General features: G+C 44.6%; 44 protein-coding genes, 6 pseudogenes and 1 riboswitch. Of the genes and pseudogenes, 36 read left to right on the top strand and 14 right to left on the bottom strand.

Features of this window, described 5'->3' with window-relative positions; genetic code table 11:
- Window positions 1-153: 153 nt before the first annotated feature.
- From AB5Z12_RS12575 to AB5Z12_RS12565, 3 genes and pseudogenes are all read right to left on the bottom strand, one after another.
- Window positions 154-2,838 (bottom strand): heavy metal translocating P-type ATPase, encoded by a 2,685-nt coding sequence (locus tag AB5Z12_RS12575; protein ID WP_226815672.1) that lies wholly within the window; start codon window positions 2,836-2,838, stop codon window positions 154-156.
- Window positions 2,839-2,937: 99 nt separating this feature from the next.
- On the bottom strand, window positions 2,938-3,321 hold the full coding sequence (locus AB5Z12_RS12570) for a metal-sensing transcriptional repressor (protein ID WP_118579507.1): 384 nt from the start codon (window positions 3,319-3,321) through the stop codon (window positions 2,938-2,940).
- Between the two features lie 161 nt (window positions 3,322-3,482).
- Window positions 3,483-3,593 (bottom strand): annotated as a pseudogene (locus AB5Z12_RS12565) (DUF6783 domain-containing protein); the annotation flags it as partial.
- On the opposite strand from AB5Z12_RS12565, the pseudogene AB5Z12_RS12560 reads away from it, so the two are divergent.
- From AB5Z12_RS12560 to AB5Z12_RS12550, 3 genes and pseudogenes are all read left to right on the top strand, one after another.
- Window positions 3,570-3,671 (top strand): annotated as a pseudogene (locus tag AB5Z12_RS12560) (DUF6783 domain-containing protein); the annotation flags it as partial. The pseudogenes AB5Z12_RS12565 and AB5Z12_RS12560 sit on opposite strands and share 24 nt — an antisense overlap.
- A 71-nt stretch (window positions 3,672-3,742) precedes the next feature.
- Window positions 3,743-3,919: riboswitch (cobalamin riboswitch) on the top strand.
- A 203-nt stretch (window positions 3,920-4,122) separates the two neighbouring features.
- On the top strand, window positions 4,123-5,427 hold the full coding sequence (locus tag AB5Z12_RS12555) for a sirohydrochlorin cobaltochelatase (protein WP_195699988.1): 1,305 nt from the start codon (window positions 4,123-4,125) through the stop codon (window positions 5,425-5,427).
- 135 nt (window positions 5,428-5,562) lie between these two features.
- Entirely contained in the window at window positions 5,563-6,171 is a 609-nt protein-coding gene (locus tag AB5Z12_RS12550) for a hypothetical protein (RefSeq protein WP_226838095.1), read from the top strand.
- Between the two features lie 62 nt (window positions 6,172-6,233).
- Here the strand turns inward: AB5Z12_RS12550 and AB5Z12_RS12545 are convergent, their stop codons facing one another.
- On the bottom strand, window positions 6,234-7,631 hold the full coding sequence (locus AB5Z12_RS12545) for a sodium:alanine symporter family protein (protein WP_173774153.1): 1,398 nt from the start codon (window positions 7,629-7,631) through the stop codon (window positions 6,234-6,236).
- Window positions 7,632-7,658: 27 nt separating this feature from the next.
- Here AB5Z12_RS12545 and AB5Z12_RS12540 point away from each other — a divergent pair.
- A pseudogene (locus AB5Z12_RS12540) lies at window positions 7,659-7,802 on the top strand (DUF6783 domain-containing protein); the annotation flags it as partial.
- On the opposite strand, the gene AB5Z12_RS12535 reads toward AB5Z12_RS12540, so the two are convergent.
- The gene (locus AB5Z12_RS12535; RefSeq protein WP_306797093.1) at window positions 7,779-7,844 is read right to left on the bottom strand and encodes a DUF6783 domain-containing protein; all 66 of its coding nucleotides are present in this window, start codon (window positions 7,842-7,844) and stop codon (window positions 7,779-7,781) included. The pseudogene AB5Z12_RS12540 and the gene AB5Z12_RS12535 sit on opposite strands and share 24 nt — an antisense overlap.
- Window positions 7,845-7,917: 73 nt before the next feature.
- Complete coding sequence (locus tag AB5Z12_RS12530) at window positions 7,918-8,484, bottom strand: flavodoxin family protein (RefSeq protein WP_118579516.1); 567 nt, start codon at window positions 8,482-8,484, stop codon at window positions 7,918-7,920.
- Window positions 8,485-8,817: 333 nt separating this feature from the next.
- Between AB5Z12_RS12530 and AB5Z12_RS12525 the strand changes: the two genes are divergently transcribed.
- Entirely contained in the window at window positions 8,818-12,582 is a 3,765-nt protein-coding gene (locus AB5Z12_RS12525) for an ABC transporter ATP-binding protein/permease (protein WP_173735034.1), read from the top strand.
- Between the two features lie 142 nt (window positions 12,583-12,724).
- Here the strand turns inward: AB5Z12_RS12525 and AB5Z12_RS12520 are convergent.
- Window positions 12,725-12,877: pseudogene (locus AB5Z12_RS12520) on the bottom strand (DUF6783 domain-containing protein); the annotation flags it as partial.
- On the opposite strand from AB5Z12_RS12520, the gene AB5Z12_RS12515 reads away from it, so the two are divergent.
- The 7 genes from AB5Z12_RS12515 (at window position 12,836) to AB5Z12_RS12485 (ending at window position 19,971) form a co-directional block, all read left to right on the top strand.
- Window positions 12,836-12,964, top strand: a complete 129-nt coding sequence (locus AB5Z12_RS12515; protein WP_313721186.1) for a DUF6783 domain-containing protein — start codon at window positions 12,836-12,838, stop codon at window positions 12,962-12,964. The pseudogene AB5Z12_RS12520 and the gene AB5Z12_RS12515 sit on opposite strands and share 42 nt — an antisense overlap.
- A gap of 153 nt (window positions 12,965-13,117) precedes the next feature.
- Window positions 13,118-14,050 (top strand): 1-phosphofructokinase, encoded by a 933-nt coding sequence (pfkB, locus tag AB5Z12_RS12510; RefSeq protein ID WP_148461884.1) that lies wholly within the window; start codon window positions 13,118-13,120, stop codon window positions 14,048-14,050.
- Window positions 14,047-15,960 carry a fructose-specific PTS transporter subunit EIIC gene (locus AB5Z12_RS12505; protein ID WP_368357501.1) on the top strand — a complete coding sequence of 638 codons (1,914 nt, stop codon included), beginning with the start codon at window positions 14,047-14,049 and terminating at the stop codon, window positions 15,958-15,960. The genes pfkB and AB5Z12_RS12505 overlap by 4 nt, the downstream gene beginning before the upstream one ends.
- 219 nt (window positions 15,961-16,179) lie before the next feature.
- On the top strand, window positions 16,180-16,437 hold the full coding sequence (locus tag AB5Z12_RS12500) for an HPr family phosphocarrier protein (protein WP_118579528.1): 258 nt from the start codon (window positions 16,180-16,182) through the stop codon (window positions 16,435-16,437).
- A 160-nt stretch (window positions 16,438-16,597) separates the two neighbouring features.
- Entirely contained in the window at window positions 16,598-18,247 is a 1,650-nt protein-coding gene (gene ptsP, locus AB5Z12_RS12495) for a phosphoenolpyruvate--protein phosphotransferase (protein WP_173770138.1), read from the top strand.
- Window positions 18,241-18,993, top strand: coding sequence for a DeoR/GlpR family DNA-binding transcription regulator (locus AB5Z12_RS12490; RefSeq protein WP_118579534.1), 753 nt, complete (start codon window positions 18,241-18,243; stop codon window positions 18,991-18,993). Before ptsP ends, AB5Z12_RS12490 begins: the two co-directional genes overlap by 7 nt.
- 180 nt (window positions 18,994-19,173) lie before the next feature.
- Entirely contained in the window at window positions 19,174-19,971 is a 798-nt protein-coding gene (locus AB5Z12_RS12485; protein WP_195590271.1) for an HAD family hydrolase, read from the top strand.
- A 159-nt stretch (window positions 19,972-20,130) separates the two neighbouring features.
- On the opposite strand, the gene AB5Z12_RS12480 is transcribed toward AB5Z12_RS12485, so the two are convergent.
- Window positions 20,131-20,742, bottom strand: coding sequence for an ATP-binding protein (locus AB5Z12_RS12480; RefSeq protein ID WP_227200900.1), 612 nt, complete (start codon window positions 20,740-20,742; stop codon window positions 20,131-20,133).
- Window positions 20,743-20,755: 13 nt separating this feature from the next.
- Window positions 20,756-22,351: a hydroxylamine reductase gene (gene hcp / locus AB5Z12_RS12475; RefSeq protein WP_294422505.1), complete on the bottom strand. Its 1,596-nt coding sequence runs from the start codon at window positions 22,349-22,351 to the stop codon at window positions 20,756-20,758.
- A gap of 242 nt (window positions 22,352-22,593) precedes the next feature.
- Here hcp and AB5Z12_RS12470 point away from each other — a divergent pair, with 242 nt between their 5' ends.
- Complete coding sequence (locus AB5Z12_RS12470) at window positions 22,594-23,256, top strand: Crp/Fnr family transcriptional regulator (RefSeq protein WP_173735031.1); 663 nt, start codon at window positions 22,594-22,596, stop codon at window positions 23,254-23,256.
- Between the two features lie 32 nt (window positions 23,257-23,288).
- Window positions 23,289-23,660: a PAS domain-containing protein gene (locus tag AB5Z12_RS12465; RefSeq protein ID WP_148461878.1), complete on the top strand. Its 372-nt coding sequence runs from the start codon at window positions 23,289-23,291 to the stop codon at window positions 23,658-23,660.
- A gap of 122 nt (window positions 23,661-23,782) precedes the next feature.
- Here AB5Z12_RS12465 and AB5Z12_RS12460 read toward each other — a convergent pair.
- Window positions 23,783-23,905: pseudogene (locus AB5Z12_RS12460) on the bottom strand (DUF6783 domain-containing protein); the annotation flags it as partial.
- Here AB5Z12_RS12460 and AB5Z12_RS12455 point away from each other — a divergent pair.
- Window positions 23,855-24,007, top strand: coding sequence for a DUF6783 domain-containing protein (locus tag AB5Z12_RS12455; RefSeq protein ID WP_334298018.1), 153 nt, complete (start codon window positions 23,855-23,857; stop codon window positions 24,005-24,007). The pseudogene AB5Z12_RS12460 and the gene AB5Z12_RS12455 sit on opposite strands and share 51 nt — an antisense overlap.
- A gap of 78 nt (window positions 24,008-24,085) precedes the next feature.
- On the opposite strand, the gene AB5Z12_RS12450 is transcribed toward AB5Z12_RS12455, so the two are convergent.
- Window positions 24,086-24,562, bottom strand: coding sequence for a small multi-drug export protein (locus AB5Z12_RS12450; RefSeq protein ID WP_118579636.1), 477 nt, complete (start codon window positions 24,560-24,562; stop codon window positions 24,086-24,088).
- Window positions 24,563-24,815: 253 nt separating this feature from the next.
- On the opposite strand from AB5Z12_RS12450, the gene AB5Z12_RS12445 reads away from it, so the two are divergent.
- Entirely contained in the window at window positions 24,816-25,034 is a 219-nt protein-coding gene (locus AB5Z12_RS12445; RefSeq protein ID WP_118579549.1) for a cation transporter, read from the top strand.
- Here the strand turns inward: AB5Z12_RS12445 and AB5Z12_RS12440 are convergent.
- Entirely contained in the window at window positions 25,029-25,178 is a 150-nt protein-coding gene (locus AB5Z12_RS12440; protein ID WP_308768494.1) for a DUF6783 domain-containing protein, read from the bottom strand. The two genes, AB5Z12_RS12445 and AB5Z12_RS12440, sit on opposite strands and share 6 nt — an antisense overlap.
- On the opposite strand from AB5Z12_RS12440, the gene AB5Z12_RS12435 reads away from it, so the two are divergent.
- The 4 genes from AB5Z12_RS12435 to AB5Z12_RS12420 all read left to right on the top strand — a co-directional run bounded on the left by AB5Z12_RS12435 (window position 25,110) and on the right by AB5Z12_RS12420 (window position 28,948).
- Window positions 25,110-25,289 (top strand): DUF6783 domain-containing protein, encoded by a 180-nt coding sequence (locus AB5Z12_RS12435; RefSeq protein ID WP_334298017.1) that lies wholly within the window; start codon window positions 25,110-25,112, stop codon window positions 25,287-25,289. The two genes, AB5Z12_RS12440 and AB5Z12_RS12435, sit on opposite strands and share 69 nt — an antisense overlap.
- 67 nt (window positions 25,290-25,356) lie before the next feature.
- Window positions 25,357-27,225, top strand: a complete 1,869-nt coding sequence (locus AB5Z12_RS12430; RefSeq protein ID WP_368357380.1) for a heavy metal translocating P-type ATPase — start codon at window positions 25,357-25,359, stop codon at window positions 27,223-27,225.
- A gap of 22 nt (window positions 27,226-27,247) precedes the next feature.
- Complete coding sequence (locus AB5Z12_RS12425) at window positions 27,248-27,619, top strand: helix-turn-helix transcriptional regulator (protein WP_148461875.1); 372 nt, start codon at window positions 27,248-27,250, stop codon at window positions 27,617-27,619.
- A gap of 324 nt (window positions 27,620-27,943) precedes the next feature.
- Complete coding sequence (locus AB5Z12_RS12420) at window positions 27,944-28,948, top strand: calcium/sodium antiporter (RefSeq protein WP_118579561.1); 1,005 nt, start codon at window positions 27,944-27,946, stop codon at window positions 28,946-28,948.
- A gap of 144 nt (window positions 28,949-29,092) precedes the next feature.
- Here the strand turns inward: AB5Z12_RS12420 and AB5Z12_RS12415 are convergent, their stop codons facing one another.
- The gene (locus AB5Z12_RS12415; protein WP_173774226.1) at window positions 29,093-29,677 is read right to left on the bottom strand and encodes a manganese efflux pump MntP family protein; all 585 of its coding nucleotides are present in this window, start codon (window positions 29,675-29,677) and stop codon (window positions 29,093-29,095) included.
- A gap of 545 nt (window positions 29,678-30,222) precedes the next feature.
- On the opposite strand from AB5Z12_RS12415, the gene feoB reads away from it, so the two are divergent.
- The 7 genes from feoB (at window position 30,223) to AB5Z12_RS12380 (ending at window position 40,309) form a co-directional block, all read left to right on the top strand.
- The gene (gene feoB, locus AB5Z12_RS12410) at window positions 30,223-32,568 is read left to right on the top strand and encodes a ferrous iron transport protein B (protein ID WP_173774227.1); all 2,346 of its coding nucleotides are present in this window, start codon (window positions 30,223-30,225) and stop codon (window positions 32,566-32,568) included.
- A gap of 102 nt (window positions 32,569-32,670) precedes the next feature.
- Window positions 32,671-34,758, top strand: coding sequence for an RND family transporter (locus tag AB5Z12_RS12405; RefSeq protein WP_368357379.1), 2,088 nt, complete (start codon window positions 32,671-32,673; stop codon window positions 34,756-34,758).
- A gap of 282 nt (window positions 34,759-35,040) precedes the next feature.
- Window positions 35,041-35,787: a nickel pincer cofactor biosynthesis protein LarB gene (larB, locus tag AB5Z12_RS12400; RefSeq protein ID WP_118579573.1), complete on the top strand. Its 747-nt coding sequence runs from the start codon at window positions 35,041-35,043 to the stop codon at window positions 35,785-35,787.
- A 48-nt stretch (window positions 35,788-35,835) separates the two neighbouring features.
- A complete protein-coding gene (gene larC, locus AB5Z12_RS12395) occupies window positions 35,836-37,350 on the top strand; it encodes a nickel pincer cofactor biosynthesis protein LarC (RefSeq protein WP_173719427.1) in 1,515 nt (504 codons plus the stop codon).
- Window positions 37,351-37,533: 183 nt separating this feature from the next.
- A complete protein-coding gene (locus AB5Z12_RS12390; RefSeq protein ID WP_173774231.1) occupies window positions 37,534-38,310 on the top strand; it encodes an ABC transporter permease in 777 nt (258 codons plus the stop codon).
- 87 nt (window positions 38,311-38,397) lie between these two features.
- A complete protein-coding gene (locus AB5Z12_RS12385; RefSeq protein ID WP_118579582.1) occupies window positions 38,398-39,138 on the top strand; it encodes an ABC transporter ATP-binding protein in 741 nt (246 codons plus the stop codon).
- Window positions 39,139-39,208: 70 nt separating this feature from the next.
- Window positions 39,209-40,309 (top strand): glycosyltransferase family 1 protein, encoded by a 1,101-nt coding sequence (locus AB5Z12_RS12380; RefSeq protein ID WP_173770279.1) that lies wholly within the window; start codon window positions 39,209-39,211, stop codon window positions 40,307-40,309.
- 6 nt (window positions 40,310-40,315) lie between these two features.
- On the opposite strand, the pseudogene AB5Z12_RS12375 reads toward AB5Z12_RS12380, so the two are convergent.
- Window positions 40,316-40,435: pseudogene (locus AB5Z12_RS12375) on the bottom strand (DUF6783 domain-containing protein); the annotation flags it as partial.
- On the opposite strand from AB5Z12_RS12375, the gene AB5Z12_RS12370 reads away from it, so the two are divergent.
- From AB5Z12_RS12370 to AB5Z12_RS12330, 9 genes are all read left to right on the top strand, one after another.
- Window positions 40,410-41,402: a Stealth CR1 domain-containing protein gene (locus tag AB5Z12_RS12370; protein ID WP_173770280.1), complete on the top strand. Its 993-nt coding sequence runs from the start codon at window positions 40,410-40,412 to the stop codon at window positions 41,400-41,402. The pseudogene AB5Z12_RS12375 and the gene AB5Z12_RS12370 overlap by 26 nt on opposite strands.
- 76 nt (window positions 41,403-41,478) lie before the next feature.
- On the top strand, window positions 41,479-42,753 hold the full coding sequence (locus AB5Z12_RS12365) for a CDP-glycerol glycerophosphotransferase family protein (protein WP_368357378.1): 1,275 nt from the start codon (window positions 41,479-41,481) through the stop codon (window positions 42,751-42,753).
- A 157-nt stretch (window positions 42,754-42,910) separates the two neighbouring features.
- Window positions 42,911-43,327 carry an adenylyltransferase/cytidyltransferase family protein gene (locus AB5Z12_RS12360; RefSeq protein WP_118579597.1) on the top strand — a complete coding sequence of 139 codons (417 nt, stop codon included), beginning with the start codon at window positions 42,911-42,913 and terminating at the stop codon, window positions 43,325-43,327.
- A gap of 67 nt (window positions 43,328-43,394) precedes the next feature.
- Complete coding sequence (locus AB5Z12_RS12355) at window positions 43,395-44,660, top strand: CDP-glycerol glycerophosphotransferase family protein (RefSeq protein ID WP_368357377.1); 1,266 nt, start codon at window positions 43,395-43,397, stop codon at window positions 44,658-44,660.
- A gap of 83 nt (window positions 44,661-44,743) precedes the next feature.
- Window positions 44,744-45,946, top strand: a complete 1,203-nt coding sequence (locus AB5Z12_RS12350; protein ID WP_368357376.1) for a glycosyltransferase — start codon at window positions 44,744-44,746, stop codon at window positions 45,944-45,946.
- A 1-nt stretch (window position 45,947) separates the two neighbouring features.
- Window positions 45,948-48,236 carry a CDP-glycerol glycerophosphotransferase family protein gene (locus AB5Z12_RS12345; RefSeq protein WP_368357375.1) on the top strand — a complete coding sequence of 763 codons (2,289 nt, stop codon included), beginning with the start codon at window positions 45,948-45,950 and terminating at the stop codon, window positions 48,234-48,236.
- Entirely contained in the window at window positions 48,229-49,935 is a 1,707-nt protein-coding gene (locus AB5Z12_RS12340) for a hypothetical protein (protein ID WP_368357374.1), read from the top strand. Before AB5Z12_RS12345 ends, AB5Z12_RS12340 begins: the two co-directional genes overlap by 8 nt.
- Window positions 49,936-49,977: 42 nt before the next feature.
- A complete protein-coding gene (locus tag AB5Z12_RS12335) occupies window positions 49,978-51,951 on the top strand; it encodes an ABC transporter ATP-binding protein (protein WP_368357373.1) in 1,974 nt (657 codons plus the stop codon).
- Window positions 51,942-53,765, top strand: a complete 1,824-nt coding sequence (locus AB5Z12_RS12330) for an ABC transporter ATP-binding protein (RefSeq protein WP_368357372.1) — start codon at window positions 51,942-51,944, stop codon at window positions 53,763-53,765. Before AB5Z12_RS12335 ends, AB5Z12_RS12330 begins: the two co-directional genes overlap by 10 nt.
- The last annotated feature ends 78 nt before the right edge of the window (window positions 53,766-53,843 follow it).

Genomic DNA, 53,843 nt, shown 5'->3' with positions numbered 1-53,843 from the left:
GGACGGCGGTTAGTCACCGCCTCCTACTCGATTACCTTTAGATATTTCACCTGTCTACTTGACAAGGGGCATATCAAAAATGTTTCTGTCGGCTGTTTGAACGGACCTTTGCAATAGGTTTCTGCATTGGTCAAGTTGAATGTGAGGGATGGATTACTCCTGTGTAATTCCGGTTACTTCATAGCCAGCGTCTTTGATTACCTGGCGGATTTTGTCCTCGTCCACTTTCTCTGGTGCTGAGAAAATAGTAGTTCCGGCATCATGGGAGGATACAACATCCTGTACCCCAAATGCTTCCTGGATTGCTTTGTTTACGTGTGCTTCGCAATGTCCGCACATCATTCCTGTTACATTAACTGTCACTTTTACCATGGTATTATTCTCCTTTTTGTTAGTATTGTTATTAATATCGCTGCATTCGTTCAAAAGCTTGCAGCTGTTATTAATCGTTTGTTCTGCATCTGAAGTTTTATCTGCATTGAATGATTTTGAGAAAACAGCAGATGATGCTTCAGAGAAATCAGCAATATTTCCAGAATTGGATTCTATGGAAACCGGATTCTTGACTTTTTTATCTTTAACTGCGTCATGAATTTTAAACAGGTTTAGCCTCAACGCGTTGGTAACTACACAGAAGCTGGAAAGGCTCATGGCAGCAGCGCCGAACATCGGGTTCAAGGTCCATCCGAAAATTGGAATCCATACGCCGGCAGCCAGCGGAATACCAATTACATTGTAGAAGAACGCCCAGAAGAGATTCTCGTGGATGTTGCGAAGAGTAGCGCGGCTCATACGGATAGCAGCTGGCACGTCGGAAAGCTGGCTTTTCATAAGGACAATATCTGCTGCGTCGATGGCTATATCCGTTCCGGCACCGATGGCAATACCAATATCTGCTCTGGTAAGGGCTGGTGCGTCGTTGATTCCGTCGCCAACCATGGCAACCTTGCCTTTTTCCTTCAGGGAGCGGATGACGCTCTCTTTTCCATCTGGAAGGACGCCTGCAATAACCTGGTCAACACCTGCCTGTGCGCCGATGGCTCTGGCCGTGCGCTTGTTGTCTCCGGTAAGCATAACTACGTGGATACCCATATTCTGAAGCTCTTTGACCGCCTGTGCACTGTCCGGTTTGATTACATCAGCAACTGCAATGATTCCAAGAAGTTTTCCATCTTTTGCGAAAAGAAGAGGAGTTTTTCCTGCTTCGGCAAGCTTCTCGGCCTGGTTCATAAGAGACGGAGAGACAGCTGCCAGAGTGTTGATGTATTTCATGCTTCCGCCGATAAGCGTGGAAGCGCCAAGCTTCGCAGAGAGTCCATTGCCGGGAAGAGCCTGGAATTCTGTGACTTCCTGGGCTGTAAGACCAAGGCTTGCAGATTTTTCCAGAATGGCTTTCGCAAGAGGGTGCTCGCTCTTTTTTTCAAGGGCGTAGGCAATGGTGAGAAGATCGTTCTCAGACACGCCGTCTGCAGGGAGAATGTCAGTAACCTCCGGCTGACCGTTTGTGATGGTTCCGGTTTTGTCAAGGGCTACGATCTGAACCTTTCCGGCTTCCTCAAGGGAGACGGCTGTTTTGAAAAGGATACCGTTTTTGGCACCCATTCCGTTTCCAACCATAATGGCAACCGGAGTGGCAAGACCAAGGGCGCATGGGCAGCTGATGACCAGAACGGAAATTCCTCTTGCCAGGGCGTAGCCAGCCTCATGACCGGTAAGCAGCCAGACAATAGTAGTTATAATTGCAATAGTGATAACAGCAGGTACGAAAACACCGGAAACACGGTCTGCGATTTTGGCAATAGGAGCTTTGGTGGCTGCAGCATCACTGACCATTTTGATGATCTGGGAGAGTGTGGTGTCTTCGCCAACGCGGGTAGCTTCACATTTGATAAAGCCAGACTGGTTGACTGTGGCTGCGGAGACAAGATCTCCGGCAGCTTTGTCGACAGGGATACTCTCACCTGTAAGGGCAGATTCGTTGACTGCACTGGAGCCTTCGATAATCACACCATCCACCGGGATGTTCTCACCAGGACGGACAACAAAGGTGTCACCTTTTACAACCTGGTCAATGGGAACGGTGGCTTCCTGGCCGTTTCGGATGACAACGGCAGTCTTGGGAGCAAGCTTCATAAGACCTTTTAAGGCATCCGTGGTCTTGCCCTTGGAACGGGCTTCCAGCATTTTTCCAACGGTGATCAGGGTCAGGATCATAGCGGCAGATTCGAAATAGAATTCCATCATGTAGTGCATGACAAGTTCGGAATTGCCGTCAACCTGGGCTCTGGTCATGGCGAACAGGGCGTAGACACTCCATACAAAGGAGGCCATGGAGCCGAGAGCTACCAGGGTATCCATGTTCGGAGAGCGGTGCCACAGACTCCTGAAGCCACTGATGAAAAATTTCTGATTGATGACCATGACGATTCCTGCAAGAAGCAGCTGTACAAGTCCCATGGCGATATGGTTGCCATCAAACCAGGCTGGCAGCGGCCATCCCCACATCATGTGTCCCATGGAAAAGTACATCAGCACCAGAAGAAAACCTACTGAGGCAATAAGCCGTTTCCTGAGGAGTGGCGTTTCGTGATCTTCCAAGGCTTTCTCAGCATCGGAAACGGATTCCGTCTGACCGGAAGCACCCTTCAGGCTGCAGCCGTATCCGGCTTCTTCTACAGCTGAGACAATGGCAGAGGCTGAGGCAGTTCCTTCCACTCCCATGGAATTGGTAAGCAGGCTTACGGAGCAGGAAGTAACTCCCGGAACCTTGTTTACCGCTTTTTCCACACGGGCGCTGCAGGCTGCACAGCTCATGCCGGTGACGTTGTATTGTTCCATAATAAATTCCTCCTTCGAATACAGTGTTTCGATACCAACGGACTGCTCTGCGCATTCGTACTTCCGCAGGCAGGTACACATTCGGAATACGCTGGTATCTCACTTCATTAGCTTCTGCAAAGTTGCAACCAGCTCATCAATGGTTTCGTCTTTACCATCACGGATATCTCTTGCCACACAGGTTCGGATATGATTGGCGAGAAGTTCCTTATTAAATGCATTCACAGCGGCATTTACAGCTGCTGACTGAATAAGAATATCGTTGCAGTAAGCGTCATTCTCCAGCATTCCTATAATACCCCTTATCTGGCCTTCAATACGTTTCAGACGGTTTACCAGCTTCCTGCGTTCTGCTTCGGAACGGTCGGTGTGCTTGGTACAACAGCAGGAACAGACCTTCTTGGTAGGTTCCTGGCTGGAAAGAGTTGCAGGATCGGCTGCGGTGTGGCTGCAGCAGGATTCGGATTTATAATCAGCTGTCATAGGCGGACTCCTTTCCTTATATACCCCTTAGGGGTATGTATTTGATGAAACCAATATATACCCTGGCGGGGTATTTGTCAATAAGTAATTCACAGAAAACCTGAGAATTGCGGCGCGAAACCATGCGAAAGCATGATTCCTGTGTATCGCGAAGCGTGTTGCTATGAACGGAGTGAATAGTAATCTGTTTGAAAAATTATTCCCGCAATCTGCACGCCCCACTTTGCGGTATATTTTGCCCGAATTCAGTTGCCGTAGCCCACTACGGCGCCCTCATCAGGACAAAATCTCCCACAAATTGTGACGCACATCTTGCAGAAAGCCTTTTTCAAACATACTCTAGTTCATAAAAAATACATAAAAAGTTCATAAAAAATATATAATAATATGGTACATATTAAATATCCGAGTCGAATATGTATAATGGTTATAGCGCGAAGGTTGCATCATGAACATGATGCGCAAAAGAGAATCCGGTGAGAGTCCGGAACGATGCCGTCACTGTGTAAGGGAACTGCTTCAGAGCCCACTGGGAAACCGGGAAGGGGGAGCAGTGTTGACCGAAGTCAGGAGAACTGCCTTGGCGTGGAATCTTAGGTCTGCGGTACACAGAACCTGTATTCTCATAACGATACATGAATATTTCCTGAATGTTTTTTGGAAGAAAAGTGTGTATATGAGAATGTGTGCAGTCGCAGAAAATGCGGCTGTTTTTATGCAATGGGAGATTGGTGATAGATTTCCCATGGGATTCTTTATACGTGATTCTATCCGGAAATACAAAAAAAAGAGGAAAAAGAAATGAAAAGAAAATCTTTATTAGCAATCCTTCTTGCAGCTTCTATGGCAGCAAGCATGACAGCAGCAACAGCAACTGTTGCATTTGCAGAGACAGAGGAAGCAGCAGAGGAGACAACAGACGATGCTGAGACAGCTGATGATGCTGAGGCAGCTGACGATGCTGAAGCAGCTGATGATGCTGAGACAACAGACGATGCAGAAGCAGCTGATGACACTGCAGATGCAGATAAGGAAGCGGCTGATAAAGTAGCAGCACTTATCGATGCTATTTATGTTCAGGAGAGAACAGATGATACAGATGAGCAGTGCAAGGAAGCTAAAGAAGCATGGGATGCCCTTACAGATGCTCAGAAAGAGCTTGTAGAGGGAGAAGAGGCAAGTCCAGAGTATTTCGGACGTGACACAGGTGATGCTTCCAAGGATGATCCGCGTAATCAGGACGAGATCGGTGAGAATGAGCTTCTTGTAGTAAGCTTTGGTACATCCTTTAACGACAGCCGTGCAGAGGATATTAAGGGAATCGAGGATGCTCTTGCAGAAGCATTCCCGGATTGGTCTGTAAGAAGAGCATTTACCGCTCAGATCATTATCAACCATGTACAGGCAAGAGATGATGAGAAGATTGATAACATGCAGCAGGCACTTGACCGTGCAGTAGCAAACGGTGTTAAGAATCTTGTAGTTCAGCCTACACATCTTATGCATGGTGCTGAGTACGATGAGATGGTAGAAGCTATTGATGCTTACAAAGATAAATTTGAATCTGTAGCAATCGCTGAGCCAATGCTTGGTGAGGTTGGCGATGACGCTACCGTTATCAACGATGACAAAGCTGCTGTTGCTCAGGCAATCACAGATGAAGCTGTAAAAGAAGCTGGATATGACAGCATGGAAGCAGCTGCAGAAGATGGAACCGCATTTGTATTCATGGGACATGGTACTTCCCATACAGCAAACGTTACATATGACCAGATGCAGACCCAGATGGAGAAACTTGGATTCACAAACGCATTCATCGGTACTGTAGAAGGTGAGCCAGAGGATACAGCTTGTGATGAAGTTATCAATAAAGTAAAAGATGCCGGATTCAAGAAAGTAATCCTTCGTCCGCTTATGGTTGTTGCTGGTGACCATGCAAACAATGATATGGCTGGTGATGATGACGATTCCTGGAAGAGCATGTTCGAGGCTTCTGGAAATTTCGATGAGATTGATTGCCAGATCGAAGGTCTTGGAAGAATTGACGCTGTTGAGCAGCTTTATGTAGCTCATACTCAGGCAGCTATTGATTCCATCGCGAAATAATTATTTTGGTATAAATTGTTATTGCAACAGAACAAAAGCAGCTGCTCCTACACTGTGGGGCAGCTGTTTGAGTAATAAAACAAATACGGTACACACAAGTGCACCGTAAATAAAGAAAAAGCAAGGAGAGTTATTATGAAACGTTCATTAGTCATTTTATTAACAGCTGTAAGTATTTCCGCTATGACAGCAGGAACTGCATTCCCGGCATTTGCAGAAGCCACAGAGGCTGAGGCAGAGGAAACCACAGATGGTGCAGAGAATGCCGCAGACAGCGAACTTGAAGACGGTGTTTATGGTGTAGAGTTTGACACAGACAGCAGTATGTTCCATGTAAATGAGGCTTGCAACGGAAGAGCTACCCTCACTGTAAAGGATGGTAAAATGACCGTTCATATCACTCTCGTTTCCAAGAATATTGAGAATGTTTTCCTTGGAACAGCAGAGGATGCACAGAAAGACGGTGCCGAACTGATTCAGCCTACTATTGATAAGGTAACTTACAGCGATGGCATGACAGAGGAGGTTTATGGATTCAATGTTCCGGTAGAGAAGCTGGATGAGGAATTTGACCTGGCAATCATTGGTAAAAAGGGCAAATGGTATGACCATAAGGTAAGCGTTACGGATGTGCAGGAGCAGACTGAGGAAGAAAAAAATGCAGTTGAGATCGGTGAGGAAGAGAAAAGTGAAGATGCTGATACAACTACAGATGCAGCTGCCGAGGAAGAGAATAAGGATTGATCAATAATCTGAAAGGGACATCACATGAGCGAAAACGGTTCATGCGATGTCCCTTTTTATATTTATTTTGTTTTGCCCTCTCCGGCAAAATATTCTTTTGTCAGCTTCACAACTGTACCGGAAAGCAGGAACAAAGCAATCAGGTTGGGAATTGCCATAAGACCGTTAAATGTCTCTGCAATGCTCCACATCAGTCCAAGGTTGGCAGTTGCGCCAAGGATGGCAACCAGGGAATAAATAACCATAAATGGTTTGATCACTTTTTCAGAGAACAGGAACTCGATGCAGCGGGCACCGTAAAGTCCCCATCCGACTGCTGTGGAAAAAGCGAAGCAGCACATGGCAATTGCTGTAAAAATGGATACCCAGCTTCCATATGTAGAAGTAAATCCAAGGATCGTAAGCTCTGCACCGGCTGCTTTTCCATAATCAACAGCAACGCCGCTGCAAAGGATAACCAGTGCAGTCAGTGTACAGATCACGATGGTATCTGTAAAGACTTCGAAAATACCGAACATACCTTGTTTTACAGGCTTTTTGGTATCTGCACACGCATGGGCAATGGATCCGGTACCAAGACCAGCCTCGTTAGAGAAGATACCACGGGAAACACCTTTTTTTAAACTGGTGAACATACTTAAAACAATGCCGCCTGTTACAGCTCTGGGCTGAAATGCCCCTCTGAAAATAGAAGCGAATACAGCTGGTACATTCTGAATGTTCAGAAGGATAACTCCCAGTCCGAGAAGGATGTAAAGCAGAGCCATAAATGGAACCAGCTTTTCGGTAACATGGCCAATTCGTTTGATTCCGCCAAGAAGGATCATGGCGATCAGAATGGCAATTATGATTCCGATGATCAGGTTGGAAGTAGAAACGGCGCTTTCGCTGATCACGTTATAATTCAGCAATGCAGAATTGATGGCAGTGGTGATAGTATTGACCTGTGTAGCGTTGCCGGTACCAAATACAGTGAGCACGCCGAATGCTGCGAACAGATAAGCCAGCCAGTGCCATTTTTTGCTAAGACCGTTCTTGATGTAATACATGGGACCGCCTACCAGTTCACCGTTGGCATTGATCTCGCGGTAGTGTACCGCCAGAGTAACCTCAGCATATTTGGTACACATGCCAAACAGTGCAGAAACCCACATCCAGAATATGGCTCCGGGACCGCCAATTGCGATAGCACCTGCTACACCGGCAATATTGCCAGTACCGACCGTGGCTGCAAGTGCTGTACACACTGCCTGGAAAGGCGTGATAGCACCGTCAGATGCGTCACGTTTGCGGAAAATACGTCCAAGGGTTGTTTTGATTGCGTAGGGGAATTTGCGAATCTGAAGAAAATTGGTGCGGATACTAAGATAAAGACCAACTCCGAAAATACAGACCATTGCAGGAACGCCCCAGATAAAATTATTTACAGCGGTGTTGATGGTTTCGATTATTTGCAGCATAAAATACCTCTCTGGAAGTTTTTTTTGATGTATGCGAACGGAACTTCTTCCATGTCACACACATTATTAAACTGGTGCAGCCAGAGCCTGTTTGAAAAATCATTCTTGCAATCTGCACGCCCGCTTTGTGGGAAATTTTGCCCGAATTCAGTTGCTGTAGCCTGCTACGGCGCCCTTATCCGGGCAAAAACTCCCACAAATTGTGACGCACATCTTGCAAAAAGCCTTTTTTAGATATGCTCTGGAGCTTCATTTATGTGAAGATATGACAACTACTGCACCATATTTAGCGGATAAAATTTGTCTTGATCTTATCTTCCGCCTGAGGAACTGCAATACCTGCCGCTTTCCCTGCTTCCAGGGATTTCAGAAGCCATGCCATATTGTTTCCAAGTGAGCGCATGATCTGAAGTCCTTCTTCATCCTGCGCAACTTCTGCAGGAGTATTTCCGTGAACCATGTTCCAGTAGTTAGCAGATACAACAGGCATTTCATGATAGCTGAAATATTTCTGAAGAACGTCTAAAGTAGCTGTGGTGCCGGCTCTTCTTGCAGAAGCAACTGCTGCAGCTGGTTTGTGGAGCATGTCTTTGCCTGCCATGGAGCAAAGCTTATCCATAAATTCAATGATCTGTCCGGATGGGGAAGCCCAGTATACCGGAGAACCAACGATAAGCGCATCTGCTTCCTTTAATTTTGCCGCGGCGGCTTTTACATTATCTGTATCCGGATTCCCAGCCTGGAAAATCTCAGTATCAATTCCATTATGATTCAGTGTTTTTGCCACTTCACTAAGTGCAGTAAAAGTACAGCCTTCCTTGCGCGGGCTGCCATTTAAGAGTAAAACCTTCATGTTTTTCATCCTTTCTGAAGTAAGTTATATCAGACTGCGATAGCCGCAATCTGTATGCATCATCTCTCTAAAGCGGTAATGTATCTTCTTATTATACGATAGAAATAGTTGGATTTCAAGAGAATGGTTTTATTTTAAAAACACAATATGTTCACAATTTAAGATTATAATAAAAATATTTGAACTATTCAGCAAATATTATTCCGCAAGGTATTTTATGTGAATCTGGCTCACATAAAAATCGAAATCTTCGGCGCCCCACTTTGCGGTATATTTTGCCTGAATTGGTGAATGGTTATAAACATTTATTATGCGACAGAAAGGAAGTAGTAAGTGCTTCAGATCAAAGACATACACAAAGAATATAGAACAGGAAATTTGGTACAGCGTGCCCTGGATGGAGTGAGCCTTAGCCTTCGGGACAATGAATTTGTAGCAATTCTTGGTCCCAGCGGTTCGGGAAAAACCACTCTTCTGAATATTATTGGTGGTCTTGACCGGTACGATAGTGGTGACTTGATCATCAATGGGATTTCAACAAAAAAATATAAAGACAGGGACTGGGACTCCTATCGAAATCATACCATAGGATTTGTGTTTCAGAGTTATAATCTGATTCCACACCAGACAGTTCTTGCAAACGTGGAGCTTGCCCTTACCATTTCCGGTGTTTCAAAAAGCGAGAGGAGACGCCGTGCAAAAGAGGCTCTGGAAAAAGTAGGCCTTGGTGCCCAGATCCACAAAAAGCCAAGTCAGATGTCAGGCGGTCAGATGCAGCGAGTGGCAATTGCCAGAGCACTTGTAAATGACCCGGAAATTCTTTTGGCAGATGAGCCAACAGGAGCCCTGGATTCAGATACCAGTGTACAGGTTATGGATCTTTTGCAAGGGGTCGCAAAGGAACGATTGGTAGTAATGGTCACCCATAATCCGGAGCTTGCCCAGCTTTATGCCACCAGAATCGTGACGGTAAAAGATGGGCGAATCCTTTCTGATACAGATCCGTTTGTGATAGACAGCGAGAGCATGGCACCTCCTGTTCACAAGAATATGGGAAAATCCTCCATGTCCTTTTTTACTGCACTTTCCCTTAGCTTTCAGAATCTGAAGACTAAGAAAGCCCGGACCTTACTTACTTCTTTTGCAGGCTCCATCGGTATTATCGGAATTGCGCTGATCCTTTCCATATCAAATGGTGTAGACAAATACATTACAAATATGGAAGAAGAAACACTTTCGGAATATCCGTTGCAGATACAAAGTACAGGTGTAGATCTTACCTCCATGATGATGGGAGCTGCCACAGCCCAGAGTGAAAAAAAGGATGGGGAAGTAGGTGTTGCCCAGATGGTGACTAATATGTTCTCCAAAATGAATTCCAATGATCTGGAGTCTCTGAAAGCTTATCTGGACAGCAATGAAAGCAGCATTTCCCAGTATGCGAATTCAGTGGAGTGTACATATTCTGTATCTCCCCAGATTTTTCTGGAAAATGGAAAAAATATCCGACAGGTAAATCCGGACAAATCTTTTTCTGCTATGGGCTTGGGCTCTGGTTCCTCCAACAGCATTATGTCTTCTACCATGAGCACTGATGTTTTTCATGAAATGCCGGAAGATGCTGATCTTTATAAGGATCAATATGACGTGAAAGCGGGAAGATGGCCTGAAAATTATAAAGAATGTGTGCTGGTGCTTACTTCACAGGGCGATATCAGTGATTTTCTCCAGTACACTCTTGGACTTCGGGACGGTAAAGAACTGGATGATATGGTTCAGAAATTTATGGCAGAAGAGGCAGTGGAAACGCCAGAGAACGAGGAATCATACACCTATGATGAAATCCTGGGGAAGAAATTTAAGCTGGTAAGCAGTACCGATTATTATGAATTTGATGAAGAATATAAGGTCTGGAAGGATAAATCAGACAACAGCTCTTATATGAAAAAACTGGTGAAAAAAGGAGAAGACCTGACAGTTGTGGGAATTGTCCAGCCTGTGGAAGGTGCCACTGCTTCCATGCTCACTGCTGGAATCTGTTATACTCCGGAGCTTACCAGACATGTGATCGAGAAGGCTGCTTCCAGTGAAATTGTGAAGCAGCAGCTGGCGGATGAAAAGATAAATGTTTTTACCGGAGAGGAATTTGGAAAAGAAGACAATGAGAACAGTAAGTTTGACATGGAATCCCTTTTTTCCATTAATGCGGATGCCCTGCAGGAGGCCTTTCAGGTAGATCTCAGTGGATTTAATATGGACCTGTCCAGTCTTTCGGGGCTGTCCTCCGGATTGAATGTGGAAATGCCGGATATGCCTGACATGTCAGCTCTGGCTGGAAATATAAATCTGGATGAGAGCAGTATGCCGGATCTTTCCAAGCTTATCAAGCTGGATGACCTTGATCTGGATCTTTCCCATATGATTGATCCGGAAGAAATTCTGAAAAATCTTCCGGCAGACCAGGTTCCGGATATGAGTCAGGCGCTGAAGTCAGTGAAGTTTGATTTTACAGAAGAGAAGGTAACTGCTTTGCTGAAAGAGGTTCTTACTGGTTATCAGGAAAGCATTAAAGATAAACCGGAAGCAGATATGGATAAAATGCAGGCAGCATTGAAGCAGTATCTGACATCAAAAGAGATGAACGAACGTCTGTGCAAGGATCTGCAGGAGCTGGTGAAAAATAACGTGAACGTGGATATGTCTTCGGAAAAACTGATCGCAGTGGCTGTGGGGCTGATGAACCAGTATCAGGAGTATGCCAAGGCAAATGGTATCACCCAGACAGATGTGGCTAGCATTCTTGCCTTTTTAAGTCAGGGGGAAATCCAGCAGCAGATCAAAGAGGAAGCAGAGAATCTGGTTAAAAACAGCGTGACAGTGAATATTACCACAAAACAGATACGGGATCTTCTTATGCAGGACGTTGTAGCTGCTTATCCGGAGTATGCCAGGAATAATTCCCTTCCGGACCCGGCTAATCTGGGAATCTATTTTCTGGAATATATGCAGACAGAGGATGGGCAGAATCGTCTCATGAATGGACTTATGACTCTTGTGGATACCAGCGAGGTGCAGACGCAGTTTTCCCAGGCAATGGAAACTTACATGAAAGCCATGATGACTTCTTTCACAGATGCGATCGCAAAGGGGATTGAGTCAAAATTTACAGAGATAATGGAACAGGTGGAAAAACAGCTTACAAAGGGAATCCAGACTGCTATGGAGCAGATGATGGGAAATATCAGTTCCGGTATGCAGGAGGCAATGCAGTCTGTGATGACCAGTGTATCATCGAGTCTTACTTCTGCCATGAGCCAGGCTATGAGCGGACTTGGCGGATTGGGAAGCGGCATGGGAAATATGGAAGATGCGCTTTCCATTAATCCGGAGGCTTTTGCAAAAGCAATTCAGATGAACATGAATGAGGACGACCTCTCAGAGCTCATGATGTCCCTGCTGTCATCTGAAAATTCTTCTTATGACGGAAATCTGAAAAAGCTTGGATATGCAGATCTAAATGTTCCTGGCGGAATTAATATCTATCCAAAGGATTTTGAAAGTAAATCAGAAATTGTAGGTATTCTGGATCAGTATAACGCGGATATGGAAGCGGCAGGAGAGGATGAGAAGGTGATCACTTATACGGATCTTGTGGGAACGCTGATGTCGTCAGTTACGAATATTGTAAATATTATCAGTTATGTTCTGGTGGCTTTTGTAGCGATTTCCCTTGTGGTTTCTTCCATTATGATCGGTGTTATCACGTATATCAGTGTTCTGGAGAGGAAAAAAGAAATTGGTATTCTAAGAGCGATTGGTGCTTCCAGGCACAACGTGTCACAGGTGTTCAATGCGGAGACGTTTATTATCGGATTTTGCGCAGGTGCTATGGGGATTGGAATTACATTGCTTCTTCTCATTCCTGCGAACAGCATTATCCGGTCACTGGCTGACGGAGTGAATGTGAAGGCGGCTCTTCCTCCTGTAGCAGCAGTAGTTCTGATCGGACTGAGCGTGGTTCTGACTCTTCTTGGCGGACTGATCCCATCAAGAAAAGCTGCTAAAAGTGATCCGGTGACAGCGCTTCGAACTGATTAAAATAACAGAATTTGATGACTGATTTTGACCATCATTATAAAATACAGAAAAATGCAGGGTTCAGGTTGGGGCACAGCCTGATATCTGCATTTTTTTGTGATTTATGGATATTACTATTCGTACAGCCAATAGTAAATAACCGCTATATTGACCTGTCTGATCTGTCATATACTGCGCCAATGTGGTTAATTTTCACTGTACTGGAGCGCGTCTGAAAAATCATTCCCGCAATCTGTACGCCCCACTTTGCGGTATGTTTCGCCCGAATTCGGTTGCCGTAGCCTGCTACGACGCCCTCATCCGGACAAAATCTCCCACAAATTGTGACGTACATCTTGCAGAAAGCTTTTTTGAACATGCTCTGGCACATCGTTGCATATAAAAAATCAAAAACAGTCAAAATAATTCATATTTGTGCAATTGTAATAAATCATAAGTGAAAATCTTGTGAAAAAGATTGATTGACTTTGACTGTATATGAAAGTATAATAAGCACAACAAATCAAAAACAAGCAAAAATAAGCAGGAGGTAGAAATGATTTACACTGTGACTTTTAATCCGTCACTGGATTACATCGTGTCGGTAGAGAACTTCCAGCTTGGTCTTACCAATCGAACCAGTTCGGAGATGCTTTTGCCGGGAGGCAAGGGAATTAATGTTTCTACAGTTCTTATGAATCTGGGAATTGAGAGTACAGCCCTTGGATTTACAGCCGGATTTACCGGAGATGAGATTATCAGACGTCTTGAGGAGATGGGTGTGAGGAATGGTTTCATCCAGGTAGGGGAAGGCTTTTCCAGAATCAATCTGAAGCTGAAGAGTATAGACGGTACAGAAATCAATGGACAGGGACCGAAGATCGGAACTGATAAGGTGGATCTGCTGATGAAGCAGTTAGGAGAGCTTGGACAAGGCGATGTACTTTTCCTTTCCGGAAGCATTCCATCATCCATGCCGGATGATGCCTACCAGAAGATCATGGCTATGCTGGACGGCAGAGGCGTAAGAATCGCAGTGGACGCGACGAGAGATCTTCTGATGAAGGTTCTCCCCTATCATCCATTTCTTATTAAGCCAAATAACCATGAACTTGGTGAGATCTTCGGCGTAGAACTGAAAGACCGCCAGTCCGTGATCCCATATGGTAAGAAACTCCAGGAGATGGGAGCTGTGAATGTACTGATTTCCATGGCAGGAGAGGGCGCGGTCCTTATTGCTGAGAATGGAGACGTTTATGAGGAGCCTGCACCGAAAGGCAAGCTGATCAATGGTGTTGGAGCCGGAGACTCCATGGTTGCCGGATTTATGGCAGGATATATGGAGAAGCAGGATTATGAATATGCGTTCCACATGGGAATCGCAGCTGGAAGTGCCAGTGCGTTTTCTGAGAATCTTGCTACCAGAGAAGAGATTGAAGCTGTATATCAGCAGATCACAGGAAAGGATCAGGAGGAAAGGAAGAAATGAGGATCACAGATTTACTGGACGTAAGAAGTATTTCGTTAAATGCTGCCCCAGCAGATAAGTCTCAGACTCTGGATGCAGCGGTTTCCCTTATGACCAGAAGTGGCAAGATTAATGATGAGGAAGCGTACCGTAAGCAGGTCTATGCCAGAGAGGAAGAAAGTACTACAGGAATCGGGGAGGGAATCGCCATTCCTCATGGTAAATGTGATGCAGTAGAGAAACCAGGACTTGCCGCTATGGTGATCCCGGGAGGCGTTGACTTTGACTCTCTTGACGGAGAGCCGGTTACCTTGCTGTTTCTTATTGCTGCGCCGAATACAGAGGATAATGTTCATCTGGACGTGCTCAGCAAGCTTTCCATGATGCTGATGGATGAGGAATTTACCAAGAGCCTTCGTGCAGCGAAGACACCAGAGGAATTTCTTACGATCATTGATCAGGCAGACGAGGAAAAGAAGAGCGTAGATGAGCGTCTGGCCGATATGGGAGAGGCTGAAGCGGATCAGTTTAAGATTCTGGCTGTTACTTCCTGCCCTACAGGAATTGCCCACACCTACATGGCAGCAGAAGGAATTGAGAAGGCTGCCAAGGCGAAGAACTGTTTTGTGAAAATTGAGACAAGAGGCTCTGGCGGAGCCAAGAATGTGCTTACAGAGCAGGAGATTCAGGATGCAGACTGCATTATCGTTGCGGCCGATGCCCAGGTTCCCATGGATCGTTTCGATGGAAAGAAAGTGATTCAGCGTCAGGTTTCTGATGGAATCAATAAGGCTGATGAGCTTGTAGAGCTTGCCATGTCTGGAAACGTACCGGTTTATCACAGCGGAAATGCATCAGCCTCATCACAGAGTCAGAATAAGGCCGGCGGCAGTGTGGGACACAAGATTTACACCCAGCTGATGAATGGTGTTTCCCATATGCTTCCGTTTGTAGTTGGCGGTGGTATTCTGATCGCCATTGCCTTTTTGATCGATGGTCTTATGGTTGATATGAATGCCTTGGATGTGGCAGAGCGAGCTAATTTTGGTACCATCACTCCGGCAGCAGCCATGTTCAAGCAGATTGGTGATGTGGCATTTGGCTTTATGCTTCCGGTTCTGGCGGGATTTATTGCCATGGCAATCGGTGACAGGCCAGCACTTGCACTTGGCTTTGTAGGTGGTATGATGGCCCACAGCGGAACTTCAGGTTTCCTTGGTGCTCTGGTAGCTGGTTTTGCAGCAGGATATATTATTCTGGGACTTCGTAAGGTATGTGAGAAGCTTCCGGAAGCTCTTGAGAAGATCGCACCGGTTCTGATTTATCCGGTTGTTGGTATTCTGATCATGGGACTTCTGATGCTGTTTGTTGTAGAGCCCATCATGGGTGGTATCAATACAGCACTGAATAACGGACTTACCTCCATGGGAAGCTCCAGCAAGATCGTTCTTGGACTGATCCTTGGCGGAATGATGGCAATCGACATGGGTGGTCCGTTTAACAAAGCAGCATATGTATTTGGTACTGCAGCGATTGCAGCTGGTAACTATGATATTATGGCAGCCGTTATGGTTGGTGGTATGGTTCCGCCATGCGCCATCGCACTTGCTACACTTCTTTTTAAAGACAGATTTACGAAAGAAGAAAGGGAGTCTGGTCCTACCAACTTTATTATGGGACTTGCCTTTATCACAGAGGGAGCCATTCCTTTTGCAGCAGCCGACCCGCTTCATGTGCTTCCGGCATGTATTGTGGGATCTGGTCTTGCAGGTGCAATGTCCATGGCATTTGGCTGTACCCTGATGGCACCTCACGGTGGAATCTTCGTAGTTCCGGTTATGGGAAATGCAGTGCAGTATGTGAGTGCACTGGTAGTGGGAACTGTTGTTTCCGCAGTGCTCCTGGGAGTTCTGAAAAAGAAAAATGCCTGACAATGGATGTTCAAACAGGCTCTAATATTGGCTGCGGAATGAATGGTAACCCATGTCTGGAAAAGATATGCAGGTATAATCGTGTTATTGTGAAGGTCATGAACAGTAACATAATCGTGAATAGTGATTGACACAGAATGTGAAATCAGATATAAAGAAATCAAATAATAAGAAAATCAATAGAGACCAAAGATAAAAAGAAAAATGGAGGAATGAATCATGAGAGAATTTAAGTATGTTGTAACAGACCCGGAAGGAATCCACGCACGTCCAGCAGGAGAACTTGTAAAAGCAGTAAAGGCTTTTTCTTCTGATATCAAGATCGCAAAGGGCGGCAAGGCTATGAACTGTAAGGCAATCTTCGGAATTATGGGACTTGCAGTGAAGAAAGGTGACGAGGTTACTCTTACATTTGAAGGTGCAGATGAAGACGCTGCATATGAGGCAGTGAGCAAATTCATGCAGGAAACTCTGTAAGACAGGAAGGGGACATACCTGCGGGTATGTCCCTGTTTGTTTGTAAACAGCTTGTCAAAGTGATATTTGCGTGAGACTTTGGTGAGTATCACGAGAACGGGATAGGATGGCAGGAGCGTTTGGTCTCCTGTCAGCAGATCAAATAAGTGGGAGAGAAAAAATGCAGATATATAATGGAAAAAGTGTTTTCGGTGGTATTGCCATCGGTAAGATCAGCGTATATCAGAAAAAAGAGCAGCAGGTTAAGCGTGTGAAGATTGATGATCCGGAACAGGAGATGGCGCGCTATGAGAAAGCTAAAGCAGAAGGGATTAAACAGCTTCAGGGACTTTACGATAAGGCCTTGAGAGAAGTCGGGGAAGCCAATGCAGCAATCTTCGAAGTTCATCAGATGATGATGGAGGACGATGGATATAATGAATCTGTAGAGAATATCATTCGCAGCCAGGGCGTAAATGCAGAGTATGCAGTGGCAACTACAGGTGACAATTACGCGCAGATGTTTTCTGCAATGGACGACGATTATATGAGAGAGCGTGCGGCAGATGTTCGTGATATTTCTGAGCGGCTTCTCACCATTTTAAATGGAGAAGAGACAGGGGCTGTAGATGCAGACGAGCCGAAGATCATCGTGGCAGAGGATCTGGCGCCATCAGAGACTGTACAGCTGGATAAGGATAAAGTTCTTTCTTTTGTTACAGTGAAAGGTTCCTTGAATTCCCATACAGCGATTCTTGCAAGGACCATGGCGATTCCTGCACTTGTAAATACTTCCGTGTCTCTTGAGAGTGAGATTGATGGCAGACTTGGAATTGTAGACGGTGCAAACGGTACATTTTATGTAGATCCGGATGAGGCGACTCTGGCAGAGATGAAGAAGCGCCAGGAAGAAGATCTTTCCAGAAAGCAGCTTCTTTTGACCCTTAAAGGAAAAGAGAACGTTACTCTTGACGGACAGAAAGTAATGCTGTACGCTAATATTGGCAACATCAAGGATCTGGCAACAGTCATTCAGAATGATGCCGGTGGAATCGGTCTTTTCAGAAGTGAGTTTATTTATCTGGAGAAAGAAGATTTCCCAACAGAGGAAGAACAGTTCCAGATTTACAGACAGGTTGCACAGACTATGGCAGGCAAGAGAGTGATCATTCGTACACTGGACATTGGTGCAGACAAGCAATGCGATTATTTCCACATGGAGCATGAAGAGAATCCGGCACTGGGATGCAGGGCAATCCGTATCTGTCTGACAAGACCGGAGATTTTCAAGACACAGCTTCGTGCTTTATTCCGTGCCAGTGCATTTGGCAAGATCGCAATTATGTATCCTATGATCACCAGCGTACAGGAAGTGCGTAAGATCAAGGAAATCGTAGAGGAAGTGAAAGCGGAGCTTACCGCTCAGGGCGTAGAGTTTGGCAATCCGGAACAGGGAATTATGATTGAGACTCCGGCAGCAGCAATCATCAGTGATGATCTTGCGAAAGAGGTCGATTTCTTCAGCATCGGAACCAACGATCTCAGCCAGTATACTATGGCAATCGATCGTCAGAATCCTCAGCTCGACCTGTTTTTTGATCCTCATCACCCGGCAGTGCTGCGCATGATCTCCCTGGTTGTGGAGAATGCTCATAAGGCTGGTATCTGGGCTGGAATCTGTGGAGAACTTGGTGCTGACCAGTCACTTACAAAAGAGTTTCTGGCAATGGGAGTGGACGAACTTTCTGTTTCACCGGGAAGTATTCTGCCACTGCGCAAGATCATTCTGGAAACCAATGTTACAGATTATAAGGCGGGAAAAGAATGTTAACACAGCAGCGACATGAGATCATTTTGGAGCTTCTGAGAGAGAAAGGAAGTATTACTGTCACAGAAGTGAAGGATCTTTTAGATACATCAGAGTCAACAGTGCGAAGAGATATTACCGCACTGGATAAGGAAGGCAAGCTGGAGAAAGTTTTCGGTGGTGCCGTGGAACTGAAGGAGCGGGTAACTGCATATGAATATTCAGTTGCCGAGAAAATGGGACTGAAGCTGGAGGAGAAGGACCGGATCGCAAAATATGCAGCAGGTCTTATCCAGGATGAGGATTTTGTCTATATTGATGCAGGTACTACTACTGGGGATATCCTGAAGTTTCTTAAGGTTACAAGGGCAGTATTTGTTACCAATGCAGTGGTACATGCCCAGACACTGGCAGGAAGAGGCTTTAAGGTTCTTCTTGTAGGTGGAGAGCTGAAGAGCACTACAGAAGCAGTAATTGGTAATCAGGCTATGAATACGATTCGTGGTTATCATTTTACCAAAGGCTTTTTTGGAACCAATGGACTTACCAGAAAGAGTGGCTGTACTACCCCGGATGCCAATGAAGCGGCAGTTAAAGCAGCTGCCATGGAGCAGTGCAGGGAGTGCTATGTGCTCTGTGATAGTTCCAAGTTTGACAATATCAGTTCTGTGACCTTTGCAGATTTTTACAGATCTACGATAATTACAGACAGGATTCCGTCTGGCTATGAAGATTGTGCCAATATTATAGAAGTACAGAAGGAACAGTAACTGTCTTGTTACTGCAGGAATGATTTTTTAATATACTCTGGATAAAGTGTTCCTTTCATAGTATAATAGTCCACAGGATTTCTGACAGATAAAGGTTGGGAGTTCTGTGGATTTTTTATGGAATAGAAAATATGTTGGAATCCCCTGTTATGTACTAGCAGAAATACATGAGGTAGAGCTATGATAAAACTGATCGCATCAGATCTGGATGGTACACTTCTGAAAGAAGGCACCATGGATATTAATCCGGAAATTTATGACATTATCCGAAAGCTGAAGGCTAAGGGAATTGTATTTGCGGCTGTCAGCGGCAGAGAATATGACAGTATTGAAAGAGTGTTTGCACCTGTAAAAGATGATATTTATTTTATTGCAGGAAATGGTGGAATCATTTCCTATCAGGGAGAAATTATTGAGAAAATGGCAATTCCTGCAGATATACTCAAAGAGGTTGTGGAGTATGTGAGAGCCCAGGAGGGAGCTTCTTTCATGACAGCAGGCAGTGCCCAGGCATACGTGGAGCGGGCAGACCAGGCTTTTGTGAAGAAACTTCGGGAAGGATATAAACTTCATGTAAATGAAGTGGACGATGTATTGAATGCCCCGGAGACTATGACAAAAGTTGCCATGTATAACGAAGAAGTGGATGCAGCTCTAGGAGCAGAGGAAGCGAAGCGGCGTTTTGGAGATAAGATTCAGATCATGGCTTCCGGTGATTACTGGGTAGATTTCGTGGATGTACATTCCGGAAAGGGAAATGCTCTTCAGAAACTTTGCAATCGTCTTGGAATTACGAAGAGAGAAGAGGTTGTTGCTTTCGGAGATAACTGCAATGATGTGAGCATGCTGCTGGAAGCTGGAAAGAGCTATGCAGTTACCACTGCCCGCGAGGAAGCCAAGCAGGCCGCCAGATACGTACTGGAGAAACCAGGTCCGGACAGTGTGCTGAATGTATTAAAAATGATTTTGGAGTTATAAGAGAAAAGAAGAATAAAGAAATGGGAGTACATTCAATTTTGTAATTCCATTGGAGAAATTTTTGATATTGTAGTGGAAGATATGATTCGTCAATCAAAGGGATTACAGGGATAAAAAATCCGGGCTGTGTGGAGCAGTCCGGATTTTTGTGGGGCAAAATCAGGCAAGAATCCTTCCATCTGTGGAGATGGTGTATACCTGCCATGGAAGAAATTTTCCACTGGCTTTCATGGCATTTATGGCTGCATTCTGGATTCCGCCGCAGCATGGAACTTCCATGCGCACGATGGTAACACTCTTGATATTGTTCTGACGGATGATTTCGGTGAGCTTTTCGCTGTAATCTACAGAGTCCAGTTTCGGACAGCCGATAAGAGTAATCTTACCTTTGATAAAATCCTGATGGAAGTTAGCGTAAGCATAGGCTGTGCAATCTGCAGCAATAAGAAGGTCAGCATCGTCAAAATATGGAGCATTGATGGGAACTAACTTAATCTGTACCGGCCACTGTTGAAGCTGGGAGTGTGCTTCCAGCTTTTTCTTATTTTCCAGAACTGCGGCTTCGTTGTAAGCAGCTGCCTCCTTTTCTATAAAAGAAATGGCATTTGTTGGACAGGCAGGGAGGCAGTCTCCCAGACCGTCGCAGTAATCTTCCCGAAGCAGTTTTGCTTTTCCATCTATAATTCCAATTGCACTTTCGTGGCAGGCGCGGGCACAGAGCCCGCAGCCGTTGCATTTTTCTTCATCTATATGAATGATTTTTCTGATCATGAGAGTATCCTCCTTATCCCAATAACGTTTTCAAATCTTCCTCTGGCGTAGTAATCGCAGCAATCCCAAAGTTTTCTATCAGATAATTGAGCACATTCTGTGATAAAAATGCCGGAAGGGTCGGGCCGAGACGGATGTTTTTGATTCCAAGGTGAAGCAAGGTAAGCAGAATGGAAACTGCTTTCTGCTCATACCAGGAGAGCACCATGGAAAGAGGAAGCTCATTTACCCCACATCCAAATGCTTCTGCAAGAGCGACCGCAACCTTGATCGCGCCGTAAGCATCATTGCACTGTCCCATATCCATCAGTCTTGGAAGCCCACCGATGGTTCCAAGGTCCAGATCGTTAAATCTGTATTTTCCACATGCAAGTGTAAGAATTACAGAATCAGAAGGAGACTGCTTTACAAAATCGGTATAGTAATTGCGTCCGCTTCTTGCGCCGTCACAGCCTGCTACCAGGAAGAAGTGGCGGATAGCACCTGTTTTTACAGCATCAATTACCTGATTTGCAACGCCAAGAATGGTTCCATGGGAGAAGCCGGTTGTAACGGAAGTTCCGCCGTTGATTCCGGTAAAATGCTGATCTTCCTGATATCCGCCAAGCTCCAGGGCACGCTGGATAACTGGTGTGAAATCTTTTTCTTCATTAATGTGAACAGTTCCAGGGAAAGTGACAGTTCCTGTAGTAAATACCCGGTCCATGTAGCCTGGTTTCGGCGGCATGAGGCAGTTTGTGGTAAAAAGAACAGGAGCCGGAAGCTCTGCAAATTCTTTCTGCTGGTTCTGCCATGCAGTACCGAAGTTCCCTTTCAGGTGGCTGTATTTTTTCAGTTCTGGATAAGCATGGCAGGGAAGCATTTCACCGTGGGTGTAAATATTAATGCCTTTTCCTTCTGTTTGTTCCAGAAGAAGTTTCAGGTCATGGAGGTCGTGACCGGTAATGACGATGAATGGGCCTTTTTCCACAGTAAGAGGTACTGTAACAGGAGCTGGTGTGCCGTAGGTGGCAGTGTTGGCGCGGTCAAGAAGCTCCATGCAGGTAAGATTGTATTTACCTACTTCCATTACAATAGGAAGAAGTAGGTCCATATCCCAGTCCTCGCCCAGTGCAAAAAGTGCTTTTGCAAAAAATTCATTTACTTCTGTGTCAGTATAACCAAGTGTCATTGCATGGTAGGCATAAGCTGCCATTCCACGGATTCCAAAGAGAATCAGGGATTTCAGGGAACGGATGTCTTCCTGGGCGTTCCAGAGAAGCTTCATATCGTAGTCGTTGTTATGTCCGCAAGGGGAAGCGCAGCCGCCACAGTCTGGGCGAAGCCGGGCTTTTTCCTGGTGGATGCGGTCTGTAATTTCTGCGATGGCTTTGTCATCGAAGCTTACGTTTGTAAGGGTAGCAAATAGACCTTCCACCATCAGTTTCCATGTGGTTTCTGCAAGTGGTGTATTCTCATCTGCTGCATGGGCGAGTCCGATGAGAGCTCCGGTAAGTTCATCTTGAAGTCTGGCTGTATCCGCGGTCTTTCCACAGACTCCTTTGGCACCTGTACAGCCGGTACATCCGGCAGTTTGTTCACACTGAAAGCAAAACATGTTCTGTTCCATAAATAGTTTCCTCCTGAATTTGATCATATTGTTCTATAAGGTATAAGTATTTCGTAAAAATAAGTTGACTGGGTTCTGAATGTTTTGTAATTGCAAAAGGAAAAGTAACAGGAAATTCTTTTCGTTTCGCATGAGAAAGTCAGAGATGGATAATTAATTTCTGTCTCCGCCCTTGACTTTGTACGCATACTATAATATAATCCAACCAACAAGTATGTTGTTATAACAACAAAAGGAGAAAAATGAATTATGAATTTCTTTCCAGGACTTTTCTCTTTCAGGGAACAAGTCCAGAAGAAACAAAGCATATGCTTTCCTGTCTGAAAGCCACTCCGCAAAGCTATGCCAAGGGCAGCACGATCTGGCAGGTGGGAGACCAGGTGAAGGCGATGGGACTTGTGCTTAACGGCAGTGTTCATATTGAGAACATTGACATGACGGGAAACAAGAGTATTCTGAACCGGATCGCGCCAGGTCAGGTTTTCGGAGAGACATATGCCTGTATTCCAGGGGAAAAGCTGCTCATAGGGGTGACAGCTGCAGAGGACTGCCAGATCCTTTTTCTGGAGGTGGGAAAGATTTTTCGCACCTGTCCGGATACCTGCCCCTGCCATGAGAAACTGATCCGTAACATGCTGATGGTTATGGCGAAGAAGAACCTGGAACTTTCCAGAAGAAGCCTTCATACGGCACCGAAATCCATCCGGGGAAGACTGCTTTCCTATTTTTCCCAGGAGATGGTGCAGCAGGGCAGCAGCCGGTTTATGATCCCCTTTAACCGGCAGGAACTGGCTGATTATCTTGGTGTAGACAGAAGTGCGCTTTCCAATGAGCTTGGAAAAATGCGAAAAGAAGGGATTATTGAAGTAAACAGAAACCAGATCCATTATCTGGAGCGTGTTTGAAAAAGGCTTTATAGCAGGAGGGAAAATTTAAAATGAATCTGACACCATATTTTAAGAGTATTATCGATCAGGATGTTGCATCCGTTGTCATCTGCAACCTGAAGCATGAAATTATCTACATGAATCCGAAGGCCGTGGAGAGTTATCATAAATGGGGTGGTGAGGCACTGCTTGGAAAAAGTCTTATGAATTGTCACAATCCGAAGTCAAAGGAAATAATTGAAAAAGTGGTTGCCTGGTTTGAAGAAGATAAGGAGCACAACCGGATCCATACTTTTTATAATGAGAAACAGGCGAAGGACGTATATATGGTGGCCCTGCGTGATGAGGATGGAGCTTTGATCGGCTATTATGAGAAGCATGAGTATCGGGCACGGGATGAGGAACCGTATTACAATTTCTGAAGCTAAAAACATGTTGCTGTCTATGACCTGACCGGCAGCACGCTTCGTGATGTACAGAAATCATGCATTCGCATGATTTTGCGCCGCAATTTTCGGGTTTTCTGTGAACAGGAACAAAAACATTAATAAAAAAATGAGTGGGAAAAGAAACTAGAGCGTGTTTGAAAAAGGCTTTCTGCAAGATGTGCGTCACAATTTGTGGGAGATTTTGCCCGGATGAGGGCGTCGTAGCGGGCTACGACAACCGAATTCGGGCAAAATCTCCCGCAAAGTGGGGCGTGCAGATTGCAGGAATGATTTTTCAAACAGGCTCTAAGACGAGTGAAAACGACAGAGGCTTGTTTTAGTTTCTTTTAAGGCATAAAAAAAGTATATGAGTTTATTCGCAATCAGATAAACTTCATATACTTTTTCTTGTAATCCTGTCAGCTGAATACTGCAAATAATGCCCCAAAAAGTCCTGCACTTGCAGCGCCCATGATAAGACCAGCCAGAATGACACCAAGCATTACAGCCAGAACACTGGACTTAAAGTCCATGTCCAGAAGGCTGGCAGCCAGGGTTCCGGTCCAGGCACCTGTGCCGGGAAGAGGAATTCCTACGAAGAGCAGAAGCGCTACGAATAATCCTCGGCCGGCCTTTGCCTGAAGGGCCTTTCCTCCTTTTTCCCCTTTTTCAAGACAGAAGGTAAAGAAGCGCCCGATCACCGGTTTATCCTTGCCCCACTCCAGAACCTTGCGGGCGAAGAAATAGATAAACGGTACTGGAAGCATGTTTCCGATAATGGCGATAATGTACGCCGGAACCAGCGGAATTCCGAAGCCTACAGCATATGGGATCGCGCCTCGCAGCTCAATCAGCGGTACCATAGAAATAAGAAAAACGATTAGATAACTTTTCATGTTTAAAATCTCCTCTAATTTCAATCCAATAATATTCGACTTATTATACACGAAAAAAAATGAATTGAACAGGGCAAAAAAAGAAATTACTATATTAATACAGGAAAAAGAAAGCATTTATGCTAAATCATAGAAAAAGAAAGATTTTATGCCAAACCTATTGACAGAAGTTATTTAAATGCTATAATAAAAACAAACATATGAATAATTGTTCATATGAAAAAGAGAACATTTTCTAAAGGAGACCACTACCATGAAAAAAACTTACAAGATCGATGTTGACTGCGCAAACTGTGCAAACAAGATGGAGGAAGCTGCTAAGAACACTGCTGGTGTTAAGGATGCGACTGTAAACTTCATGACTCTGAAAATGATCGTTGAGTTTGAAGATGGACAGGAGCCGAAGGCTGTTATGCAGGAAGTCCTGAAGAACTGTAAGAAAGTAGAAGACGACTGCGAGATCTTCTTATAAAAACAATGAGGAAAAGCAGTTACTAGAGCGTGCTTGAAAAATCATTCCCGCAATCTGCACGCCCCACTTTGCAGTATATTTTGCCCGAATTCGGTTGCCGTAGCCCGCTACGGCGCCCTCATCCGGGCGAAATCTCCCACAAATTGTGACGCACATCTTGCAGAAAGCCTTTTTCAAACACGCTCTAGGCACAGAATGAACAGTAGGACAGTGACCGGACTGGATGTATTCTGTTCAGTCACGCAAATGAATTAAGCGAATATGTCGCGTGCCAGCGACATCATTATAATGGAGGCCGTGCCCTCAGGGCATGTGAAAGAATATGAACAAGAAGCAGAAAAAAGTATTGACCAGAATTATTATTGCTTTTGTCCTTTTGGTTTTGCTGCGCTTTCTTCCGGTAGATGGCTTTCTTCGAATGGCACTTTACATGATCCCATATCTGGTAATCGGTTATGATATTCTGAAAAAAGCGTTTAAGGGAATTAGGAACCGTCAGGTATTTGATGAAAACTTTCTGATGGCAGTTGCCACAATTGGTGCCATTGCTCTCGGCGATTATCAGGAAGGCACTGCGGTTATGCTGTTTTACCAGATCGGAGAACTTTTCCAGAGTTATGCCGTTGGAAAGAGCAGAAGAAATATCAGCGAGCTGATGGATATCCGTCCGGATTATGCAAATATCGAGCAGGACGGCAAGCTGGAAAAGGTAGACCCGGACGAGGTAGAGGTTGGAACTATCATTGTGGTTCAGCCAGGAGAGAAGATTCCGATTGACGGAACGATTGAAGACGGAAATTCCACATTAAATACAAGCGCATTGACAGGAGAAAGCCTTCCGCGAGATGCAAAAGTGGGGGATGAGGTCATCAGCGGCTGTATCAACATGACAGGTGTATTGAAAATCCGCACCACAAAGGAATTCGGTGAATCTACGGTTTCCAAGATCCTGGATCTTGTTGAGAACTCCAGCTCCAAGAAATCCAGATCTGAAAACTTTATTTCAAAATTTGCGAAATATTATACCCCGGCAGTTTGCTACAGTGCTCTGGCACTTGCAGTCATTCCGCCTCTTTGCAGAATGCTGTTTATGGGACTTTCTCCGGAATGGGGAGACTGGATCTACCGTGCCCTGACGTTCCTTGTAATCAGCTGTCCATGTGCACTGGTGATCAGTATTCCCCTCAGTTTCTTTGCTGGAATCGGTGGTGCCAGCAATCAGGGCGTTCTGGTAAAAGGCTCCAACTATCTGGAGACACTTTCCCAGACGAAGATTGTTGTTTTTGATAAAACAGGTACTATGACAAAGGGCGTATTCGAGGTCAGCGGAATTCACCATAATGAGATGGAGGATGCAAAGCTTCTGGAATATGCGGCATATGCAGAGTGTTCTTCCTCACACCCCATCAGCAAAAGCCTTCAGAAAGCATATGGCAAGCCAATCGACCGCAGCCGTGTCACAGACATTGAGGAAATCGGTGGAAACGGTGTTATTGCAAAGGTGGAAGGCGTGTCTGTAGCTGTCGGCAACGCGAAGCTGATGAATCGTCTGGGTATTGCGTACAAAGAGTGCCATTATGTAGGGACGGTTGTCCATATGGCTGTGGATGGAAAATATGCAGGTCACATCCTGATTTCTGACATTATCAAACCTCATGCCAAAGAGGCAATTGAGAACCTGAAAAAAGCAGGCATTACAAGAACGGTTATGCTCACCGGTGACGGAAAAAAAGTGGCAGAGTCTGTAGCAGCTGACCTTGGAATCGGAGAGGTTCACAGCGAGCTTCTTCCGGCGGATAAGGTTTCCAAGGTGGAAGAGCTTCTTTCAAACAAGTCTGAAAAAGAGAAGCTTGCCTTCGTTGGAGATGGAATCAATGATGCACCGGTTCTTTCAAGAGCGGATATTGGTATTGCAATGGGTGCTCTTGGTTCTGATGCTGCAATCGAGGCGGCTGACGTTGTCCTGATGGATGACGATCCGTTGAAGATTGGGAAAGCCATTCGCATTGCCAAGAAGTGTATGCGAATTGTATATGAAAATATTTATTTTGCAATTGGCGTGAAACTGATCTGCCTGGTACTTGGTGCCTTCGGCATTGCAAACATGTGGGTAGCCATTTTTGCAGATGTAGGAGTTATGGTACTGGCAGTGCTCAATGCAATCCGTACTTTGTTTGTGAAAAATCTTTGATGATAATATCGAGGTATTCAGAATGAAAAAAGACATAGATAAAGAAGTGGAAATCTGTGATTGCTGTGAGGTTCATGAAAATCTTCTGCAAATTGTAAACGAGACCATCCCGGAGGAAAACGAGCTGTATGATCTGGCAGAGCTGTTCAAGGTGTTTGGAGATTCTACCAGGATCCGGATCCTGTTTGTACTTTTTGAAGCAGAGGTGTGCGTGTGCGACCTGGCAAAGGCATTGAACATGACCCAGTCAGCTATTTCCCACCAGCTTCGTATCCTGAAACAGAATAAACTGGTAAAAAGCCGCAGGGATGGAAAATCTATATTTTATTCTCTGGCAGATGAGCATGTTCGGACGATCATTGACCAGGGAAGAGAGCATATAGAGGAAGATTAAAGGTTGACTTCTTAACGGCAATTTGGTATATTAACTACACATATGGATTCTGTGAGGGAGTAGTTTGCGTGAAAACGTGGTTTGTCAACAGTCGCGGCTTTGATCGGATCTGATTCTGGCCTGGCAAATCTTAAAGAATGAGACTCATGTATGCATGTTATGGCATACATGGGTCTTTTTACATTTGCGGCAGATGTGATTCCAAAGAAGCAGGCTTATGAAGTAAATGCTGTTTTGTAGCATTCATTTTGCAGAAAGCCTTTTCAAACACACTCTGGAGAATTTGTAAAGATAAAAATATGCGGATAACAAAAGGAGAGTATTATGCAAAATATTATTAATGGATTGCCAATTGCAGCCGTTATTCTGCTGCTGGCAGTGGGATTTGCTTTTCTGGTAAAAGGGGCTGACTTTTTTGTGGAGGGAAGTTCCAGCATTGCGAAGAAGTTAAAGGTTCCGCCCATCATCATTGGTCTTACGATTGTGGCTATGGGAACTTCACTGCCAGAAACAGCCGTGAGTGTGACTGCTTCTCTGGTACAGAATAATGAACTTGCGGTCAGCAATGTAGTAGGATCCAATATTTTTAATCTGATGTTTGTAATTGGTGTCTGTTCAATTCTGACGCCGATTATGGTCCAGAAAGCAACTGTGGTAAGAGATATTCCCTTGTCTTTAGGCTGTGCACTATTTCTGCTTGTACTGGGAGTTTCAGGACTGGGAGATAAGGCGGGAATGACGCTGGGTCATGCAGATGGAGTTATTTTCCTGATCGTGTTTGCAGGATACATTTTCACAATGGTACGAAGCGCAATGAAAGCGCGTGCTGCAGGACAGAAGGTTGAAATAGAAGGCGTTGAAGAATGTGACAATATGAAAGAGCTGTCATACGGCAAAAGTATTCTCTTTCTGATCGTGGGTGCAGCTGCAATTGCTTTTGGCGGTGACCTTACCGTTGATACAGCCAGCAGGATTGCAATAGAGCTTGGAATGAGCCAGACTCTGGTCGGGCTTACCATTGTGTCTATCGGAACTTCACTTCCGGAGCTTGTAACCTCTGTAGTTGCAGCAAGAAAAAATGAAGTTGATATGGCTGTTGGAAATGCAGTCGGATCCAATATTTTCAATATTCTGATGGTTCTTGGAATCTCATCTGCTATCAGTCCGGTAGCTTTGATCCGGGAAAACATAATCGATATAGTGCTTCTTATGGTATTTTCGGTTATGGTCTGGATCTTTGCAGGAACCAGGAAAAAAATTGAGCGCAAAGAGGGTATTATAATGGTAGTGGTATATCTGGTTTATTGCGCATATATTATTGCCCGCTAATAAAAGCAGAAAAAGCTTTCATCCATCCCGCAAAGGGAGAGATGAAAGCTTTTTTTGATTGGAAAACAGGTGAAAATCAACGCTTGCATAGAAAAACGCCTGGCGGAACAGTACCAGCTGAATAGCGGTAAATATGCTGAAAAATTAAAACATATTGCTGATAAAAATTTCCAGACCAATTGCAATAAGAATGACGCCGCCGAGAATATCCGCCTTGTTGGAAAGCCTGGTTCCGAAGCGTTTTCCAAGGGAAAGTCCGGTCATGCAGATAAAGAATGTGACTATGGCAATGATCAGGGAACAGACAAGAGCCATCAGCCAGTCATACTCTGAGATGGTGAATCCTACGGACAGGGCATCAATGGAAGTTGCAACACCCTGAATGAAGAGGGCTTTGAGACCAACTCCCGGAATTTCATCATCCTCGCCAGTTCCCCGGATACCATTGATCAGCATGGAGCCTCCGATATAGCCAAGAAGGATCAGCGCGATCCATGGAATAAATTTCTCAAATGCCTTGAAGTATTCTACAATGGTGTGGACGCATAACCATCCGGTCATTGGCATGATGGCCTGGAAAGCACCGAATGTGCCTGCAATGCCGCACATTTTTTTCATGCGCATCTTAGGCTCGTGAAGGCCGTTTGCCAGGGACACAGAAAAAGCATCCATTGCAAGTCCGACTCCAAGCAGGGCGCTGTTCAGAAAAAACACAAAACTGTAGTTCATTTTTACGTTCCTCCGTAATGTATTTTATTACTGGTTTCCATTTTTTTATTTGCTGTGGAAACAGATCTCTCGGCGAAGCTTTTTACAGCATGAAAAAAGACCCAATATATAACCACAGGCTATATATGGGTCATCTGCATTCTTATAAAAGGACAGACTCCATGTATAGCATAACGTTATACATGAGTCTCGCAATTTAATGCAAGCCAGATCGAAACACTGCTCTGAAATCTGCTGTTCATTCAGTGAACAGCAATCTATACAAACAGATTCATACGGTCGGTATGTTGACTTGCCACGCGTCTATGGACACGCTTGCTACTCCCTCACAGGGAAACCTTGTTTTGTAACTTTATCAGATAATGATAAAATTGTCAATAATTTTTCTCAATAATATTGACATCCTGATGATATTAGAATAAACTAACTCCTGTAACATTAATGATAAAATTTATCATTAGCAGACGAATTTTATCAAAAATGGTTGCTGCTTAGTTTTGAACAGCAACAAAAATCTTACATATGGGAAAAGAGGACAAGTACATATGACATTAAAAGACCTTCCCATCGGGAAAACTGCCACAGTTACAGTAGTAGGAGGAGAGGGTGCCCTGCGGCAGCATTTCCTGGATATGGGAATCATTCCCATGGCGGACGTGACCATGGTAAAATATGCACCTATGGGTGACCCTGTTGAAGTCAGGATACATAGCTATGAGCTGACCCTGCGTCTTGCAGATGCTGCCCAGATTCAGATTGATAATGTAAGGGATGAAAAAGAACAGAAACGAGGCAGCCGTGTCAGGGCGATTCCTCATCCAGGTCTGGGCGAGGGCGGTAAATATCATGAAAAAGCAGATGAACATCCCCTTCCGGATAGTGAGCTTCTTACCTTTGCGCTGGCAGGAAACCAGAACTGCGGTAAAACAACCCTGTTTAATCAGTTAACCGGCTCCAGTCAGCATGTAGGCAACTTTCCGGGAGTCACTGTAGACCGCAAGGATGGTATTATCCGTGGGAAAAAGAATACTCTGGTGACAGACCTGCCGGGAATTTATTCCATGTCCCCCTATACCAGCGAGGAAATCGTAACCAGAAGCTTTATTCTGGAACAGCATCCAAAAGGAATTATCAATATTGTGGATGCAACCAATATTGAAAGGAATCTATATCTTACCATGCAGCTGATGGAACTGGATGTTCCTATGGTCCTGGCATTGAATATGATGGACGAGGTAAGGCAGAATGGCGGTTCTGTACGTGTGAACCAGATGGAAGAGGCGCTTGGAATTCCTGTAGTACCTATTTCAGCAGCGAAAAATGAGGGAATCGATGAACTGGTAGCCCATGCGATCCATGTGGCAAAATATCAGGAAAAACCAAAGCGTCTGGATTTCTGCGATGCAAACGATGATGGCGGTGCTGTTCACAGATGTCTTCATGGAATTATGCATCTCATTGAGGATCATGCTCAGCAGGCAGATATCCCGGTACGTTTTGCAGCCAGTAAGCTTGCGGAAGGGGATGAACTGATCCTGGAAAAGCTTGGGCTGGATCAGAATGAAAAAGAAACCCTGGAGCATATTGTAAAGCAGATGGAGACGGAGCGTGGGCTTGACCGGTCCGCGGCGATTGCCCATATGCGCTTTGACTTTATTGAAAAAGTCTGCGCTGAGACCGTGATTAAGCCTCATGAAAGCAAGGAGCATCTGCGCAGTCAGAAGATGGATAAAATACTTACAGGCAAATATACAGCCATTCCATGCTTTGCAGGAATTATGGCTCTGGTTTTCTGGCTGACCTTTGGTGTGATCGGAAAGGGACTTTCAGATCTTCTGGATATGGGAATTACCTGGCTGACTGCAGTGGTGGATCAGGCAATGACTGCCTGGAACGTAAATAATGTGCTTCATTCTCTTGTAATTGACGGTATTTTCAATGGAGTTGGAAGTGTGCTCAGCTTTCTGCCGATTATCGTCACCCTGTTTTTCTTCCTGTCACTTCTGGAAGACAGTGGATATATGGCCAGAGTTGCTTTTGTAATGGATAAGCTGCTTCGAAAGATTGGACTTTCCGGACGAAGTATTGTCCCAATGCTTGTAGGCTTTGGATGCACAGTTCCTGGCGTTATGGCAAGCAGAACCCTGCCCTCAGAGCGTGACCGTAAGATGACGATCCTCCTTACTCCTTTTATGAGCTGTTCGGCAAAGCTTCCTATTTATGCTTTCTTTACAGCTGCCTTTTTCCCGAAATACGGTGCACTGGTAATGATAGCACTTTATTTCGGCGGAATTATTATGGGAATCCTGATGGCACTGATTTTTGGAAAAACCATGTTTAAGGGAGAAGCGGTTCCCTTTGTAATGGAGCTTCCTAATTATCGTCTTCCAGGTGCAAAAAACGTTGGCCAGCTTCTTTGGGAAAAAGCAAAGGATTTTCTTCAGAGAGCCTTTACTGTTATTTTTGTGGCAACCATTGTGATCTGGTTTTTACAGACCTTTGATCTGCATTTGAATATTGTGACAGATTCCAAAGACAGTATTCTTGCAGTACTTGCCGGATTTATTGCACCGGTATTTAAGCCTCTTGGCTTTGGAGACTGGAGATTTTCCACAGCTCTTGTAACAGGTTTCATGGCAAAGGAGAGCGTGGTTTCCACATTGTCCATATTATTTGGAAGCACAGCGGCACTGGTGGAGGTGCTTTCTCCGCTGGCAGCAGTGTGCCTTCTTACCTTCTGCCTTTTATATACGCCTTGTGTAGCCGCGATTGCTTCTGTGAAACGTGAGCTTGGCGGAAAATGGGCAGCTGGAGTGGTGATCGGACAATGTGTGATCGCCTGGATTGCGGCATTTTTGGTAAAAATCGTCGGCGTTTTGATCGGATTTTGAGAAAAATGACTATTTTTCATTTTTGTTAAAAATAATATTGACTATTGGTCATTTTGGGTTATACTATAGTACGAAAGAAATGAATTTAAGGAGATGACATCAATGGTCAAAGTAGGAAAATGGATAGCCAAGCATAAGGTCCTGGTGCTTTTGATCGGACTTTTGCTGGTAATCCCGTCTGTGATCGGAATCGCAGAGACGAGAGTAAATTATGATCTGTTAAGTTACCTGCCGGATACCCTTGAGACGGTAAAAGGTCAGGATATTCTGGTGGATGAGTTTGGTATGGGCGCCTTTTCCATGGTAATTGTGGAGAATATGGATATGAAGGATGTCCAGAAGCTGGAAGAGAAATTCAGTGAAGTAGAGCATGTAAAGGATGTTCTCTGGTATGATGATGTGGCGGATATCACTCTTCCGGTAGAGATGGTTCCTGAGAAGTACAGAAAGGTATTTATAAATGGCGATGCAACCATGATGCTGGTTTTGTTTGATAATACCACATCTTCAGATACTTCCATGGAAGCTATCACAGAATTACGTAAGATTGCCAACGAGCAGTGCTTCCTCAGTGGCATGACAGGAGTTGTTACAGATATTAAGAACATTGCCATGCAGGAGCTGCCGATTTACGTTGTGATCGCAGCAGTACTCAGTCTGATCATTCTGGAGCTGACAAGCGGATCCTTTGTTGTTCCGTTTTTGTTCCTGCTCAGTATCGGACTTGCTATTCTTTACAACCTGGGAAGCAATGTTATTTTAGGCGAGACTTCTTATATTACGCAGGCACTTACCGCGGTACTTCAGCTTGGTGTTACCATGGATTATTCCATTTTCCTTCTGAACAGCTATGAGGAAAATAAGAAGCGTTTTCCTGGAGAAAAGGACCGTGCCATGGGGCATGCCATTGCAAATACTTTTAAGTCTGTAGCTGGAAGCTCTGTTACCACAGTAGCCGGCTTCGTTGCACTTTGTGTTATGACCTTTGCTCTTGGACGTGACCTTGGTATTGTTATGGCAAAGGGCGTTATTATTGGTGTTATCTGCTGTGTTACCATTCTTCCGGCACTGGTTCTGTTTTTTGACAAGCCCATTGAGAAGACACAGCATAAGCTGCTTCTTGCCAGACTGGATAAACCGTCTGCATTTATTACGAAGCATTACAAGCTTTGGACTGTGATTTTCCTGGTGCTTCTGTTCCCGGCTATTTATGGAAACAATCATACAAAGATTTACTATAATATTGCAGAATCCCTTCCATCCACTTTGGATTGCAACATTGCCAATGATGAGCTGGAGAAAACTTTCGCAGTAGGCAATATCCATATGATTATGATGGATAAGAATATGGACTCCAAGCAGAAACAGCAGATGTTAAATGATATTGATAAGGTTGAGGGTGTGAAGTGGAGTCTGGGTATGAATTCCCTGATCGGACCTACCGTTCCGGAGTCTATGATCCCGGATGATCTGAAGAAGATTTTCAAAGGAGATCAATATGAGCTTGCATTTGTATGCTCTGAATATGGTTCTGCTACAGATGAGGTAAATGCCCAGCTTGCAGAAATTGATAAAATAGTAAAGAAATACGATAATACTGCAATGGTAATCGGTGAGGCACCGCTTATGAAAGATCTTCAGGATACCACAGATGCCGATCTGGTTCGTGTAAATGTAATCTCCATCGGTGCCATTTTCCTGATCATTATGATTATCTTTAAATCAATTTCCCTTCCGATCATTCTGGTTGCGGTTATTGAGTTTGCGATTTTTGTCAATATGGCCATTCCGTACTATCAGGGAATCAGCCTTCCGTTCGTTGCAAGTATTGTTATTGGTGCCATCCAGCTGGGTGCAACCGTTGACTATGCGATCCTGATGACTACCCGTTATCAGAGAGAGAGACAGCACGGTAAGAATAAGATGGAAGCCATCAGCATTGCACATAAGACCAGCATGCCATCCATCATCAGCAGTGGTCTCAGCTTCTTCGCAGCGACCTTCGGTGTTTCCTGCTATTCACAGGTTGAGATGATCGGTTCTATCTGTACACTGCTTGCTCGTGGTGCCATCATCAGTATGGTAGTTGTACTGTTTATCTTACCTGCCATGTTCATGATCTTCGATAAACTGATCTGTGTTACATCAATTGGCTTCCTTGGAGATAAAAAGGCGGCCAAAGCGAAATAAAACATAATCAGACGCCATGGGAGCTCTGATTACGCGCAGAACAGCCGGCTTTGGAAGAAATCCCGTTACGGTTCGTTCCGTGATCAGCAACACGCTTCGCGATGCATAGAAATCCTGCTTCAGCAAAATGAGGCAGGATTTTTTTGTTGAATAAAGGAGAAGAAAACGTTATAATTGTGTTGCATTTTAGAGCCTGTTTGAAAAAACATTCCCGCAAATTGTGACGCACATTTTGCAGAATGCCTTTTTCAAACACGTTTTAGGAAATGGAGTGATTTGTACATGACATTAGAAGAAATCCTTGTCCAGGTGCAAATGGGAGGACTTTCTCCGGAAGCAGCAGGAAAGCTGATTCGACAGGATGGCTACAAGGAAATGGATTATGCCAAGCTGGATACGGGGAGAAAAGCCCGCACTGGTTTTGCAGAGGTGATTTACTGTAGCAATAAGGCAGATGCCCATTTGCTGAAAATATTTGAACGTTTATATATGGAAGAGGGAGAAGTACTTGGAACAAGGGCTTCCCAGGCACAGTATGAGCTGGTGAAGGAGAAGTTTCCAGAAGTTCAGTATGACCCTGTTTCCAGAATCCTGAAAATTGAGAAACCAGATAAGATTCATGAGGGAAAGGTGGCTGTCTGTACAGCAGGCACTGCAGATATTCCAGTGGCCGAGGAAGCAGCACAGACTGCAGAATATTTTGGAACTTACGTGGAACGAATTTATGATGTTGGTGTAAGTGGAATGCACAGGCTGTTTTCCAGGCTGGAGATCATTCAGGACGCGAATTGTGTTGTGGCTGTGGCTGGCATGGAGGGTGCTCTTGCCAGTGTTATGGGTGGTCTTGTAAGCCGACCGGTGATCGCGGTGCCTACGTCTGTAGGATATGGAGCGAATTTCCATGGATTATCAGCACTTCTGACCATGATCAATTCCTGTGCCAATGGAATTGCCACCGTGAATATTGACAATGGATATGGAGCCGGATATCTGGCAACGCAGATGAACCGGCTGGCGCTTGGTAAGTAAGAGACACAAATTGAAAAGCAATTTGATAAATTTGTAACGAGGAGAATTATGGGAAAATCATTATATCTGGAGTGTTATTCCGGAATCAGTGGTGATATGACAGTGGCAGCACTGCTGGATCTGGGAGCAGATCAGAAGGTGCTGGAGGATGTACTTGAAAGTATTCCGGTGCAGGGATTTGAGATAAAAGTAAGCAGGGTGACGAAATCCGGGATTGATGCCTGTGATTTCGATGTAATCCTGGATGCAGAGATAGACGGACATGACCATGATATGGAGTATCTGCATGGACATGATCATAGTCATACGCATGGGGCAGAAGAACATAATCACAGTCATACGCATGAGGCAGAAGAACATAATCACAGTCATACGCATATGGCAGAAGAACATAATCACCAGTATGAGCATAGCCATGAGGCAGCTGCAAAGAATGTGGCAGCACATGGACATGATCATGGAGATGAGATAGCAGCACATACTCACGAGCCCCATCGTCATCACAAACATCGCGGTATGAACGAAATCTGTCAGATACTTGCTGACACAAAGATGACTGACAGTGCCAGAGGTATTGCCCTTAAAATTTTTCAGATCCTGGCAAGGGCAGAAGCAAAAGCCCACAATGTTCCGGTGGAGGAGGTGCATTTCCACGAAGTTGGAGCTGTGGATTCCATTGTAGATATTTTGTCCGTGGCAGTCTGCCTGGACAATCTTGGAATTACAGAAGTCATTGTACCTGTATTATGTGAAGGAATGGGTACGGTCCGCTGCCAGCATGGCATTTTACCAGTTCCGGTTCCAGCGGTAACCCATATTGTACAGCAGTGTGGCCTGAATCTGCGGATCACTCCGGTACAGGGTGAACTGGTAACTCCTACAGGTGCGGCAATTGTGGCAGCAGTACGTACTTCCTGCAAATTACCGGAGACCTTTGCAATTGAGAAAACAGGTATCGGAGCTGGCAAGAGGACGTATGAGTGCCCGGGAATCCTGCGTGCAATGCTGATTCACCCGGAAGAATCCCATAAACCGGAAAAAGCGGTGGGAATTCCGGCAGGAAATGAAAGTGCGGCAAATGAAACTGCCAAAATTCAGACCGGTGTTACGGAAAGCGCGGATTGTGCAGATTACATCTACAAGCTGGAAACAAACATCGATGACTGCAGCGGTGAAGTACTTGGCTTTGTCATGGAGAAGCTTTTTGAGGCCGGTGCAAGGGATGTGCATTATACTCCTGTATATATGAAGAAAAACCGTCCTGCATGGCTTCTTACCGTAATCTGTAAGGAAGAAGATGTCCCGGGAATGGAAGCTTTGATTTTTGCAGAAACTACCAGTATTGGTATCCGCAGGGTCAAGATGGAGCGCACGATTTTGCCCCGGAGAAAGCGGAAAGTAATGATTCCCTTCGGTGAGGTGGAAGTGAAAATCTGCGGTTCAGAAGGAGCAGAGAAATGCTATCCGGAGTATGAAAGCCTGGCGGAAATCTGCAGAAAGACTGGAATTTCTTATGCAGAAGCCTACCAGATGGCAGTAGATGCAAGTAAGAATCTGGAATGATTGATGTTATTGGTCACGGAGTAACACAGTAACTGATTGATCGCTTCCAGGTTAAATCGCAATATTGCAACCTGGGAAAGAGTATGTTACAATACAGTTTGGCTTTTTTCCAAAAAGAAGTTTATATACGAATGCTTTGGATAAAACAGAAAGCCAAATTTTTCAAAATATAATGGAGTGAATATGAAGAAATATTTAGATAATCTCAGACAGTATCAGTTCCTGTTAAGTGAATTGGTCAAAAAAGGAATCAAGCTGAAATATCGTCGTTCCTACCTTGGTATTTTGTGGTCCATGCTAGAACCACTGCTTTCCATGGTGGTACTGACAATTGTCTTCGGAACCCTGTATGGAAACACGGACAAAACATTCCCTGTATACATTCTTTCCGGACGTCTTCTGTACAGCTTTTATTCCTCTGCAACCAAAGCTGCGCTGAAATCCATCCGATCCAATGCAGCAATGATCAAGAAAGTGTATGTACCGAAATATCTGTATCCACTTTCAACTGTAATTTATAATTATATTATTTTTCTGATCTCCCTGGTTGTGCTTGCCATTGTAGGCGTGATCCTGGGTGTGAAACCGACTATTTATCTGCTTCAGGCACCGGTTGCCCTGCTCATCATTCTGATCCTTTCCTACGGAAGTGGAATGTTCCTTGCAACTATCGGTGTATTTTTCAGAGATATTGAGTACCTCTGGTCTGTTGCCCTGATGCTGATCATGTATACATGTGCCATCTTCTATTATCCAAGCAAGCTGCTGAAGAGTGGCTGGGCATGGATCCTGAAGTTCAATCCGCTGTACTGTACCATTCAGATTTTCCGATCTGCAATATTCGGAGAGCCTATGTATGCGCCATATGTAATTTATGCAGCTGCATTCAGCGTAGTGATTACCATCATCGGACTTGTATGCTTCAAGAAAAAACAGGATAATTTTATTCTGTACATCTAGAACCTGTTTGAAAAATCATTCCCTGCAGAAAGTATTTTTCAAACACGCTCTAAACTACCATTTACAGGAACATGTTAAGGAGAAAATATGAGCAAGACAGCCATTGAAGTCGATAACGTAAGTATGAAGTTCAACCTGAGCCGTGAGAAGGTTGACAGCTTAAAAGATTATATATTTAAAACCATTAAGAGAGAAATCCAGTACAATGAATTCTGGGCTTTGAAGAATGTAAGCTTCAGCGTGGAAAAGGGAGACCGTGTAGGTATCCTTGGTCTTAACGGAGCTGGAAAAAGTACTCTTCTGAAGGTGATTTCCGGTGTATTCAAGCCTACAGAGGGTCATGTGGACAAACATGGGAAAATGGTTCCCCTTCTGGAACTTGGCGCTGGTTTTGACCCGCAGTATACAGGAAAAGAGAATATTTACCTGTATGGTGCCATGCTTGGATATACCAAGAAATTTATTGACAGCAAATATGATGAGATTGTAGAATTCTCTGAACTTCAGAAATTCATGGATGTTCCGGTGAAAAATTATTCCTCCGGTATGAAATCCAGACTTGGCTTTTCCATTGCCACAGTAGTAGAACCGAAGATCCTGATCCTGGACGAGGTCCTTTCCGTAGGTGACGCCAAGTTCCGTAAAAAAAGTGAAAAGAAGATCATGAGTATGTTTGACTCAGGTGTTACCGTCCTTTTTGTATCCCATTCTCTGGAACAGGTACAGCGCCTTTGCAATAAGGCCATGATTCTGGAAAAAGGCAAGCTGATCGCATACGGCGACATTGATCCGATCTCTGAGCAATACAGTAAAATGATAGGTGGCTGATCATGAAAAAGGAATTAACCCGGGAAGTTTCCAGATATGACAAGCTGATAAAGCGTTTAGAAGGTGAAAAATGAAAATCCTGCAGGTAGGGCTGGGAAATAATCCTGGCGGTATGGAAGCATTTGTAATGAATTATTTCAGGGAACTGGCCAGACAGGGAGTATCCTTTGATTTTGTATCCATGTATGGAACGATTGCTTATGAGAAAGAAATCCTGGAGCTTGGTGGACGGGTTTTTTATGTTCCCAATATAAAAAAAGATTACTTTGGCTATATAAAGGCCTTTCGGAAGCTCCTTTCCCGGGAGAAGTACGATGTCGTGCATGTGAATATGCTTTCAGCAGCCAATATCGTACCACTTCGCCTGGCGAAGCAGGCAGGAGTGAGAAAGGTGATCGCACATTCCCATAACGCTTCAGCACCGGGAATTGTGCGTAAGCTGATGGATGGCGTGAATCGTCCAAGAATGAAGCATTATGTGAATGAGAAGTTTGCCTGTTCCGAAAAAGCAGGCAGATGGTTGTTCGGAGATAGGGCTTTTGAACGGGGCGAAGTAACTTTGGTTGCAAACGCAATTGAGACAGATAAATATGGCTTTTCAGAGTCAAACAGGCGGAAAATCAGAGAAAAGCTGGGGATTTCTGGGGATGCCCTGGTAGTAGGGCATGTAGGCAGGTTTCAGGTTCAGAAGAATCATGAGGCCATTCTTCGTATTTTCCATGAAATCCAACGAAAAGAGCCGGCTGCAAGGCTTTGCCTTATTGGTGACGGCGAATTAAAGGAACAGATCCAGGAGCAGGCTAAAAAGGCGGGTGTCCTGGATAAAATCATATTTACGGGAGTATGTCAGGACGTGGAGCGGTACTTAAGCGCCATGGATGTTTTCCTGTTTCCTTCTTTATTTGAAGGACTTCCATTCACTCTTCTGGAAGCTCAGGCCAATGGCCTGCCCTGTGTGATTTCAGACCAGATCACAGGAGAAGCAGTACTCTCCCGGGAAAATGTGACAATGATTTCCCTGGCAGAAAGCCCGGAGAAATGGGCCAAAGCTGTATTTAAGATGAAGGAAGCCGGGAGAATCGAAAGAGAAGAAGCGGCCAGAAGGCTGGCAGAAGCAGGATTTGACATCCATAAGGAAGGGCAGAAGCTGATGCTTCTGTATGGCAGATAAGCTGACTGAGAAAGCTTTAGAGCGTGTTTGAAAAAGGCTTTCTGCAAGATGTGCGTCACAATTTCTAGACCGCAACCATTTAAAGAGCAGGAGAATAGGAATGGAAAAAATAGATTTTGTGCTCACCTGGGTGGACGGCAGTGACCCTGACTGGCTTGCACAGCGCAGGAAATATCAGCCTGGCAGGGGAACTGACGCCGGGGAGAGCAGATACCGCGACTGGGACAATCTTCAGTACTGGTTCCGCGGTGTGGAGAAATTTGCTCCCTGGGTAAATAAAATATATTTTGTTACATGGGGACATGTTCCAAAGTGGCTGAATACAGCTCATGAGAAGATTCAGATTGTAAAGCATGAGGATTTTATGGCGCCTGCTTATCTTCCTACCTTTAATATTAATTCCATAGAACTGAATCTTCACCGAATAAAAGGATTGTCAGAGCATTTTGTCTTTTTTAATGATGATATGTTTCTCATTGATTCCGTGAGACCGGAAGATTTTTTCAAAAACGGATTTCCCTGTGACTGCTGTATTGAGACCGCCCTTGTGCAGGACAATATCCGCAATCCTTTTGCCAATATTCTTATGAATGATGCAGCTCTTGCCAATATGCATTATAATAAAAAAGAAGTGATCAAAAAACAGGCAAAAAAATGGTTTAGCCCGGCTTATGGAGCAATGCTCTTCCGCAATGTGCTGATGCTGCCTTATCGTGAATTTTCCAGTTTTAAATATTCACATCTTCCAAGTCCTTTTTTGAAAGCAACCTATTGGAAAGTATGGGACGAAGAAGGCGCTGTTCTGGATGAGGTTTGTAAAAATCGTTTCCGCACAGTATTCGATGTAAATCAGTACGTGATGAAATACTGGCAGTACATGGAAGGAAAATTCACGCCCCAGTCATCGAAGCTTGGAAGATTTTATACCATAGGAAAACATGATCAGCAGATTCACCATACCATTCGCAGACAGGCGTGTAAGATGATCTGCCTTAATGATGATGTGAATGTGGGTGATTTTGAGAAGCAGAAGAAAGAAATTCAGAGAAGCTTTGAAGTGATTTTTCCGGAGAAATCGTCTTTTGAGATGTAATTGCAGAAAGCCTTTTTCAAACAGGCTCTGGTGTATCGTAATTTTATCAGGCAAATTATAGAAACGAGGGTAAGAGATGACAAAGGATTCCCTTAAAAGGAAAATAAAAGAAGAGGGTCTGGCTGGAAGTGTTCTTTATTATCTGGGCCGCTTTTGTTCAAAGGCGGAGCTTGCCCTGGTGGGAAAATGGTTCGGGAATCACGGGAAGCTCCGTCAGAACTGTATTGTGTTGAAAAACCGTACCATGCAGGACATGACAGACAATCCCAGGGCTTTTTATGAATATTTGATTCAGAATAAAATAAATGAGAACCATCAGATTATCTGGATGGTTTCCGATAAGAAAAAATGTGAGAAACTGAAATACAAGAATGTTAAATTTGTAACAGCAGAGAATAAATATGGCTGGTCCAGCCCCCTTGCTTATTATTATGGCGCTGTTGCAGGATTTTTTTTCTATACAAACAATACAGCTTACCTGAATTTTTACCATTGTAAAGGGCAGACCACAGTGAACATGTGGCATGGCTGCGGCTATAAGGATGCAGCCAAAGACAACAAGCCGCCTGCAGGAAAAAGCATGATGCATTTTGACCATGCCATGGTGCCGGGACCTGTGTTTGTGGAAACAAAATCCCGTTACTGGAACTGTGAGAAAGAGAAGATTCTTGCCCTTGGCTATCCAAGATATGACTGGATGCTCCATCCATCTGTCAGCCGTGGGGAGGCGCTGGAGAAGCTTTTTTCCCATAAGGATATGAAAACCGTGATCTGGATGCCTACTTTCCGAAAAAGTGAGGTGCTGATCAGCGCAGAGAATGAAATTGAACTTCCCTTTCAGCTTCCTGCATTGGAGAGCGAGGCGGAGCTGAAAGCACTGGATGTTCATTTAAGGGAATGCGGAATATTTCTGATCATCAAAAAACATCCCCTTCAGTCTGGCTGGTCCCTGGATGAAGGTGCGTATACCAATATCCGTTATGTGACAGAAGAAATGCTTCAGAAATCGGGCATTCAGCTGTATGAACTGGTGGGACTTATGGATGGACTGATTTCGGATTATTCCTCCATTGCAGTAGACTATATGCTTCTTGACCGACCTCTGGGCTATGTGCTCACAGACCTGGAAAGCTATCGAAATACAAGAGGATTTGTATTTGAAAATCCGGAAGCATATATGCCAGGTGAGAAGATTTACAATTTAGAGGATCTGAAGGACTATTTTTCCCATATCGCAGTGGGAGAGGATCCTTTTAAAGAAGAGAGAAGAAGATTATTGCCTGCAATGCACACTATGCCAAAGAAGTCAGGTTACTGCGAGGCACTTGCAGAGTATTTGAATATAAAGTAAAATAAAAGCAGAAGTTACCCATCCAAAAAGGTTCTAGTACATCATTTCGTAAATAATTATATCAATCGGATTCACAGACAAGTGAGTGGTATAGTTATTTAGAAAACAATGTGCTATGATTATTTTTTTGAAAAAAACAGATACAGGAGAGGGATAAATGGGAAAGGTAATCGGATACACACAGGGAACTTACGATATGTTTCATATCGGTCATCTGAACCTGATCAAAAATGCTAAGAGAAGATGTGATTATCTGATCGTAGGCGTAAATACAGATGAGCTTGTGGAAAGCTATAAGAATAAAAGACCTATCGTGCCATTGGAAGAGCGGGCTGAGATCGTCCGGTCTATTAAATATGTGGACGAGGTGATCATCACGAATACCCTTGATAAAAAAGAAATCTGGGATAAGATCCGTTTCGATGAAATTTATATCGGAGATGACTGGAAGGGAAATGAGCGCTGGGAGCGCACCGGGAAAGAGATGGAAGCCCTGGGAGCCAGGCTGGTTTATCTTCCCTACACCAAAGATACTTCTTCTACAATGCTTCGTGAGAAACTGAAAGAGTATTAATGCGGACTGATTTAGAGCCTTTTTTAAACAGGCTCTGGATTGTAATATATTAAGAAAGGTAAAATCCATGGAAAGAGCACAGAGAATTCTAAAGAAATTTTCAAAAATCCTGAAAGAGCAGGGCGCAGGACCTTTGTTCACCACATTCAAAGGCTATGTGACTTATGCTTTATATGACCGCTGGAAAGTGAGAAGACTTCGTAAATTCCCCCCGCGTATGGTGAAAAACAGAATCCTGTTTGAGACAAATGATGATTTTACAGACAATTGCCGGGCTCTTTTTGATTATATGGTTGCAAATGGATATAATAAAAAATATGAGCTTGTCTGGCTGGTTCATGAGCCGGAGAAGTATAAGAAATACCAGGCGGAGAATGTGAAGTTTGTTCGCAATTTCAAGAAGAACACGACGATCCGCAGGGCAGCAGCTTACCGCTATGCATTGACCTCAGCCTTTATTTTTTACACCCAGGCGTTTAACTGGATCGGAATGGCAAGAAAGGGTCAGACTTTTGTAAATCTCTGGCATGGCTGCGGCTACAAGGCGAACAAGAACAACCGCAAGGTATTTTTCGACTACTGTCTGGTGCCAGGAGATGTGTTTATTGAGACGAAGAAAGAGTTCTTTGGCTGCAGTTCCAGGAAGCTTCTTGCACTTGGCTATCCCCGTTACGATCAGATGATGAAGGGAAGCAACGCCGCAAGAGCATATAAGGAAAAGCTTCTGAAAGCAGCTGACAGTGATAAGCTGATCCTGTGGATGCCTACCTACCGTCATGCAAGCAGCGAGAGACTGAATGAGGAAACGCTGAACAATGAATTTAATATCCCGATCCTGGACGATAAGGAGCGGCTTCTTGCTTTTAATAATTTCTGTCGTGATAATCATGTACTTGTGGTAATTAAGAAGCATTATCTCCAGATTCCATATGACTTTGGAGAAAATGTGCTGACAAATATTGTTTACCTGGAAAATCAGGATCTGGAAGACAATGGCTTGCAGCTTTATGAGTTTATCAACTGTTCGGATGCCCTGATTTCTGACTATTCCTCTGTGGCAATTGATTATCTGCTTCTCAACAGACCTATTGGATTTACCCTGGATGACTATGATGCCTATACGGAGTCCAGAGGATGGGTATTTGAAGATCCACTGGAATACATGCCAGGAGAACATATTTACAATGTACAGCAGTTTGAACAGTTTGTTCTGGATGTCAAAAATGGAAAAGATGACTATGAGAATCAGCGTAAGGCAATTCTTGCAAAGACTCATAATGTAACAGATAATTACTGCAAACGTGTTCTGGATTATTTCAAAATTACGGTATAACAGAGAAAATACGAAAGCCTTTTTTACATGCTTCAGGATTTATCCCGCAAAAGGAGGAAGCCCCTGCAGGGGTGGTATATAACATGAAAATATGTATCTGGATAACAAAAATCTTTGATCTGGGCGGAACCAAGAGAGTGGTTTCCCTGTTGGCAAACGAGCTGGTGAAAGAGCATGAAGTGACGATCATGACTTATGAAGACCGCTTTCGTGAAGACCGCACCATGTATCATTTAAGTGAAGATATTAATGTGGATTTCATTGACAACAGCCAGTTCGTGAATAAGCATCATACCCCGGCTTTCTGCGCCCGCTATCTGGTGAAGAAGCTCAATGACAGATCTGGTATGTTTAATAAAAAAAGCTTGAATTCCATTCTTGCAGAAGCAATTTTTCCCCAAAAAACAAGAGAGAAATGGGTGGAATATTTTAATTCCCAGGATTATGACGTGATCCTTACCACAGCATCCCTAAGCCTGAGACTTGCCATGATCGCGCCCCGGCTGAAAGCCGCAACCATCGGGTGGCAGCATAACTGCTATGACGGATATCTTCATGTGAAGCCTGTCGTTTTCTGGCAGCAGGAGAACCTTCTTCAGCAGTATCTCCCAAATCTGGACCGCTACATTGTGTTGAGTGATTATGATAAGCGCGATTATATGGAGAAGCTTGGAATAGATTGTGAAGTAAAAATCAATCCCAGAAGCTTTGTCAGTGAAAAGAAGTGCGATGTGAAATCAAAACGTTTTCTCATGGCGACCCGTTTCGTATATGCCAAAGGACTGGATCTGATGATGGAATCCTTTGAAGAGTTCTGCAAAGAGGATTCGGAGTGGGAGCTTGATATCATCGGAGACGGAGATCTTTTTGACCAGATCAGAGCAGACGCGAAGAAGCGTCATCTGGAGAAGCGTGTCCATTTTGTAGGATATACCAATGAGCCTGAGAAGTATTATCTGAATTCTTCTGTTTTCCTTCTTCCATCCAGATGGGAAGGCTGGCCTATGGTGATTATGGAAGCCTTTGAGTTCGGTCTTCCGGTAATCGCTTATCATATGGGCGCCATGGATCTGATCATTGATGATGGAAAGACTGGTTTCCTTCCTGAAGCGTTTGATCCCCACAAATTTGCCCAGGCCATGCTGAAACTGGCACATGATGAAGAGCTTCGTGCCCGGATGTCTGCGAATGCCATTGCCAAGTCTGATGATTTCTCTATTGACAAGGCTGTGAAAGAATGGGACGGACTTTTTGAACGTGTAGTTGCGAAGAAGAGGGGGAAGTGACATGAAGATCACCGTGAACAACCTGAAGAAGCTGGTGAAAAGGATGGTCCGCCCGGATGAAAATTCCGGTAAAGAGAAGGACACTTTTGAGGCTGCCTTAAAGAGAGCCAGGGATGAGGCTAAATACAATCTTACTGAGGAGCTTCGGGAGAAGTACGCGGATTTTCTTGACAGTCCCATAAAAGAAAAATGTATACTATATGAGGCTTTTGGGGGCAGAGGCATGACCTGCAGCCCTCATGCCATTTTCAAGTATTTGCTGACCCAGACAGAATTTCAGGAGTATCTCCATGTCTGGGTCATTGACGATTTTTCGGATAATGAACCATGGATGGGACTTTACAGGGATTATCCAAATGTGAAATTTATTAAATTCCAGTCTGTAGAATACAGGGAATATCTGGCTACAGCCAAATATCTGATCAATAATGTAAGCTTTCCCGGATATTTTACCAAACGCAAGGAGCAGATATTTGTGGATACCTGGCATGGAATCCCGTTAAAAACCATCGGATTTGACATTCCGGCAGGCAAGGTGAGTGCAGGAAATACAGTAAGGAATTTCCTTGCAGCAGACTATCTGATCGCGCCCAATCATTTTATGACAGAGATTTATGAGAATGCGTTCAAAATGAAAACTATTTATCCCGGAAAAATTCTGGAAATCGGGCAGCCCCGTAATGACAGCTATTTTCACACAGACCGGGAGGCCATATTTAAAAAGCTGCAGATGGCAGGCGTGGAGGCAGATCCAAAGAAGAAGCTGATCCTTTATGCGCCTACCTGGAAGGGCAGCAGGTATTCCAGCCCGGATACCAGCCTGGATGCCTATGAGAAGATGATCCGTACCATCGAGGAGAATGTGGATACCAGGGAGTATCAGGTGCTGGTGAAGCCTCATCAGATTGTATACTACCACATTAAAGACACAGTAGGGATAACCGGTCAGTATATTCCTGCAACCGTAGATACCAATGAGCTTCTTCGTGCTACAGATGTTCTGATTTCCGATTATTCCAGTATTTATTTTGACTATCTGGTATCGAAGAAGCCCATTTTGTTCTTTATCCCGGATCTTGCAGAATATAAGAATTACAGAGGCTTATACTTCGGAATTGATAAGCTGCCGGGTCCTGTTGCAGAAACTTATGAGCAGCTTGGAGATTATGTGAAGGATGCCGAAAGAGCCATGGAGCCATACCGGAAGGTTTACGAAAGGGAAGCAGCCTGGGCGTGTCCGCAAGATGACGGAGAGGTCTGCCGCCGTCTTGCAGACATTGTGTTCCACGGAAAAGAGGATTCCCGGTGCATATCCTGTCAGAATGAGGCACAGCCGCCAAAGAAAAAGCTTCTGATGTATGCCGGTGATTTTTCGGAGGGAGATGAAACCGAAGCATTTCTTGGACTTGCAGAGAATCTGGATTTTCAGAAATACGATGTTACCCTGCTTGTGTGCGGTGGTGGAGATGAGTTTGCGGAAGAACAGATCATAGGTCTTCCTGCCGGGCTTCGGATCCTTTACCGTGGTCAGCCTTTTAACGGAAAAGCGGAGGAAATCGCGAAGAATGAGCTGTTTTTGAAGGGGAAAATAAAAGATATTCCACATGCTTTTTACAAGAGAGAGGCAAGGCGCCTGTTTGGAGATGCGAAATTCGACTATGCAATTGACCTTACCGGGAAAAAGAGCCTGTTTTCAGTGGTGGCAAAGGAGATGGAGGGCGTTCGGTTTTTCCAATACAATGCACGTTTTGTCAGGGAAAAACAGATTGCAAAGGAGCTGGCAGGCCAGCAGGTAATCGTATCTGCCACAGAAAGCTACTTTATCGCCAGATACCAGGGAAGCAATCCAGCTGTTATTACCGTGGAAGCCATTCCGGCACCGGATACAGAGAAAATCAATTATATCTGTATGTACCAGCAAAAAGCCCAGAACGTTCTGAAAGCCTTTTGTCGTCTGGAGAAAAATACCTGTCTTTACATTACTGGAAAAGGGAAAGGGTATCAGAAGCTGAAAGCTATGGTTTCAGATCTTCACCTGGAGGGAAGGGTAATCCTTACCGGATGGCTGGAGAAACCCTTTGCATTTATGAATCTGTGCGATTATTTTATCTGCCCGGAAGGGGAAGAAGAAAGCCTGGGTACCCTTGCTGCAAAAACCATAAATATGAAGCTGCTGGCAGAAGACTGCGCAACAGAGATGCCTTACAGCTTCCAGGCCAGATCCTGGAATCAGGAACAGAGTGAGAAGCTGGATGAGCTGATAGAAGGTAAGAGGACTTCAGATGAATGAGATAGAGAAGATTTTGAAAGATAATATGGAGGATTATGAGAGCGTGAAGCGTCAGGCTCTGAAATTCATCCATGAGAATAAGAAAGAACTTTCCAAAAACTATGCCTGCGCAGAGGTATGCGGAAATCCGGTGGATGCTTCCCATTTTTTCTTTCTTATAGATGAAAAAAAGTCTGGCAGTGATCTGTTGCTGGAAATGCTGGACTATGCGCTGAAGAATTATGTTTCCTCTGAGAAGGCGAGTGTTACGGCCTGCATAAAAGGCGGTTTTCATCTGGTGAAAAAAACAGGTGTGGACTATGTAAAAGAGGAAAGTCGTGAATATCTGGAGGCGCTTTCCCAGGCCGGTTACATTATTGGTAATATGGTTCTGCCTGGCTTTTTTGTGAAAAAAGAAACACAGGTTTATTTTAATCCCATGCTGGAAATTTATGATATGAAGTCTGTGGAGACAGCAGAGTTTCTCTCAGTTACGGCAAGGGAGCTTCTGAAAACAGATTATATCTGCGCTCCGTCTAAGAGTAAAGCAAAGGAAGCATGGCTGGAAAAATGCACCCTGGGAAAAGTCTATGATGGAAAAGTGATCATAGAGAAAAAGGAAGGATTAAAAGAAGGCAGAGGCAGTCTTCTGGAGTGTATCCGAAGTCAGAATGCAGTGCCTGGAATGGAGTTTTTCTCCCTTCGAAATCCGGAGGAAAGAAAGAAAGTCCTGATCCTTAGCAGCTGGAAAGCCGGGCGGGAGGCTAAGCTTGTTGTCCGAAAGCTTGCAGACAGTATGGACAGGGAAAAATATGATACGGTTATTTATAGTGGCTGGCTTGGAAGCAGGGGAGATGTGAAAGAATTTCTCGCCTTTGAAAAAGAGATTCCAAAAGTGATGGGCGCAGGAAGGATGACTCTGAGTGAGGAGGATTTCCTGAATTACCGTATGATTGAGAAAAATCCGGCTCTTTATCTGGAAAATCCGGAAATACGAAGATATATGCGAATGCTTGCCAGAAGAGAGTGGGGCAGGCTGTTCGGCAGCAGTTCCTGGGATGTGGTGATCATGGCTGGAAGTACAGGGTATCTGCCATATTATCTGGCAGCAGAGGCACCGGCAAAAATGAAAGTTCTGGTGGATCTTGATTTTCTGCCTTACATCCATGAAAAATATCCGGCAAGATGGCGAAAAGCCCTTACCGTATTTGACCGGATATATGCTCCGGCAGATTGCCAGCAGCTGGGAGACTACGGAAAGGAAAACCGCCTTCGAATAATGCGCCTTCCGGTACTTGCTGCAGCCAGACCAGAAGAGAACCAGGTGGAAACGGTTTCCTACAATGGTGAGACTTACCTTGTGTGTGGGAAATGGAACCTGCAGGGAGAACGTATTTCCATGAAGCTGGTACAAAAGCCGGTTCCGGGAAGTATTCTGGTAAATGGTGAGCTTGCACCAACTGCAGAGCAGAAAAAAGCATTGGAGCAGCTATCGAAGGTGCACAGGATTTATGTGCTGGGGGCACAGAGCGCCGCCTATAAAAGCTTTTTGCCAGAAGCAGTGATCCTGGATGGATATGTGAAAAAAGAACTGTATCTGCAGCCTGCAGCCTGGGAATTTTTTGGAGCTTTTGAGAGTTATGTAGGAAACCAGGCCTTGGAATATGATGCATTGGAAAGAATATGTAAAACTTTTGGAGTGAAGGAGGACATTCCTTGATTCGTTCAGGGAGTGTTCTTTTTTTATAAAATGGGGGAAAGTATGAATACGAAAAACAAAACCGGGAAATTCCGGATCATTTTCCGTTTCCTGAAAGGAAATATCCGGTTCTTTGTGGGGACGCTATTATTTTCGGTGCTGTTTACAGCATGTAATGCGTTGATCCCACAGATCGTGAAATACACAGCAGACCATATTCTGGTGCTGGATGGAATTCCGGATGGTCTGAATGTGCGGCAGACACTGCTTCTGGCAGCACTTCTGGTAGCTGCTTCGGCAGTTCTTTCGGGAGTTTTTAATTACTTAAGTAAAATGTGCCTGGCAAAAGGCTCAGAGAATTTCCTGAAATCCATCCGTGACACCTTGTATCACCACACCCAGTATCTGCCTTTTTCCTGGCATGTAAAGCACCAGACCGGGGAGATCATTCAGAGATGTACCTCTGACGTGGAAGTGATCCGTAACTTTGTGTGCAGGCAGCTGCCGGAGGTGTTTCGAATCTGTTTCCTGATCGTACTGTATCTGGGAATCATGTTTTCCATGAATGTGCAGATCACACTGGCTGCGGCAGCTTTTTTCCCGGTGATCATCGGTTATTCCTGCTATTTCTATTCCAGGATCGGGAAACGTTTTCAGGATGCTGATGAGGCGGAGGGGGCACTTTCCAGTACCGTGCAGGAGAATCTGACTGGAGTTCGTGTAGTGCGTGCTTTTGGTAGAGAAAAGTATGAAATCGACCGGTTTGATGAGAAAAATAATGCCTACTCCAATTTATGGGTATATCTTGGAAAACTGATGAGCGTTTACTGGGCATCGGGAGATTTGATCACCAACCTGCAGGTGCTGGTGGTTATGGTGACTGGTGTTGTTTTTGCCGTGAATGGACAGATCACATTGGGCGAGTTTATGGCATTTATTTCCTATAATGCGTCCCTGACCTGGCCGGTGCGAAGCCTGGGAAGGATTATTTCAGATATGAGTAAGGCTGGGGTTTCCATGGAACGTGTGGTTTATATTCTGGAGGCTGAGGAAGAGGATGCTGCTGTAAAGTGTGAAGCTAAGTGTACAGACAGAAATGAAAATGCAGAGAATATTGCGAAAAAGAAGAAGGCAGGACAGAGTGAGGCAACTCTGGATTATAAGATTCCTGCGCGGACAGCAGAGCAAACGAGTGAGGATTCCGAAAATAAAGGCTGTGGAGAAAAGCAGACTTTGGGACCTGTCAGTGGAATGAAACCTGCCATGGATGGCGATATCTGCTTCCGCGATGTATTTTTCGGTTATTCTCCAGACCACCCGGTTCTGAAAAATATCAATTTCACAATCCCATCCGGAAGCACCTTTGCAATCCTTGGCACAACTGGAAGTGGAAAATCAACTCTGGTCCATTTACTGAACCGTTTATATGATCTGCCGGAAGACTGCGGCAGTATTACCATTGGCGGTACAGACATTCGTGACATTGACCGTCAGTACCTGCGCCAGAATATCGGCATGGTACTCCAGGAACCGTTCCTTTTCTCCAGAACCATCCGTGAGAATATTGGCATCACAAAGGAGAAGCTTCTGGATGAAGAAATTCGCCATGCAGCGGAGATTGCCTGTGTAGATGAGTCAATTCTTCATTTTACAGACGGATATGACACCATCGTAGGTGAGCGTGGCGTCACTTTGTCCGGTGGACAGAAGCAACGTGTTGCAATTGCCAGAATGCTGATGAAAGAAGCTCCGATCCTGGTATTTGACGATTCCCTATCCGCAGTAGATACGGAGACAGACAACAAGATCCGCAAAGAACTGAAAAAAGAGATGGAGAAAGCAACGGTTATTATGATTTCCCACCGGATCACATCTCTTATGCAGGCTGACTGTATTATTGTGATGGACAAGGGAGAAATCCAGCAGATGGGTACCCATGAGGAACTGATCCACCAGGAGGGACCATACAAAGACATTTATGAGATTCAGATGAACAGTGACATCCGTCTCATGGAAGGAGGTGCAATGTGCGGATAGAAGAAAAAGAATATACAAAATCCATTGATATTTCCATCTGGAAAAAGGTTTTCCCTTTCCTTGCACCCCGGAAAAATGTGCTGATTATGGTAATTGTGATGAATATTCTCTGCTCCGTAGTGGATATTATCATGCCGTTATTTCAGCGACAGGCCATTGATTCCTTTATCGAGAAAAATACTCTGGCAGGACTTGGAGGATTTATTGCGCTGTATATTGCAGTGATCGTCTTTCAGATGTGGTCCGTCATCTGTTTCACCAGAGGCTGCATGACACTTGATGTGGAAACAGGCCGTGATATGAAAAGGGCATTGTTTGTTCATCTTCAGAAGCTGTCTTTTTCCTACTACAATGCAACTCCGGTTGGATATATCCTGTCCAGGGTAATGAACGACGTAGCCAGGATCACAGAGTTGATCGCCTGGGATGTGATCGATATGCTGTGGGCTATCTTTTATGTAGTGGGTGTGTTTGTTGCAATGCTGTTTCTGAACTGGAAACTGGCTTTGGTGATCATGCTGATCGTTCCAGCTATTGCAGTCCTTACCTGGTATTTCCAGAATAAGATCCTCACATGGAACCGTCAGGTGAGAAAAATCAATTCCAAGATCACAAGTGGCTACAACGAAGGAATTATGGGCGCGAAAACTGTGAAATCCCTGGTTGTGGAGGAGAAAAACTTCCGGGAGTTTGCCTCTGTCACTGAGGAGATGAGAAGTGCGTCTATCAAGGCTGCCAGATTAAATGCAATTTATATTCCGCTGGTAGTTTTCTTTGGAGCTCTGGCAACTGCCCTTGTACTGGAGCGTGGTGGCATTATGGTTCTGAATGGAAGTATGGACATAGGAACACTTGCTGCATTTACTGCATATGCAGTTGGAATTTTTGAACCAATTCAGAGGCTTGCAGGAATTTTGTCCCAGTGCATTTCTGCTCAGGCAAATATTGAGCGGGTGACCTCCCTTCTGGAAGAGAAGCCCCAGGTGGTAGACTCCCCAGAGGTTCTGGAAAAGTATGGAGATTTCTTTGATCCCCACAAGGAGAACTGGGAACCCATTAAAGGCGACATTGAGTTTGAAAACGTTTCATTCCAGTATCCCGATGGAAAAGAAGAGGTGCTCAGCAACTTCAACCTGAAAATTCCGGCTGGTACCAATGTGGCAATCGTCGGAGAGACCGGTGCAGGAAAAAGTACGCTGGTGAACCTGGCCTGCCGTTTCTTTGAGCCCACTAAGGGAAGAATCCTCATCGACGACAAAGATTACCGTGAGCGAAGTCAGTTGTGGCTGCACAGCAACATCGGGTATGTGCTTCAGAATCCCCATCTGTTCTCCGGGACTGTGATGGAGAATATCCGTTATGGAAGACTGGATGCCACTGATGAAGAAGTAAAGGCTGCTGCGAGGGCAGTTCATGCCGATGAGGTAGCCGAAAAGCTTGACAAAGGTTATGACAGTGACGTAGGTGAAGGCGGCGACCGTCTCTCCACCGGAGAAAAGCAGCTTCTTTCCTTTGCCCGCGCAGTACTGGCAGATCCCGCCATTTTCGTTCTGGACGAAGCAACCTCCTCTATCGACACCAAAACCGAGCAGCTGATCCAGCAGGCCACAGACAAACTATTGAAAGGCCGCACTTCCTTCCTGATCGCCCACCGCCTGTCCACTATCCGAAACGCCGACCTGATCCTGGTAGTCCGTGACGGCAAGATTGTAGAGCAGGGAAAACACAAGGAACTGTTGGCGAAGAAAGGCTACTATTACCAGTTGGTACGGCAGCAATTTGCGGATGAGGAGTCCAGGAAGGTACTTAGCTAAGTTGCTATTTAGTTGATTAAAAGTTCTTCAATGCGGACGCATTTGGACAATGTGTATTACTCACTCGCCGGCGCAACG

It is taken from the genome of Ruminococcus sp. RTP21358st1_G6_RTP21358_211008 (assembly GCF_040908885.1).
Lineage (GTDB): Bacteria > Bacillota > Clostridia > Lachnospirales > Lachnospiraceae > Blautia_A > Blautia_A faecis.
Note: the sequence above shows the minus strand (reverse complement) of the source record. Positions and strands in the feature narration are given on the sequence as shown.

Excerpts from the sequence above, each read along its gene's own strand:
- AB5Z12_RS12575 (WP_226815672.1), bottom strand. The coding sequence starts at position 2,838 with ATGGAACAATACAACGTCACCGGCATGAGCTGTGCAGCCTGCAGCGCC.
- larC (WP_173719427.1), top strand. The coding sequence starts at position 35,836 with ATGGGAAAATCATTATATCTGGAGTGTTATTCCGGAATCAGTGGTGAT.
- AB5Z12_RS12420 (WP_118579561.1), top strand. The coding sequence starts at position 27,944 with ATGCAAAATATTATTAATGGATTGCCAATTGCAGCCGTTATTCTGCTG.
- AB5Z12_RS12360 (WP_118579597.1), top strand. The coding sequence starts at position 42,911 with ATGGGAAAGGTAATCGGATACACACAGGGAACTTACGATATGTTTCAT.
- AB5Z12_RS12345 (WP_368357375.1), top strand. The coding sequence starts at position 45,948 with ATGAAGATCACCGTGAACAACCTGAAGAAGCTGGTGAAAAGGATGGTC.
- AB5Z12_RS12430 (WP_368357380.1), top strand. The coding sequence starts at position 25,357 with ATGAACAAGAAGCAGAAAAAAGTATTGACCAGAATTATTATTGCTTTT.
- AB5Z12_RS12335 (WP_368357373.1), top strand. The coding sequence starts at position 49,978 with ATGAATACGAAAAACAAAACCGGGAAATTCCGGATCATTTTCCGTTTC.
- AB5Z12_RS12500 (WP_118579528.1), top strand. The coding sequence starts at position 16,180 with ATGAGAGAATTTAAGTATGTTGTAACAGACCCGGAAGGAATCCACGCA.
- feoB (WP_173774227.1), top strand. The coding sequence starts at position 30,223 with ATGACATTAAAAGACCTTCCCATCGGGAAAACTGCCACAGTTACAGTA.
- ptsP (WP_173770138.1), top strand. The coding sequence starts at position 16,598 with ATGCAGATATATAATGGAAAAAGTGTTTTCGGTGGTATTGCCATCGGT.
- AB5Z12_RS12350 (WP_368357376.1), top strand. The coding sequence starts at position 44,744 with ATGAAAATATGTATCTGGATAACAAAAATCTTTGATCTGGGCGGAACC.
- AB5Z12_RS12470 (WP_173735031.1), top strand. The coding sequence starts at position 22,594 with ATGAATTATGAATTTCTTTCCAGGACTTTTCTCTTTCAGGGAACAAGT.
- AB5Z12_RS12385 (WP_118579582.1), top strand. The coding sequence starts at position 38,398 with ATGAGCAAGACAGCCATTGAAGTCGATAACGTAAGTATGAAGTTCAAC.
- AB5Z12_RS12570 (WP_118579507.1), bottom strand. The coding sequence starts at position 3,321 with ATGACAGCTGATTATAAATCCGAATCCTGCTGCAGCCACACCGCAGCC.
- AB5Z12_RS12515 (WP_313721186.1), top strand. The coding sequence starts at position 12,836 with ATGTTTCGCCCGAATTCGGTTGCCGTAGCCTGCTACGACGCCCTCATC.
- AB5Z12_RS12485 (WP_195590271.1), top strand. The coding sequence starts at position 19,174 with ATGATAAAACTGATCGCATCAGATCTGGATGGTACACTTCTGAAAGAA.
- hcp (WP_294422505.1), bottom strand. The coding sequence starts at position 22,351 with ATGGAACAGAACATGTTTTGCTTTCAGTGTGAACAAACTGCCGGATGT.
- AB5Z12_RS12450 (WP_118579636.1), bottom strand. The coding sequence starts at position 24,562 with ATGAAAAGTTATCTAATCGTTTTTCTTATTTCTATGGTACCGCTGATT.
- pfkB (WP_148461884.1), top strand. The coding sequence starts at position 13,118 with ATGATTTACACTGTGACTTTTAATCCGTCACTGGATTACATCGTGTCG.
- AB5Z12_RS12405 (WP_368357379.1), top strand. The coding sequence starts at position 32,671 with ATGGTCAAAGTAGGAAAATGGATAGCCAAGCATAAGGTCCTGGTGCTT.
- AB5Z12_RS12550 (WP_226838095.1), top strand. The coding sequence starts at position 5,563 with ATGAAACGTTCATTAGTCATTTTATTAACAGCTGTAAGTATTTCCGCT.
- AB5Z12_RS12530 (WP_118579516.1), bottom strand. The coding sequence starts at position 8,484 with ATGAAGGTTTTACTCTTAAATGGCAGCCCGCGCAAGGAAGGCTGTACT.
- AB5Z12_RS12415 (WP_173774226.1), bottom strand. The coding sequence starts at position 29,677 with ATGAACTACAGTTTTGTGTTTTTTCTGAACAGCGCCCTGCTTGGAGTC.
- larB (WP_118579573.1), top strand. The coding sequence starts at position 35,041 with ATGACATTAGAAGAAATCCTTGTCCAGGTGCAAATGGGAGGACTTTCT.
- AB5Z12_RS12390 (WP_173774231.1), top strand. The coding sequence starts at position 37,534 with ATGAAGAAATATTTAGATAATCTCAGACAGTATCAGTTCCTGTTAAGT.
- AB5Z12_RS12505 (WP_368357501.1), top strand. The coding sequence starts at position 14,047 with ATGAGGATCACAGATTTACTGGACGTAAGAAGTATTTCGTTAAATGCT.
- AB5Z12_RS12370 (WP_173770280.1), top strand. The coding sequence starts at position 40,410 with ATGGAAAAAATAGATTTTGTGCTCACCTGGGTGGACGGCAGTGACCCT.
- AB5Z12_RS12480 (WP_227200900.1), bottom strand. The coding sequence starts at position 20,742 with ATGATCAGAAAAATCATTCATATAGATGAAGAAAAATGCAACGGCTGC.
- AB5Z12_RS12555 (WP_195699988.1), top strand. The coding sequence starts at position 4,123 with ATGAAAAGAAAATCTTTATTAGCAATCCTTCTTGCAGCTTCTATGGCA.
- AB5Z12_RS12445 (WP_118579549.1), top strand. The coding sequence starts at position 24,816 with ATGAAAAAAACTTACAAGATCGATGTTGACTGCGCAAACTGTGCAAAC.
- AB5Z12_RS12340 (WP_368357374.1), top strand. The coding sequence starts at position 48,229 with ATGAATGAGATAGAGAAGATTTTGAAAGATAATATGGAGGATTATGAG.
- AB5Z12_RS12465 (WP_148461878.1), top strand. The coding sequence starts at position 23,289 with ATGAATCTGACACCATATTTTAAGAGTATTATCGATCAGGATGTTGCA.
- AB5Z12_RS12380 (WP_173770279.1), top strand. The coding sequence starts at position 39,209 with ATGAAAATCCTGCAGGTAGGGCTGGGAAATAATCCTGGCGGTATGGAA.
- AB5Z12_RS12355 (WP_368357377.1), top strand. The coding sequence starts at position 43,395 with ATGGAAAGAGCACAGAGAATTCTAAAGAAATTTTCAAAAATCCTGAAA.
- AB5Z12_RS12490 (WP_118579534.1), top strand. The coding sequence starts at position 18,241 with ATGTTAACACAGCAGCGACATGAGATCATTTTGGAGCTTCTGAGAGAG.
- AB5Z12_RS12545 (WP_173774153.1), bottom strand. The coding sequence starts at position 7,631 with ATGCTGCAAATAATCGAAACCATCAACACCGCTGTAAATAATTTTATC.
- AB5Z12_RS12365 (WP_368357378.1), top strand. The coding sequence starts at position 41,479 with ATGACAAAGGATTCCCTTAAAAGGAAAATAAAAGAAGAGGGTCTGGCT.
- AB5Z12_RS12425 (WP_148461875.1), top strand. The coding sequence starts at position 27,248 with ATGAAAAAAGACATAGATAAAGAAGTGGAAATCTGTGATTGCTGTGAG.